Consider the following 56,271-nt stretch of genomic DNA (forward strand, 5'->3'; position numbering starts at 1 on the left):
CAAGGCGATCCGCTGTGCGCGGCTGTCCGCCATCTGCCGGTTGACGAAGTCCGCCGCCACCGCGGTCGACGCGAGCCGCGCGGGCTTGGTGTCGGCGACCGCCAAGTACAGCTCCCCGGCCGAGTTCTTCAACCCGTGGCAGGAGAAGTGCAGCAACAGCAGGTCTTCCGGCTTGCGGTCGGCGAAGAAGTCCTCGACCGCGAACCGGATGTCCTGCGCCGGCGCGTTCCGCAGTACCTGCACCTCGAACCCGCCGACCGCCGGATCCGCGAGTACGTCGGCCAGCGCGGCCGCATCCTGCGACGGCGCGACGAGTCGCTTCAGACCGGGATCGTCGTACTGATCGTTCGCCACCACGAGCGCGACACGCGAACCGTCCATCTCACCCGTCCGCTCCGGCATGCCGTCGTACGAAGGCATCGACCAGTTGCTGCTGCATGTCGTCGCTCGCACGGGTCAGCTCGATCACGTCGCCGTCGATCGTGAGCTTCACCGTCCGCCCGTCACCGACCCTGCCGAGCCAGTCCCGTACGACGGCAACGACCGAACCGAGCACCTGCAGACCGGGCGCGAGCGAAACGCTCAGCACACCTGCCACCGCGGCAAGAGCACCACGGGTGCCGTCCGGCGCTTCACCGTCGCGGGCCGGTTCGACCGCACGTACGTCGAGCACCAGCAACTCCTGCCGCAGCAGCAGTGCCAGCTCCTCGAGCCGTGCGTCGTCCGCCCCGTCCTCGGTGACCCCCACCAGGACCCCACCCACATCGCTGTCCCCCATGGCCCCTCCCACACCCCCAGGCCGACGTCTCCACAATGCCGCCGCACTGCGTCGGCCACAAGGCGTCACCACAACGTAGGCTTCGGGAACTGGATCGTGCGCTGCGACGTCGGAGGGACAACATGGTAGGCAAACGGGGGCGGGTGATCGGACGGATCGCACCCGGGATCGTCGGCGAGGTGATGCTGCCGGTCCGCGGTGCCACCGAGGCCTTCTACGCTTACCCCGCGACCGACGAGGTGCTCGAGGTGGGAACACAGATTGTCGTCGTCGACTACGACCCACCCCGGACCGTCTACGTTGCTCGCGCCATCTAATTACGTTCCCTTGGAGGGGAAATGCTCTGGACGTACGTCGCCGTCGCCGCGATCGCGGTGGTGGTCCTGCTCATCGTGTTCCGGATGGTCTGGCGGGTGGCGGAGCCGAACGAGGCGCTGATCATCTCCGGCCTCGGCGCACACTCCAGCACCGAGCAGGTCAACGAGACCCTCGGCTTCAAGATCGTCGTCGGCCGCGGCACTGCGGTTCTCCCAGGTTTTCAGACTGTCCGCCGGCTGCCGCTGGACATCCGCGCGACGCCGTTGACCGTGACCTGCGTGTCCAGCCAGGGCATCCCGCTGCACATCAAGGGCGTCACGGCGTACAAGGTCGGTGACGACTACGGCTCGATCGCGAACGCGGCCCGGCGGTTCCTGGAGCAGAGCGACGAGCAGGTGATGAGCACGATCCACGAGCTGTTCGCCGGTCATCTCCGCGCGATCGTCGGTTCGACCACGGTCGAGGAGATGCTGCACGACCGGGAGACGCTGACCACGAACATCCGCGGCTCACTGGCCGGGGACATGGAGAAGCTCGGCCTGGTGGTCGACTCGCTGCAGATCCAGGAGATCGACGACGAGTCCGGCTACATCAGGAACCTGGGCCGTCCGCAGGCCGCCGCGGTCGAGGCCGCGGCCCGGATCGCGCAGGCCGAGCGGGACCGGGAGGCGACCGAGCGCGAGCAGGTTGCCGCCGCCGCGAAGGCGGCCGCGATCCGGGAGAGCGAGATCGCGAAGGCCGGATACCAGGCCGAGGTCGACCAGGCGACGTCCAAGTCGTTCCAGGCCGGACCGCTGGCGGCCGCGCTGGCCAAGCAGGAGGTCGTCGTCGCCGAGACGGAGACCGCGAAGCTGAACGCCTCGCTGGCCGAGAAGCAGCTGGAGTCGTCGGTGCTGAAGCCGGCCGACGCCGAGGCGTACCGGCAGCGCACGCTGGCGCAGGCGGCCCGCGACGCGCAGATCGCCGGTGCCGAGGCGAACGCCCGGGAGGTCCAGCTGCGTGGTGAGGCGCAGGCGAAGGCGACCGAGCTGACCGGTAAGGCCGAGGCGTCCGCCGTCCAGGCGAAGGCGATGGCCGAGGCGGCCGGTATCAAGGCGCGCGCCGAGGCGCTGGCCACGAACACCGACGCGGTCGTCGCGCAGCAGCTGGCAGAGGCGTACCCGGAGATCGTCCGGGCCGCGTCGTCGTCCTTCGACAAGGTCGGCAACATGGTCGTGCTGAACGGCGCGCAGGGCATCGAGGACACCCTGGTCAAGACGATCACGATGGGCGGCTCGGGCTTCGCCCTGGCCAAGCAGCTGATCGAGTCGCTGGCCACCAAGAAGCCCGAGAACGAGAAGCCGCTCCTGGAGCCGGTGCCGGACAACCCGGCCTGATAGCAAACCTGTGGATCCCCTTGCATGCAAGGGGATCCACAGCCATTTCTAGGCGGTCTGCAGAGTCAGACCGTACGCCTGCAGGATCTCGTTGACCGGCTGGAACCACGTCTCGCCGCCGCTGGTGCAGTTACCCCAGCCTCCGGACGTGACGCCCTGCGCCTGGTCCCCGGTGATGAACGACCCACCAGAATCGCCACCCTCGGCACAGACGTTGGTCTTGGTCGCGCCGTAGAACAGTGCGCCGTTGCCGTAGTTCACAGTCTCGTTCTTGGCCAGGATCGTGCCGCAGTGCCAGTGCGACGTCGAACCGCTGCGGCACACCGACGAACCGATCGGCGCCTCCCATGACCCGCGGACCAGCTGGTCGCTCACCTGTCCCCAGCCGAGGACGACGCCGACGTTCCACCAGCCGTAACCGGTCGACACCCACGCATAGTCGTTGCCGGGGAACGACCAGCCCTGGAACCAGCCCTGGTCCGAACCGTCCCAGCCGCGGACGATCCCGCTGCGCCCGCAATGGCCGGCGGTGACGTAGCCGCCGACCACCGAGAAGCCGATCGAGCAGCGGATGTTGTCGACGTAGTACGGGTCGCCGCCGACCGTGCCCGCGGCGTACGTGCGTGGCGCTTGTGCCGTGACCTCCTTGACCGTGACGGCACCGGCCGTGGCGACCTTGGCCACGAACGCGTCGACGGCCGGGGATCGCTTGCCTGCTTGGACGTTGATGACCACGCTGCCGGTCTTCGGGTCGGCAGACCAGCCGCTGACCGCATTCGGCACGGTCTTGCCGGCCAGCTTGTCGACAGCGGCCTTCCGGTGGTCCAGCGTCTTGGCAGTCACCGGTGCGGCGGTCACTGCGGCGCCTGTTGCTCGTACGGCGGCCGCCCGGTCCGGACCTACCACGCCGACGACGAGCTTCTGCGTGGCCGCGTCGTACCAGGCTCCGCCGAATGCGGCGCCGGCTGCCTTCTGGGCCGCGGGCAACAGCTTGGCGGCCGACGTCTCGGCCTTGAGCCGTTGCTGCAGCTGCTGATCGGTCAGCCCGAAGTCACGCTGCATGGCAGCCGATTGGCCGGCCACAGCCAGTGGTTCGGGCGCGGCTATCGCTTGGGCAGGCACGGTCAGTACACCCGCCGTGATCACGGCGGCCAGTAAGACCTTCATCTGAACTCTCCTCACCTAGGGGCGGTTCGGTGGATGAGAGCGCTCTCGCGATCGAGAGTGGCGTACTCCGGACCGTCCGTCAAGGGCGAGTGCCGACGTTGTCAGGTCAGCCGGCGAGCGCCTGCAGGGTCCGCTGCTCGCGCTGGACGACCACGGTGCGCGCCTTGGCGAGAGCGGACCGGATGGCGGCCGGCTCGGATGATGACCCGGTCCAGTTCGACCACAACACGACCAGTAGCCGGTTCCCGACGGGTACGGCGTAGGAGTCGCCGCCTTGCTGGTAGACGATCTGCTCCTCGGACACGAACTCCGACGGACCTGCGCTCCAGACCAACTGCCGTCGGGCCATCCGCAACTTCTCGCTGGTCAACCCGGCGGCGGTCGTTCCGCACAAGGCTGCGATGGTCGGCGAGGTCAGGTTCAGAGGCCGAGGTAGGCGAGGACGGCGAGGACGCGGCGGTGGCCTGAGTCGGTCGGGGGGAGGTCGAGCTTGAGGAAGACGTTGCCGACGTGTTTGTGCACCGCGCCGTCGGAGATGACCAGCTTCTCCCCGATCGCCGTGTTGCCGAGTCCTTCGGCCATCAGTGCGAGTACTTCGCGTTCTCGCGGCGTGAGGCGATCGAGCGGGCTGCTCCGCTTGACCATGAGCTGGCTGACGACCTCTGGGTCGAGCACGGTCCCGCCGGCCGCAACCCGGCGTACTGCTTCCAGGAACTCGTCGACGCGGGAGACGCGATCCTTCAGGAGGTAGCCGACGCCCTCGCTGCCGGCGGCGAGGAGCTCAGCGGCGTACACCTCCTCGACGTACTGCGAGAACACCAGCACCGGAAGCCCCGGCCGGACGCGGCGGGCCTCGATCGCGGCCCGCAGGCCCTCGTCGGTGAAGGTCGGCGGCAGCCGTACGTCGACCACGGCGATGTCCACCGGGTGTTCCGCGATCGCCTTGGCGAACTCGTCCGCGTCGGTGGCGACCGCGGCGACCTCGAAGCCGGAGTTGTTCAGCAGCAGGCTCAGGCCCTCGGCGAGGATCGGGTTGTCCTCGAGGATGATCACCCGCACGGAAGGATCACCTCGACGGTGGTCGGCCCACCGATCGGGCTCTGCAGCTCCATGTGACCGTCGATGGCTTGCACGCGGTGGAGCATGCCATGCAGCCCGCTCCCCCGGCCCAGCAGGTCGGACTGCTCACTGATCCGCGCTCCGCCGATCCCGTCGTCCATGACGGACAGGTAGAGCTCATGCCCACGCCGCTCGAGCTGTACGTCGACATGCCCGGCCGCACTGTGCTTGGTGATGTTGGTGAGGGACTCCGCGACCACGAAGTACGCAGCAGCCTCTACTGCGGCTGGGACCTCGCCCAGCTCACCGATGCGCAGCTGGACCGGCAGGGGGCATCGGGCGGCCAGTGCGGAGACCGCTCCGACCAGACCGCGGTCGGCAAGGATCGGCGGGTACATGGTCCGCAGTACGCCGCGTAGCTCGGTCATGGCCTGCTCGGCGCCGTCCCGGGCGTCGTCGAGCAGTTTGGCGGCCTTCTCCGGGTCCTCTGCCATGGTCTGCTTGGCGATGCCGATCCGCATTGCCAGCGACACCAGCTGGGCCTGCGTGCCGTCGTGCAGGTCCCGTTCGATACGCCGCAGCTCGGCACCGTGGGAGTCGACAGCGCCTGCGCGGCTCTTGGTGAGCTCCTCGACCCGCTGCGACAGCCTGGCGGTCTCGAGCTGGTCCTGACTCGGTGCGAGCAGCTTGAGGGTGGCTTTGGCGTGGCCGCGGGCCAGAGCCGGTGCAACCCGGCCCAAGAACCACAGACTCGTCCCGACCTGCAGCGGACCCAGTGTGAGCGCCTCGAACCAGCTGTTGACGTCGAAGCCCATCAGGCTGAAGTTGCCCGGGGCAAGCCACCACAGCAGCATGCCCAACACCGCCGAGGGCACCCCCATGATCGCGATGACTGCGACGAGCAGCTCCGGGATCATCACCACTGGCATCAGCAGACACCGCAGGCTGCGCTTGAACGACTTGTCCCGGAACAGCGTCGCGACATCGCCAGGCAGCCGCGGCAGCGCGGCCGGCAACGGCTCGGCCTGCGGTACCCCGAGGTACTTCGCCGCACGGTACCGCTCGCTGTTCGCGAGCTTCACCAGACCTGCCGTGGCACCCGGGATGATCCAGCCGAGGATCAGGCTGATCGGGGTCGCCGCCAGCAACGTGACTGCCTTCAGGTACCGGATGATCAGGTACCCGGCCGCCGGACCACCCCGGGAGAGAATCTTCGTGAGCATGTACCTATCCTGCGGCAGCCACACCGCAGGAGTCGGTACAGCAGGCTCTACCTTTCATCCACTAGCAGTCTGGAACGCCCGGGAGCTTGGCGTTCGGATCGTCGATGTAGATGTTGGTCATGTAGCCGCCCTGGTCGCGGAGCTTGGCCCACCAGTTGTTGGTGTAGCCGTTCGCCGTCACCGTGTCGCCCTGGACCTGGCACTCGACGAAGACCTGCGTCGGGCCGGGCAGCGTGGTCACGACCGAGGCGGACAGCTTCGGGGCCGAGCGGACGTTGACGCCGTTGCCCCAGGTGGTGAAGTTGTACTCCGGCGGGTTCGGGTCGCCGCCGTTCACCAGCTGCATGTAGTAGTCCCAGTTCCAGTTCGGTCCCGGGTCGGTGTGGTCGTTGCCGGGCATCTCGCTGTGGCCCTTGATGTGGTTGCGGTCCTTCGGGATGCCACGGCGGTCGGCGATGTTGGCGGTCAGCGCGGCCGAGGACCGGTACATCGCGTCGGTGAACCAGGACGGCTGGTCGATGAAGCCCTCGTGCTCGATGCCGATCGCGTACGGGTTCGCGCTGCGGGCGTGCCAGGCGGTGTCCTTCTCGGCCACCATCTGGGTGATCTGGCCGTCGCTGGAGCGGACGACGTAGTGCGCGCTGACCTGCGCCGCCGGGTCCTTGAACCAGCTGATCGTGCCGGCGTACGAGCCTTGGGTCACGTGGATCACGATCGTGGTGATCGCCTGCGTGCGGCCGACTGCGTAGTTGCAGGTGCAGGCCGGGTTCCAGATCGCGCCCGGGTAGTCGGTGGCCTGGACCGACGACGACTTGGCTTTGGTGCCTAGCGGCGAGACCTTCGCGTAGGCGCCGAGGTCCGGCGTGACCTGCTTCGGGTCGGTCGAGACGCCCGCCGTACTGACGCCGCGGGCGATGACCCGGTAGACCTCGTCGGTGTAGAGGCGCGCGGTCGGGCCGTCGGCGGAGTGCGAGTACTTCGCGATCACGGAGTACCACTTGCCGAGATCGGAGCGATCCTTCAGACCTGCCTGATCGGCGTACGAGTCGAGGACCGCGGCGGCGCCGAGGACGTTCGACGCGTCGTCCTTGGTCAGCCGGTCGACCGGCAGCCCGGTCAGTTTGCTTGCCTCGGACATCGTCTTGTTGACGTTGTTGCTGGCCAGGTGCATGACGCCGTAGCCGTTCGCCTGGCTCGGGGTGCCGTTGTGGCCGTCGAGGTGCGTCTCGGCGAATCCGACGCTGACAAGCACCTCACGCGGTACGTCGTACTTCGCGGCGGCGTCCTGGAACGCGGACGCGAGGTTCGGCTGACCCGTGGGTTGCGGTGGTTGAGCTGCATTGCTCGGGAGGGCTGTCAGGGCGAGTGCTCCGACAGCAAGCAGAATCGTGGCGGTCTTCCGCATGGGCGGCGGTCCTTCCCTCTATCTGGTCCGCCGAGGGGCGTCGGCGGTCCCGGGAGCCACGCTAAGGGAAGATCTTCCGTCCGATCCAGTGTTTGAGTGAATTTTTTCCCGTCACCGTCGGAACAGCACCCGACCACGGAGTGCGATCAATCGCGGGTGGGTGAGTACGGCGGGATTCGCGCGCGGGTCCTCGTCGTACACGACCAGGTCGGCCGGGTCGCCGGGTCGCAGCTGGCTCGGAGCACCGAGCCAGGCACGCGCCGCCCACGATCCCGCGGCCAGGGCCTGCTCCCCCGACATGCCGATCTCGGTCAGCGCCTGGATCTCCTGGGCGACGAGACCGTGCCCGAGGACACCGCCCGCGTCGGTCCCCGCATAGACCGGTACGCCGGCCTCGAACGCGTCCCGCAGCCGGGGCAGGCGACGCTCGTACAGGTCGCGCATGTGCGCCGAGTAGACCGGGAACTTCGCGGCGGCCTGTTCGGCGTACTCCGGGAAGTTCTCGAGCTGGATCAGCGTCGGGACGACCGCGACTCCGTGGTCGGCCATGTGGGCGAGCATGTCCGGCTCGAGGCCGGTGCCGTGCTCGATGCAGTCGATGCCGGCGGCAAGCAGATCGGGCAAGGCGTGCTCGCCGAAGACGTGCGCTGTGACGCGGGCATTGAGTTCGTGAGCTCGAGCGATCGCTGCCGTGAGCGCGTCGGCCGGCCAGCAGGAAGTCAGGTCGCCGGCTTCGCGGTCGATCCAGTCGCCGACCAGCTTGACCCAGCCGTCACCGCGGCGGGCCTCCTGCTCGACGTACGCGACCAGCTCTTCCGGCTCGATCTCCCAGCCGTAGTTGCGGATATAGCGCTTGGACCGGGCGATGTGGCGGCCGGCGCGGATGATCTTCGGCAGGTCCTCGCGGTCGTCGATCCAGCGGGTGTCGGCGGCCGAGCCGGCGTCGCGGACGAGCAGCGCGCCGGCGTCGCGATCCACGATCGCCTGCTGCTCCTGGACGTCGGTGTCGACGGCGCCGTGCTGATCCAGGCCGATGTGGCAGTGCGCGTCGACCAGGCCGGGCACGATCCAGCCGCCGGTGTGCACGGTCGTCACATCAGCAGCGGTGGGCCGGTCGACCACCAGCCCACCGCTGAGATGGAGCTCCTGCTGCTCACCGGCCGGCAACACCGTGCCGACGAGCTTGAGTACGGTCATGGCTCCGACCGTATCGGTGAGCTCTTAGCCGTGCGAGCCGCCGCCCGGCGTACAGGTCGGGGTGGTGGGCTCGTTGCCGGCACACGGCGTCCCGCTCGGGGTGTCCGTCGGGGTCTGTGTGGGTGTGTCGGTCGGAGTCTGCGTCGGAGTCTCCGTGGGCGTCTTGGTCGGAGTCTTCGTCGGCGTCTTGGTGGGGGTCTTGGTCGGTGTCGACGTCGGCCGATGCGTCGGCGTCCCGGTCGGGGTGTCGATCGGCTTCGGCACGGTCGGCCACTCGGTCGACGGCGGCGTGGACGGCGGAACCGGCGGCGGAACGGTGGCCGTCGGCGTCGCGGTCGCGGTCGTCGTCTTGGTGTCGTCCGGTACGTCGGGCACCTGCCGCGGGTCGACCTTGCGGTCGGCGTTGCCGGTCCACTTCGCGGCCGCGATGTTGCCGGACGCGTTCGGGATCAGGACTGCGTTCTTGCTGTAGACCCGCATCCACTTCAGCACGGTCGCGACGAAGTCCTTGGAGTGCTGGTAGCGCAGCAGGGCCTCGACCAGGTCCCGCGGCTGCTTGAGGTCGTCGCCCTGGGAGCAGAGCACCACGGCGACGGTGGTGACCGCGTCGTACACGTTGTTGGGGTTGCGGAAGCCGTCGCCGTTGCCGTCGGCCCCGAACTCGTCCCACACCTGCGGAATGATCTGCATCGGTCCGACCGCGCGGTCGTACGTCGCGTCGCCGTCGAACTTGCCCTTGTCGGAGTCGCTGATCCGGCCGTTGCCGTGCCGTCCGTTGAGCACCGGGCCGAGGATCCGGCCGCGGGTGGTGCCGGCCACGTCGACGCGGCCGCCGCTGGCGTGGTCGGACTCGACCTTGCCGACGCCGGCGAGCAGCGGCCAGGTGAGCCCGCAGTTCGGCCGGACGACCGCGAGGTTGGCGGTGGCGCGGCGGTAGGCAGGGAACACTCCGCGCGGAATGCCGTTCACCGCTCCGGGCCGGCCGGGGCGGACGACCGATCGGCCGTCGGTGGCTCCCTGCACGGGGACGTCGGCGCGGGCAGGCTGGTCGGATCCGAGCCGGCCGTCCACTCCCGGACGCTGCGGCACGATCATCGTCAGTTCGTCGAACTCACCGCTGTTCAGCCCGGCTCCAGGCGATGGGGCGACCGGGTTCGTACCAGCGAGCTGGCCGGTGGCACCGGCCCCGCCCGAAGCAACTGTCACGATGGCCCCGACCAGGAGCGGGGCCGTGCACAGTGAAGCGATGATTATTTTGACCCGACGGTTACCACTACGGGTTAGGCGCATAGCCCCTTCAACGAAGGAAGCGCCACAAAGTTACATCAAGACGACGCAAAGTTACGGGGCACAGAAACCCCTCGGAAAACCGGCACCGAGGTAACGAGCGCGGCTACCTGACGACGCGTCGGGAGTGAGCGTACAGCCGGCTTCAGTTGCCCGGCTTGGGGGCGTCGCTCGGGGTCGCGGCCGTCTTCGTCGGGTCGGACTCCGCGCCGGTCGTGCTGCAGGTCGGCGGCGTCGTGGGCGGGTCGCTCGGCGTCGTCGTCGGCTCGCCTGACGGAGTGGTCGTCGGCGACTCGGACGGAGTCGTCGGCGGTGTCGTCGGCGTGCAGGTCGGGTCGTTCGGCGTGCTCGGCGGAGTCGTCGGCGGTGTCGTCGGGGGCGTGCTCGGCGGCGGCGTGTACGGCGGCTTGGTGGGCGTCGTCGTCACCGTCCCCGGGCCGTTGGTCGGCCTCGGGATGGTCGGCTTCGACGAGCTCGGGCGGCTGCTGGTCGGCTGTGACGTGGTCGGGGCGACCGTCGGGCTCGTGGTCGTCGGCGCGGTGGTCGGAACCGTCGTCGGGGCCGTCGTCGGTGTGGTGGGCGGCGGCGTGGTCGCCGTACGCCCGTCGTTGTCGTCGTCGCCGTTGTTACCGCCATCGCCCGGGATGTCGATCGTGCCCGGCTTGTCCGGCACGCTCACGGTGTCCTTGCTGTACGACTGCATCCACCGGAGCACGGTCGAGACGTAGTCCATCGAGTGGTTGTAGCGGAGCACCGCCTGGACCAGCCCCTGCGGGTCGGCCAGGTTCGCGCCGCCGGAGCACAGGTAGTCACCGGTCGCCCGGGCCGCGTCGAAGACGTTGTGCGGGTCCTTGATCCCGTCGCCGTTACCGTCCGCGCCGAACGCCCGCCACGTGCCGGGGATGAACTGCATCGGGCCGACGGCGCGGTCCCAGGTCGCGTTCCCGTCGTACACGCCCTGGTCGGTGTCGGCGATCGCCGCCATGCCGGGGCTGCCGTCGAGGACCGGGCCGAGGATCTTGCCGCGGGTGTTGCCGTTCGCGTCGACCTTGCCGCCGCTGGCGTGGCCGGACTCGACCTTGCCGATACCGGCGAGCAACGGCCAGGTCAGGTGGCAGCCGGGCATCGAGAGCGCGAGGTCCCTGGCCGCCTTCTGGTACGCCGCCAGCACCGTGCCCGGGATGCCCGAGGTGTCGCCGAGCGCACCGGGGATCGGCTGCACGGTGCCGTCCGTCGACCCGGTGACCGGGACCCCGATCGTGGACTTCTCCTGCGTCGGCAGGCTGCCGTCGACACCGGGCTGGGTCGGCACGTTGTTGGCCAGGTCGTCGAAGACCGCGTCCTGGCGCGGAGCGGCCAGCGCGTGCGCGTCGACGATGAACGTGTTCGAGGTGACGCCGCCGACGACGAACACGGCGACCATGGCAGTAGGCGGCGCCAAGCAGGTACAAGCGGCGGACAACTTGCCCCGCCACGTGTCCAGGTTCTTGAACTGCTGCCTCATCCGAACCGTCCTCGACGCATTCCGCAGGTGGTGTGTCTCTCGGGCGTAGGCACGATCTTAGCCGCCACGGGGTCGTGATCAACCGGTCACCGTGCGCCGCTGCGCACGGTTAAGGGTTTTCCGCCGGGCATGTGCAGCCTGTGGCCGCAGAATGTTCACCTACCGGACACTGCGCTCGGGAGAGTGCCCTTTCGGGAAGGCTGTCAGTTGCCGCCGAGCATCTTCTTCAGGTCGTCCGGCAGCTCGAAGTCGCCGCCGTCCTGCTGACCGCCGCCGAACGCGGCCGGCAGCTGGCCCGGCTGCGGCGCCTGCGGCTGGGGGCTGCCCTGGTTCGCCCGCTTGGCGGGGTTGCCGGAGCCGCGCTTCTTGCCCTTCTTCGCCTGCTGCTTGGCCTTCCGCGCCCCGCCGGCGCCCGCACCCGGCATCCCCGGCATTCCGGGCATCCCCGGGATGCCCTTGCCGGACGCCATCGCGGACATCATCTTGCGGGCCTCGAAGAACCGCTCGACCAGACCGCTGACGGTCGCGACCTCGGTGCCGGAGCCCTTCGCGATCCGGGCCCGGCGGGAGCCGTTGATGATGTTCGGATCGGTCCGCTCGGCCGGCGTCATCGAGTGGATGACCGCCTCGATCCGGTCGATCTCGCGCTCGTCGAAGTTCTCCAGCTGGTCCTTGAACTGGTTCGCACCGGGCAGCATGCCGAAGATCTTGGTCAGCGGGCCCATCTTGCGCACCGACTGCATCTGGGCGAGGAAGTCGTCCAGCGTGAAGTCCTTGCCGCCGCGCTTCTGCAGCTTGGCCGCGGTCTTGGCGGCCTCCTCGGCGTCGAAGGAGCGCTCGGCCTGCTCGATCAGGCTCATCACGTCGCCCATGCCGAGGATGCGCGACGCCATCCGGTCGGGGTGGAAGACGTCGAAGTCCTCGAGCTTCTCGCCGTTGCTGGCGAACATGACCTGGCGGCCGGTGACCTGCGCGATCGACAGCGCGGCACCACCACGGGCGTCACCGTCGAGCTTCGACAGGACGACGCCGTCGAAGCCGACGCCGTCGAGGAAGGCCTGCGCGGTGGTGACCGCGTCCTGGCCGATCATCGCGTCGACGACGAACAGGATCTCGTCCGGGCTGACGGCGTCGCGGATGTCCGCGGCCTGCTTCATCAGCTCCTCGTCGACACCCAGCCGGCCGGCGGTGTCGACGATCACGACGCTGTACTGCTTGGACCGCGCCTCGTCCATCGCCTTGCGCGCGACGTCCACCGGGTCGCCGACGCCGTTGCCGGGCTCAGGCGCGTACACCGGCACGCCGGCGCGCTCGCCGACGACCTGCAGCTGGGTCACCGCGTTCGGCCGCTGGAGGTCGGCGGCGACCAGCATCGGGGTCTGGTGCTGGGTCTCCCGCAGCCACTTGGCGAGCTTGCCGGCCAGGGTGGTCTTACCTGCACCCTGCAGACCGGCCAGCATGATCACCGTCGGCGGCCGCTTCGCCATCCGCAGCTCGCGGGTCTCGCCGCCGAGGATCTTGACCAGTTCCTCGTTGACGATCTTGATCACCTGCTGCGCCGGGTTCAGCCCGCCGCGCACGTCGGCCCCGCTGGCGCGTTCCCGCACCGCCGCGATGAACTCCCGCACCACCGGCAGCGCGACATCCGCCTCCAGCAACGCGATCCGGATCTCCCGGGTGGTCGCGTCGATATCGGCGTCGGTCAGCTTGCCCTTGCCCCGCAGATTCTTGAACGCGGTGGAGAGCCGATCGGAAAGCGTGTCGAACACGAGAAACAGTCCGTTTCGTCGAAGCGATGAACTCCCCGAGTCTACCGGCCCGGCAACCTGTGGATAACTCCGGCGGCAAGGGACTCTTTCTCGCTACCGTGAACGCCATGCCCCTCGACATCCCAGCCTTCAACAACGCCTTCGGCCGAGCCCGCGATCGGGTCCGCAGCACACAACCTGTCAACGTCCCGGCCGAGCAGGAGAAGCTGCGAGCGCTCGTCCCGGCCGACGCCTCGGACGACCATCGCGCATGGACCGACCGGCTCATCGCCCGTCTGGCCGAGCCGCCGGCGCCGCCTCGCGAGTGGAGCGAGTTGTACTACGAGGCGGACCGCGTCCACGCGGCCGCGTATCCGCCGAAGGGAAACACCGACGAGAAGATCGCGATGCTGGCCGAAGCACGACGACGAATCTGGGAGATCGCCGACCGCGCGTCGGAGGACGAGGCGGACGACATCCGGGCGATGACCGAGGATCTCGAGTCCATGGAGCGCTGGATCCGCGACCCATCGTTCCCGCTGACCGACACTCCCTTCCCGGCCTCGGATGCCTGAGTCCGCCCAGCGCGTTCCTGAGGACTCGCCGACGTACCGCGAGTTCACCCGGTTGTACGACTTGGCGCGGCAGCTCCGGCCGACAGTGGCCGACCGGTGGAACCGCGAGCTGTACGCGACGAGCGGACGTGGCGGCTTCGACCAAGACACCGGGGCGATCGGTGTCCATGAGTTGCTGCTGCGCGAAGGGCTGACGAGGGATCCGACCGCCAACCCTCGGCGCCAGGCGCGCGCACTGGACGCGGTTCTGACCCGTACCACGCAGGCGGGGATGAAGTTGGAGGCGCCAGGCGAGGCCAATGCGGTCCGGACGACGCAGTCGCGGGGTCTGTATGACGGTGTGGCGGCGGTCCGCGCTGCCGACGACTTCGAGGCGTTTGCTGAGCTGGCTGGCTACGAGGACCTGTCCTTCGGTGGTCAGGAGCACAGCGGTGCGTATGCGGCGGCGAATGGTTTGGTTCAGCAGGCGGCTGGGGTGAGTGTTGATCGACGGGAGTTGATTGATCGGCTCAGTCGAGGGCCGGCGGTGATGCAGTTTGATCAGTTGGCTGAGGCTGTTGTGCGGAATCGGTTGGAGGAGATTGCGCCGGCTGAGGGGGTGGATCGGCAGGCGGTGCGGCAGGAGTTGGTTGAGACGATGTTGCATCCGCAGTGGGAGTCGTTGGCGGGGCGGTCGCCTGAGGCTGGGCAGCATGTGGCTGAGGAGATCGGGCGGGGGCTCAACGCGAAGGTTGAAGAGATCAGGCGGCGGGGGCCGCATCCGGCGCGGATCGCTGAGACGGGCGACGTACCGCAACAGCAGGTAGGTCGTGAAGCGCCGGTCGATGGGGCACAGGCGGGGCCGAGTCAAATGAAGGACGTGGCGGCGGCGCGGTTTTTGAGTGGGGTGGCGCCAGCTGCGGGGGCGGCGGGGCGGGGGTCGGGGCTTGGGGATGGGTCGCGGGCGGCGGCTGCTCGGGCGGCGGGGGTGGGGCGGGGTGCGTCGGTGCCGGGGGTGCCGGGGGTGCGTCGTCCTGGTGAGGCCGGGCGTGGGTAGGTGATTGACAGTGGTTGGTGGAGCGTTGAGGATCTAACCTGTCGGGTGGCGTTCACGGGTTAGGAGTTTGGTGTGCGGGTTGTGGTGGATGGGCCTTCTAACTTGGGGTTGCGGCCGCCGGTCGAGGGGACTGTGCCGGGGTGTTACAAACTTGCCGGGGCGTTGCGCGACCACGGGTTCGTGGGGCGGATCGGGGCGGAGGACGGTGGGTGCGTGACGCCGCCGCGGTACGACCGTGGGGCCTGGAAGCCGGGCGACGGGGTGTTCAACGCGCCGGCGATCGCGGCGTACACGGTGAAGTTGGCGGACCGGGTCGCGGGGTTCGTCGAGCAGGGGAAGTTCGTCGTCCTGCTCGGCGGTGAGTGCAGCAATCTGCTCGGGCCGGCGTTGGGGTTGAAGCGGCTGGGGCGGTACGGCGTGGTGTACCTGGACGGGCACTCGGACTTCCGGACGGTCGACAACGCGCCGTACGTCGGGGCCGCAGGTGGTGAGGCGCTGGCGTTGGTCACCGGACGCGGGCAGACCGATCTGACCGATCTCGAAGGGCTGACGCCGTACACGCGGGACGCCGACGCGGTGCTGCTCGGGATCCGCGAGGACGACGAGTACGCAGCGGACGCGGTGAAGGCCGGGATCCCGGTGTGGCCGGCGTTGACGATCGCGCAGGACGTGAACGCCGCAGCGGCCGGGACACTTGAGCATCTCGAGCGGGACGAGCTGGACGGGTTCTGGGTGCATCTGGACGTGGACATCCTCGACGCGGAGATCATGCCCGCGGTCGACAGCCCGGATCCGGGCGGGATCGACCATGCTCAACTGCAAGCACTCCTGCGCCCGCTACTGGCCTCTCCGAAGTGTGTGGGGATCGACGTCGGCATCTTCGACCCGGACCTCGACCCGGACGGCGTCTACGCGGCCGAGCTGACCGACACCCTGGTCGCATCTCTTACTCCGTAGCTGTCCACCGGAGCTCCTGGCCGTGCGGCGCTGCCGTGCCGAGCGTTCGGCGGGATCCGCCTGGCCAGGTCTGGAGGTCGATTCGGTACTCCCAGCCATCCGTGCCCCGCTCGTGGCTGATCACGTGGTGCGGCTCGAGGCTGAGGTGGGCCAGCGGTGTGGACTCGGTCGCTTGAGCACCTAGCTCCTCGATCCGCTCCTCCACCGCGGCCCGGTCGACGCGTCGCAGGTACTGCCACATGATCGAGTGCCACACCACCGTCACATGGCCCTCGGACAGCTCCAACGCGCGCAGGAACGAGACGGCGTCCTCCGGGCGTACGTCGGCCGCCACCTCCCGCGCGACCTTCAACGCACCCCGCAACCGCTCCAAGCGCTCCGTCATATCCGGCCAGACGTACGACGTCAGCGTCAACGCTCCGTCCGGCGTCAGCGGATTGATCGGGGCGATGTCGCACCCCACGCGTTCCACGATCCGCAGGTCCGCAGCAGGCACCTGTCCCGACCAGGCTGACGAGAACACCACCGGGCTGTCCTCCGGCCCGTACGACGACCCGTCCGCGAGGTACCGGTACCGATCCGCCCGGAGGTTCAGCCCGGCCGACGCACCGATCTCGAACAGCCGCACCGGCAACGGCACGGCCTCGACCAGCTGCAGCAGACCGCCGTACAAGGAGGCCGACCGACCCACCTCGTTCGTCTGTGGCGGCTGGGTCAAAAGCGAGCGCACCTCCCCTACCCGCGCCTGCAGCACCTGCTCGAACGCCTCCCAGCCGAGCACCGGGTCCCACGCGCCGCCCACACTCGGGTAGTACGCCGCGAGCTCAGGCACCGTGCCGGACAGCACCAGACCGTGTACGGCGCCCAGCAACCGCAGGCCGATCGCCTCACCGAACGATCGGTCCTCGTACCCCTCCAGTACTTCGACGGACACGCCACCGACCTCGTAGTCGTCCACGATCAGCCGGAGCAGCTCGGCGTACATCGGGGACCCGAGGTCCTCGCAAGCGACGGCTTGGCGCTGTAAAGCCTCTACGACATGCACAGCGCTGACACTAGAACGTCAACCGATCGAGGACAGACTTTGCCGTCGTTCGCGCGTCCTCCGGTTCGAGTGGCGCGCCGTGGCGGTCGGTGAGGTAGAAGACGTCGACACACTCCGCACCGAGCGTGCTGACGTGCGCAGAGCGGATGTCAGCACCAGTCGCAGCGATAGCCGCAGTGACGTCGTACAGCAGTCCTGGACGGTCATGTGCTCGCACTTGCAGGACAGTCGCGGTCTCGGACGCGTCCGGTAGCAGGTCCACTCTGCTGGCAACACGTGCAGCAGACGAGTCCCGTGCAGCCAACCGGCGTACGACGTCGCTCGAGTCCCGCAGCGCAACAGCCAGCCGGTCCCGCAGCCGGACCGGATCGGGAGCCGAACCTGCGACGGTCCACTGCGAGATACCAAGGCCTTCAACAGACGTGATGACCGCGGACCGCACGGCCAGCCGCTCTACAGCGAGTACGGCGGCCACCGTCGACAGCGTGCCCACCTGATCGGGTACGGCGACGTTGATCCGCAGGTCGCCGTGGTGGTCGGACACAGTGAGCCCCAGCCGTCCCACACCGACCACCTGATGCAGCACCGGCACCGGAACGGGCGGCGCCTCGGTCCACATACCCTCGCCGCCACCGGACAGCTCACCGCGCACCCGACGGCACAGCTCACCCACCAGCCGCATCCGCCACGGTGATGACGCAGCCGGACCGGCCGCCCGCGCATCGGCGTACGTCAACGCCTCCAGCAGGTCCAAGGTCTCGGTACTGCGAACGATGCCGGCCACCATGTCCACGGTCATCGGGTCGTCCAGGTCCCGTCTGGTGGCGACCTGCGCGAGCATCAGGTGCTGCCGGACGAGCAGCGCGATGGTGTCCGAGTCCGTATCGCTGAAGCCCATGCGGCGGGCCAAACGAGCCGCAATAGTCGCACCGGTGACGCTGTGGTCGCCGTCGAGCGCCTTGCCCAAGTCATGAATCAGTGCAGCGATCAGCAACAGGTCAGGCCGCCGTACGTCGCGGACCATCGCCGACGCCTCGACGCACGTCTCCAGCAGATGCCTGTCGACGGTGAACCGGTGGACCGCTGACTGTGGCGGCCGGAACCGCACCGAGTCCCACTCGGGCAGGCTGCGCGAGATGTACCCGGCCTGGTCCAAGGCCTCCCAAACTTCAAGCAGTCCGCTCCCCGCACCGAGCAGAGCACACAGCAACCGCCGCGCCTCCCCCGGCCACGGCTCCGGCAGGTCAGCAGCAGACGCGGCCAACCGAGCACAGACAGCAGGCGACAGAACGAGCTCACGATCCGCAGCGACCGCAGCAGCACGCAGACCGAGCACCGGGTCGCGCTCCGGTCGCGCATCCGGCATCAGCACGACCTCGCCCTCGTGCTGGCCCACTCCCTCGTCCAGCGCGAGCAGCAGCGGCCCACCGGTCCGCTGACGGCGCCGGGAACGCGGCGGCTTGGTCATCAAGCTCTCGACCCGTCGCCACGACACGTCGCACACATGCGCCAGCGTCCGGCCTGTCGCATACACATGCCGCAGCAATTCGTCCCGCCCGGACAGACCGAGCCCAGCAGCCACCTCACCCGCCAGATCAGCCACCAACCGGTCAGTCGCCCGACCAGCCACCTCATGCAGTACGTCGCGGACCTCGAGCAGATCGCGCCGCGCCCGCTCCACCACCGGGTGCGGTACGTCGACCAGCCAGGACGCCACCAACGCACGCAGTACGACGGCATCCCGCAAACCGCCGTACGCCTCCTTGAGGTCGGGCTCCGCGAGATGCGCGAGCTCTCCGACCGTGGACGCGCGATCGCGGCACGCCTGCGCCAGACCGGGCAGCCGGGTCCGCGCAGTACGACGCCAGTCCGCCATCAGCACGGACCGGAGCTGCAGGGTCAGATGTGAATCGCCCGCGACGTGTCGCGCGTCCAGCAGACCGAGCGCGACCCGGTCGTCCGCCGCGGCAGCCTCGCGTGCTTCGGCCAGTGTTCGGACGCTGTGGTCCAGCTTGGTCCGCGAGTCCCACAGCGGATACCAGATCTGTGCGGCCAGCTCGTCCACCCGTGGGTACCCCTCGACGTGCACGAGCATCACGTCGAGATCGCTGTACGGCGACAGCTCCTCCCGGCCGTAGCCGCCGACCGCGACCAGCGCGACGCCCTCGGTAGGTACACCGAGGGCGTCACAGGCCTTGGAGAGGAGCAGGTACAGCAGCGCGTCGGCCTCCTCGGCACGGACGCGCCGCTGCTCTGCTCTGTCCACCATCTAGAGGGCGTCTCCGTCCAGCTCACCGGTTCGGACCCGGACGATCGTGTCGACCGGGGTGACCCACACCTTGCCATCACCGATCTTGCCGGTCTGCGCCGCCTTGACGATCACGTCGACCACGTCGGCGCTGTCACCGTCCTCGACGACCACCTCGAGCCGGACCTTCGGGACCAGGTCCACCTCGTACTCGGCGCCGCGGTAGACCTCGGTGTGGCCCTTCTGCCGGCCGTAGCCGCTCGCCTCGGTGACCGTCATACCGGTGACGCCGAACGTCTCCAGCGCGGCCCGGACGTCGTCCAGCTTGTGCGGCTTGACCACCGCGGTGACCAGCTTCATGCCTTGACACCTTCCTTCTCCGACGGCTCCGTGGCCTCAGTGGACCCATTCTCGGTCGTCTCGGCGGGAGCCGACACCGGGCGCGACGACAGCGCGCCGCGCAGACCCGACGAACCGAGGTAGTCGTACGCCGTCTCCGCGTGCTCGACCTGGTCGACACCGGTGACCTCGTCGTCCTCCTTGAGCCGGAAGCCGATCGTCTTGTCGATCACCTTGCCCAGGATGAAGGCGACGGAGAAGGAGTAGATCGCGACCACCACGTTGGCCACTGCCTGCCGGCCGAGCTGGGTGGCGCCGCCACCGTAGAACAGACCGTTCACGGCCGACGGTGCGGCCGCCGAACCGAACAGACCGATCGCCAGCGAGCCGAACAGACCGCCGACGAAGTGCACACCGACCACGTCAAGGGAGTCGTCGAAGCCGAACTTGTACTTCAACGACACCGCGAAGGCACAGATGCCGCCGGCCAGCAGACCGACCGCGAGCGCACCGAGCGGGGTGACCGCACCACACGACGGCGTGATCGCGACCAGACCGGCCACCGCACCGGACGCCATACCCAGCGTGGTGGCCTTGCCGTGCGTGATCCGCTCGACGATCAGCCAGCCGATCACCGCGGCGGCGGTGGCGGCCTGGGTGTTCACGAAGGTGACCGCGGCGGTGGTGCCGGCGCTCAACGCGGAGCCGGCGTTGAACCCGAACCAGCCGAACCACAGCAGACCGGCGCCGAGCAGCACCAGCGGCAGGCTGTGCGGCCGCATCGGGTCCTTCTTCCAGCCGACCCGCTTGCCCAGCACGATCGCCAGCGCGAGCGCGGCGGCACCGGCGTTCAGGTGGACCGCCGTACCGCCGGCGAAGTCGATCGCCTTGAGCTTGTCACCGATCCATCCGCCGTTGCCGTCGTCCAGGAACCAGACCGAGTGCGCGACCGGGAAGTACACCAGCAGCGTCCAGCCGACCACGAACGCGATCCAGCCGCGGAAGGTCGCCCGGTCGGCGATCGCCCCGGAGATCAGCGCGGGGGTGATGATCGCGAACATCAGCTGGAAGGCGACGAATGCGAGCGTGGGCGTCGTCCCGCTCACCGCCTCCGGCGCGAGCAGGCCCTTCAGGCCCACCTCGGAGAAGTTCCCGATCACGTGCCCGGTGTCACCGGCAAATGTCAGCGAGTAGCCGACCACCACCCAGAGGATGGTGACGACGGCGATGGTGATGAAGCTCATCATCATCATGTTCAGCACGCTCTTCACGCGCACCATGCCGCCGTAGAAGAAAGCCAGGCCCGGGGTCATCAGCATCACCAGGGCGGCACTGGCCAGAACCCAGGCGGTATCGCCGGCGTTGATCTCCATCAACGTCATCCCTTCCATCGAACTGGGGGTGGCCGGCGTCCTCAGTCGGGAGGTCTCCACAACGCCGGGGAGCCCGCCGCTCAGCCACAACGCACACGGTGTCGGCGCGCCGTTTCAGCCGATCGGTCCGTTTGTTTCAGGCATGTGACAAAGCGGGCTCCCAGGTGACATCGCGGTGACATGAGTCACCGGAGGCCAACTTGTGGCACTCTGGCCTGGACCACACGGGCCAGCAGCCGCGCCACTGCACCCGTCTGAGCTGGGGACGTAGAAATGGAGCCGATCTACGGGGTGAGGCCGCGCCGCGGCAGACCACGGGACCCGGAGGCCGAGCCGAGGATCCGCCGGTACGCCGTACAGCTGCTGCTGGAGCGGGGATTCGACGGAATGACGGTTGACGACGTTGCCGAGGCCGCGGGGGTCGGCAAGGCGACGATCTATCGCAGGTGGGCCAGCAAGGAGCTGCTCGCCAACGACGCCATGGCCGACCTGTTCAACATGGAGATACCGGATGCGGATACCGGCTCGATCGCCGGCGACCTGCTGGAGGTCTACCGGACCGCACTGATCTTCGCCAACAGTGAAAGGGGACTCGCACTGATCCGCCTCGCAGTCGCCGAGGCGAACCGCGACCCGCGGTCCGCGCAGATCTACCGGGATGTCCTGGACCGGCGGATCGAGCTGACCGAGGCCGCGCTGGACCGGGCCAGAGCCCGGGGAGAACGGGTCCGCAGCACCGCGGATCCGGTCGTGATGGTGGAGTGGATGGCAGGTGTCTTCGTCGTCCGGGCACTGACCGGACGTCCGATGCCGCCGCCGGAGGACGCCGAGCGCCTGGCCGACGTCACCCTGCGGGCCATCCTCGACGGGTGGAGCGGCTCATGGCCGCAGACCCGGTCCGAGAGCCAGCTCGCCCACCGCGAGTTCGGTGACCCTGCGGACCTGTCCTGAGTCCAGGTCCCAGGCCAAGACCCAGCCTCGGACCTGTACCAGCACGTTCTGCTGGTCGTACCAGCCCAGTACCGCGCAGCAGCCGGGCTCCCGCACGTAGGAGGTATCCCCGGCGCCGGGCGGTGTCTGCGCCGAGCCGGCGAAGGGTTCACCCAGGATCAGCAGCCGGCTGGGCCGCATGCTCAGGGTTGAAACGGCCGCCACGCCCTGTGGTTGCGACCTCATCGTCGGGACCTCCGGCAGCTTCTCCGCGACGAACAGCCGGGCGACACCGCTGCCGGACGAGAACGTCTGACCGACCCACGTCCGGACCGGCAGCGTCAGCGGGCCTTCCTCGGTCCACTGACCGGTGACGAGGTAGCGCATCAGGTAGCCGGTCTCGATCCTGAACGGCGAGGTGACCGCATCCGGGTCGTCCGAGCCCTCGATCCGGACCAGTGGCGGCTCACCGTCGCCGCCCTCGCCGACCAGCACCCGGTACGCGACACCTGGTCCGCTGACCAGGATGCGCTCGGCGTCCTCGACCCAGGACACACTCCGGAAGTCGCCGGCGGGCAGCGGGTACTGCGAGATCTCGGCCGTCGAGGCGTCGACGGTGACGAGTTTCCCGGGCTGCGGGAAGGCGACGACCCTGCCGTCGGGTGACACCGCTCCCGAGCTCAGCGGTGAACCACCGTCGACGGGAACCAGCTGGACCGCGGCCTGCGACCAGGAAGAGTCGCGGCCGAGCAGGAGCGGCTCGTAGACGTCGCCGTTCTTCACCAGCACCACGGCGGCGACGCGGTCGAGCTTGTGCTTGGCCAGCGGATGCACCTTGCTCGGCAGCTCCAACCGGTCGCCGAGCGGAGTCTCGAGCCGATCGAGCAGCCGCTCGCTACCGGGCGGCGGCGCCACCCAGAAGTCGATCCCGGCGATCTTGCCGGCCGGTGCGAGGTAGTCGCGCGGAGTCGGGGGTCTGTTCGGCGGGGTGATGTCCGCATTGCCGCGCGACCCCACCTCGATCGAGATCGAGACGATCAGCAGTACGACGAACACCACGATCACACTGACCACGGCGATCCGGCGCCGACGCCGTTGTACCTTCAGTCCGGCTGCCCACGCCGCATCGGCCAGATCCGGCTCGGGCAGCCGGTCTGCTGCCTGGACCAGCAGCGGTGGAACGTCTTCACGCCTCATGGGCATCACGCCAGTCCCCCGCGCCCAGCGCTGCACGGAACCGCCCGAAGGCGGTCAGACCGTGCGCGTGGACGGCGGTGTGCGACATCCCGAGCAGATCGCCCACCTCGAACTCGGTGAGCTCCTCCACGTGTAGCAGAACGAACACGGTGCGCTGTGCGGGTGTCAGCTCACCCAGTGCGGCCTTCACCTGGTCGTCCTCGTCCGGGAACGCCGGCGTGCGATTCCACGGCTTCAGCGCCGGCAGGTACAGCACCCGCTGCACGAATGCGTCCGGGTCGTCCACCCTGGTCCACTGCATCGACAGCTGCGTGAACGCGCGCAGCAGCACCTTCTCGGCTCGCTCGAGATCGCCGTACACCAGGTACGCCGTACGGAGCCATCTGCCTTGTCGTGCATCCACGAACGAGGCGAAATCCGGGTCGACCGTGTCGCGCATCCACCCTCCCGCCTATATTCAACTCCTCAACTACTCCCTGCGGCCAGAGCGAGTTTCCGATCGCGCCCGAGCCGTCTCCTCCAGGATCAGGTCGTAGTTGATCCCGGCACCCGCCATCAGGCCGGCCCCAGCGGACGGCATCACCTGTGCCATCGGATTGGTGACGTTGCCTGCCGCGAAGACGCCGGGGACCTCTGTCGCGCCCATGCCATCGACCTGGATCGCAGTACCGACCTCAATGCCGTTGTTCTCGACCAGGGTCGGCTCCAGCCCTAGATCGGCCAGGAACCCCGCCCGGGCGCGCACCGTGGTCTGGATCGCCAGCGCCTGCCGGGGAATGACCTTGCCGCCCTCCAGCCGTACTCCGGTTATCCGATCGTCGGACACCTCGACCTGCTCGACCTTGCCTTGTACGACGGAGATGCCGCGGGCAGCCAGCTCCTCCCACTGCTCATCGGTCGGCTCCGGCGCGGTGTGCAGGAACAGCGTCACGTCATCACTCAACTGCCGGAACAGCTGCACCTGGTGCATCGCCATCGGACTGGTCGCCAGTACGCCGATCGCCTGGTCCCGCACCTCCCAGCCGTGGCAGTACGGGCAGTGGATGACGTCCTTCCCCCAGCGCTCCGCCAGTCCGGCCACGTCGGGCAGTACGTCGGTCAGCCCGGTCGTCACCAGCAGTCGCCGGCTCCGGTACGTCGTACCGTCGGCCAGCTCGACCGTGAAACCGTCGTCGTCCTTCCTCGCCGTCGTCACCGTGCCTTCGGCGATCTCACCGCCGTACCCGATGACTTCCTGGCGGCCGAGCGCGTAGATCTCACCCGGCGGCGTGCCGTCGCGGGTCAGGAAGTTGTGCACGCCCTCCGCGGGCGCGTTGCGCGGCGTACCGTCGTCGATCACTAGCACCGAGCGGCGGGACCGGACCAGGGCCAGCGCTCCACTCAGGCCGGCGGCGCCGCCACCGATCACGATCACGTCGTACTTCGTCATGTCCCGCACTCCTCTTCTCGAACGTGATCCGAGGATGCGTCGTGGTTTTCATTTTCAACAAGTATTGTTGCCGGTATGGCAAACGACGAGGACGTCCTCGAGTCGGTCGGACCGCGGCTGCGGTCGTTGCGGATCGAGCGCGGGACCACGCTGGCCCAACTGTCCGAGACGACCGGTATCTCGGTCAGCACGCTGTCCCGGCTGGAGTCCGGTCAGCGCCGGCCGACGCTGGAGCTGCTGCTGCCGCTCGCCCGGGCGCACCAGGTGCAGCTGGACGAGCTGGTGGACGCACCGCCGACCGGCGACCCGCGGATCTATGCGAAGCCGATCAAGCGCCACGGCACGGTGCACATCCCGCTGAGCCGCCGGCCGGGTGGGATGCAGGCGTTCAAGCAGATCCTGCCGGAGGGGTATCCGGGCACCGACATGGTGCAGAAGACGCACGAGGGCTACGACTGGCTGTACGTGCTGTCCGGGCGGGTCCGGCTGAAGCTCGGCGACAAGGACTTCATCCTGAAGGAGGGTGAGGTGGCCGAGTTCGACTGCCGGGTGCCGCACTGGTTCGCCAATCCCGGTCCTGGACCGACAGAGGTGCTATGTCTTTACGGCCCGCAAGGGGAGCGGATGCACGTCAGAGCGCGCACCACATGACACAGGTCGATTGACAGGAGATACGCAGTGAGCGTCGCGTTGTTCACGTTGGGCGGAACGATCTCGATGGCAGGCAGCCAGCGGCTGACCGGTGACGACCTCACCGCGGCGATGCCCGGGCTGTCGGAGCTGGGCCACCCGGTGGAGATCCAGGACATCGAGAAGATCCCCAGCGCCAACCTGACCGCCGCCAAGATCCTCGAGGTCGTCGACGCCGCTTCGAAGGCCGTCGCCGCCGGTGCTGCGGGCGTTGTGGTCACGCAAGGCACCGACACGCTCGAGGAGAGCGCGTTTCTCGCGGACCTGGTCTGGCCGCACCCGCAACCGCTCGTCTTCACCGGTGCGATGCGCAACCCGACACTGGCCGGTCCCGACGGTCCCGCCAACCTCCTGGCCGCACTTCGCGTCGCCTGCTCCCCCGCGGCGCGCGATCTGGGCGCACTGGTCGTCTTCAAGGACGAGATCCACGCGGCGCGCTGGGTGCGCAAGACGCACAGCACGAGTACGGCGACCTTCGTGTCACCCAACACCGGGCCGATTGGCCATGTCGTCGAGGACCGGGTCAGCGTCCTCACCCGACCGCTGCGGCTGGACGGCGTACAGGGCAGCGCCGAGCCGGCTGAGCTCGACAATCTCAAGGTGGCGCTCTACACGGTCACCATGGACGACGACGGCCTGCTGCTGCAGGGACTGGCCGACACGCACCAGGGCCTGGTCGTCGCTGGGTACGGCGTGGGGCACGTGCCGGCCGCACTCGCTCCGGTGCTCGGCGACCTGGCCGCCCGGATGCCCGTCGTCCTGACCTCACGTACCGGCGCCGGCTCGGTGGTCCGCAACACGTACCACTCCCCCGGCTCGGAGACCGACCTGTTGCAGCGCGGGCTGATCGACGGCGGATTCCTCGACCCGTACAAGGCTCGCGTGCTCCTTCGGTTGCTCTTGGCAACAGACGACGACCTTGCCGCGGGGTTCGCGCAGTACGCCTAGCTGAGCGAGGAGGCCTTGGTCATCAGGTAGTCGCGTTCGGGGAGGCTCGTCGTACCGCGGGCCGCTGCGCGGAAGTGTTCGGCGGCGGTCTCGCGGTCGCCGCGCATCTCGTAGAGGTGTCCGCGGGTGGCGTCCAGGCGGTAGTGGCCGGCCAGCTCGTCGTCCAGTGGTTCGAGGAGTTTCAGACCGGCGTCGGGGCCGTCCACCATGGCGGCCGCGATCGCCCGGTTGAGCTTCACCATCGGATTGCCGGACAAGTCCTCCAGCAGCCCGTACAGCGCGAGGATCTGCGGCCAGTCGGTGTCCTCGGCGCGGTCAACCTCGTCGTGCAGCGCTGCGATGGCGGCCTGGATCTGGTACTCGCCCAGTGGCGGCGTGTTGAATGCCTCGACCGCTAGTGCGACGCCCTCGGTGATGTGGTCGTGGTGCCACAGCGATCGGTCCTGCTCAGCCAGCGGGATGAGCTCTCCGCCCTGACCGGTCCGCGCTGCGCGGCGGGCGTCGGTCAGCAGCATCAGGGCGAGCAGTCCAGCCACCTGACCGTCATCGGACAGCTGTGCGCGTACTGCGCGCGTCAGCCGGATCGCCTCTGTCGACAGGTCGCTGCGGTGCAGCTCCGGTCCACTGGTACTCGTGTAGCCCTCGTTGAACATCAGGTAGAGGACGTGCAACAGGTTGCGCAGCCGGTCCGGGTCGGCGTCCGGTTCGAAGCTGGCGCCCTTCAACTTCTGCTTCGCCCGGCTGATCCGCTGCGCCATCGTTGCCTCAGGCACCAAATACGCCGTAGCGATCTCGGCCGTGGTCAGACCGCCGACCGCTCGCAGGGTCAGCGCTATCGCCGAGGCCGGGGTGAGCGCGGGATGGCAGCACAGGAACAGCAGCCGGAGCGTGTCGTCGTGCTCCTCGGTCTCCCCACCCGGCACCTCGCGCAGTGCAGCGCGTTCCTCACGTCGGCGGCGCGCCTGCTGCTGCCGTACTTCGTCGATCAGCCGCCGTGAGGCCGTCTGGATCAACCAGGCCTTCGGCTTGTCCGGGCGGCCGTCCCGAGGCCAGGTCGTCGCGGCGGCCAGCAGCGCCTCCTGGACGGCGTCCTCCGCCGCGGCGAAGTCGCCGGACCAGCGCACGACCGCGCCGAGGACCTGCGGCGTCAGCTCGCGCAGCAGGTCCTCCAGGCCGTCAGCCGGGTCAGAAGTCGTGCAGATCGGCATCGCCGTCCATCACTCGGCGTACCTCGATCGGCTGCTCGAGAGGGACACCACCGGGACCGGGAGCGGCAGACTGCTCGGCGGCGATCTCCAGCGCCCGCTCCTCCGACTCGACGTCGACCATCGTGTAGCCGGCCAGGACCTCCTTGGCCTCGGCGTACGGGCCGTCGGTCAGCACCGGCGCACTCACACCGGTCGCCCGGACCACCTTGGCGTGCTTGGGCCAGGTCAGTGCGTTGACCTCGACCAGCTCGCCGCTCTGCCGCAGCCGCTCGATCGAGTCGCCCAGGTGCTTCATGTGGGCGTTCCTGTCGGCCTCGTCCCATTCCAGCATCGGGATGTCGGTCTTACCGCCGTCGTTGGTCATCAGCAGCATGAACTTGGTCATGTCATCTCCTTCTCGTTCGGGCCTTCACCCGGAGACGAAGCCGGCTACTGCAGCTCTACATCGTTCATTCCAGCAGGGCGTCGACGAACTGCTCCGCGTCGAATGGCGCCAGGTCGTCGGGTCCCTCACCGAGACCGACCAGCTTCACGGGTACGCCGAGCTCCCGCTGCACCGCGATCACGATGCCGCCCTTCGCCGTACCGTCCAGCTTGGTCAGGACCAGCCCGGTGACGTCGATGACCTCTGCGAACACGCGGGCCTGGGTGAGGCCGTTCTGACCGGTGGTGGCGTCGATGACCAGCAGTACTTCGTCCACCTGGGCCGTCTTCTCGATGACGCGCTTGACCTTGCCGAGCTCGTCCATCAGACCGGTCTTGGTGTGCAGGCGGCCGGCCGTGTCGACCAGCACGACGTCCGCCTCCTCCGCGATGCCTTCCTTGACCGAGTCGAACGCGATGCTCGCCGGGTCGCCGCCCTCCGGACCGCGCACGGTGCGAGCGCCGACGCGCTCACCCCAGGTCTGCAGCTGGTCCGCGGCGGCCGCGCGGAAGGTGTCGGCGGCGCCGAGGACGACGTGCTTGTCCTCGGCGATCAGTACGCGGGCCAGCCGGCCGACGGTGGTGGTCTTGCCGGTGCCGTTCACCCCGACCATCAGCATGACGGCGGGCTGCCCGTCCTTACGGCTCGCCTTGAGCGACCGGTCCATCGACGGGTCGACCAGGGTGACCAGCTCCTCGCGGAGGATCTCGCGGGCCTGTGCGGCGCCGACGCCCTCCACGCGCATCCGGGTGCGCAGCTTCTCAACCAGCTCCTGCGTCGGCGCGACGCCGACGTCAGCGGTGATCAGCGTGGTCTCGATGTCCTCCCACGCCTCCTCGTCAAGCTTGTCGCGGGACAGCAGTGCGAGCAGGCCCTTGCCGAGCGAGCCCTGCGAACGCGCCAGCCGGGCGCGCAGCCGGACCAGCCGGCCCTGTGCGGACTCCGGCTTCTCGAGCGTCGCGGCGGGAGCAGTCTCTGCCTCCGGAAGCTCGGCGTCCTCCAGCGTCCGGGTCGGGGTGTCCCGGGGTTCCTCGGCGTCCTCACCGACCTTCGGCTCCGGTGCCTCCACGGCGGGCTTGGTGGCCGCGGGCAGCTCGGAACGGCGCCGCCGGGCGACGACCAGACCGGTCGTGCCGACGACGAGAACGACCGCGATCACCACAACGATCGTGATCAGGGCCTGGTCTGTAACGAGTGGCAGCAGGAGCGAGACAAGCTGTGGGGTCAACACGATTCCCCATCTTGACAGACACCCGGCCCGCCGCCCGCATTTGTCACGTCAGGCAAACCAGTTGTCGCGGTACGTGAGGAGGCGCCAGCTCGGGCCGATGGGTGAGCAGTACGACGGTCCGCTCGCCGGCCGCCGCGAACAGGTCGGCGAGCAACGCCCGGCCGGTCTCCTCGTCCAGGTGCTCGGTCGGCTCGTCCAGCACGAGTACGTCGCGGTCGGCGAGCAGGAGCCGCGCGAACGCGAGCCGCTGGCGCTCACCACCGGACAGCCGGGCACCGTGCTCGCCGACCATCGTGTCGAGGCCGTCCGGCAGCTTCTCGACGAAGAGTCCGAGCCGAGCACGGTAGAGCGCCTTCCACAGTTGCAGGTCGCTCACGCCGGGCTTTGCGAGCAGCAGGTTCTCCCGGATGCTCGTGTCGAAGACGTGGCTCTCCTGGGTCAGCAGGCCGACGACGGACCGCACCTGGTCGCCTTCGAGCCTGGCCAGGTCCACACCGTCCAGCAGCACCTCTCCCCCGCGCGGCTCGAGGAACCGCAGCAGTACTGCGGCCAAGGTGCTCTTGCCCGAACCGCTCGGGCCGGTGATCACCACGCGGCTCCCGGCGGGCATATCCAGGCTGAGCCCGTCCAGTACGTCGGTGTCGTCGTACCCGACGCGGAGCAGCTTCACCTGCAGGTCGCGTCCGGTCGGGAGAGGTAGTGGGTCGGTCGGCTCGGTGACCGCGTCCGGGGTGTCCACGAGCTCCTGGACGCGGCCCAGTGCGGCTCGGACCCGGATGGCTAGTTGGGCGGCGGCCGGGATGCCGCCGAGTACGTCGGCCAGGGCGAGTGGGGTGAGGACGAGTACTGCGAACACTGCGCCGGTGATGTTCGCCGTACTGCCGAGGATGAGTGCGGCGATGCTGGCGCCGCCGATGCAGAGGACGAGGAGGGCGCTGCCGAGGCCGGCGCTCCAGGCAGAGCGGCGTTCGGCGGCGGCCAGGCGGGCGTCGTGGCGGGAGAAGTCGTCCAGGACCGCGTCGACCGCGTTGTAGGCCAGTACGTCGGCTGCGGTGAGCAGGGTCTCGGTGGTGGTGGCCGCCACGTCTCCGCGGGCGCCGGCGATGTTGCGCTCGGCTCGCTCGGCGGTGTGGGCGGTCAGCCACGGTACGACAGTGCAGGCGACGAGGACTGCCAGCGCGACTGCTGCACCGGCTGCTGGGAGGAGTAGTGCGAGGAGAGCCACAGTCGCGGCGGCTGTGACGCCGGCTACTGCGACTGGCAGGAGTACACGCAGCCAGAGATCGAGGACCGCATCCACGTCCAGCACGAGCCGGGCGAGCAGGTCGCCCTTCCGCTGGGACGTCGGTCCGATCTTCTCGAGTCGACCGGTGACGCGGGCCCGCGTCTCGCCCAGGACCCGGTACGCCGCGTCGTGGCCGACCAGGCGCTCGACGTACCGGAAGACACCGCGGCCGACACCGAACGCCCGCACCGCCACAATCGGCACCAGCAACAGCAGGATCGGAGGCTGGGCGGAGGCAGCAGTAATCAACCAGGCCGAGGTTGCCAGTAGAGCCACCGCCGACCCCGCAGCTGCAACGCCCAATGCCAACGCGAGCACCAGCCGCCACCGCACACCCGGCTCCGGCCGCACCAACTGCCACGGCGTGCTCATGCGTTCACCAGCTCTCGGGTTCCTACGGAGACTGTTCGGTCGGCAGCTGCAATCAGCGCGGGGCGGTGGGCGACCATCAGGACCGTGCGGCCGGTAGAGCGGAGACCGGTGATGACGGCTGCTTCGGCGTCCGGATCCAGACCAGCGGTCGGCTCGTCCAGCAGGAGTACGGGGGCATTGGTGATGAGTGCTCGAGCCAGGGCGACTCGGCGTTGCTGGCCGCCGGACAGGAGTTGGCCTTGCTCTCCGACCGGCTTGTCCAACGCGAGCTCACCGGCACCTGCAGTGAGGAGGGCCAGGCGGACCTCGTCGTCGGATGCGGTCGGGCAGCCGAGCCGCACGTTGTCGGCGACTGTGCCGAGGCGCAGCCCGGGCCGCTGAGGCACCCAGGCGAACTGGCGCCGCCACTCGGCCGGGTCGAACTCGTCGGCCGCACTGCCACCAGCCACGACCACACCGCGCTCCGGCTCGACAAACCCAAGCAGCACGGCCAGAGCGGTCGACTTCCCAGCGCCACTAGGACCGGTCAGCGCCACTACCTCCCCCGGCCGCAGCTCCAGGTCGAACCCATCCAGCGCAGGCTCGTCACGCCCCGGGTACCGCACCGTCACGTCGTACAGCTGCACCGGACTCACACGCAGGTCAGGCACATCGGTCCGGTCGCCCCGCACCGGCAGCGGCGTCTCCAGGACGCGGAACACCTCCTCGCTCGCGGCAACCCCGTCCGCACTCGCGTGGAACTGCAGTCCGACCTGCCGCAACGGCAAGTACGCCTCCGGCGCCAGGATCAGGACCATCAACGCCGTCTCCAGCCCCAGCTTCCCGTCGACAAGCCGGAGCCCGACGCCTACCGCAACCAGCGCCACGGAGATGCTGGCCAGCAACTCCAGCGCGAACGACGACAAGAACGCCAACCGCAGACTCCCCATCGACGCGGCACGGTGCTGATCGGTCACCCGACGTACGGCGGACTCCTGGGCCTTCGCGCGTCCGAAAAGCTTCAGCGTGGTCAGTCCGCCAATCACATCAGCGAAGTGATGCGCCAGCACCGCCAGCGCATGCTGACGCCGCCGGCTGCGTGCCTGTGTCGCCCAGCCGATCAGCGCCATGAAGATCGGGATCAACGGCAGTGTGACCAGCACCGTCCCCGCGGCGATCAGATCGCCCGTCGCCATCCAGCCGATCACACCGGCCGGCACCGTCGACGCCAGTACGAGCTGCGGCAGGTAGCGGGCGAAGTACGGGTCCAGGTCGTCAAGTCCCTTGGTGAGCAGCGTTGTGAGCGCACTGCTGCGTTCACCACTCAGCCACACCGGTCCGAGCTTCAGCGAGTGCTCCAGCACCTGCCGCCGCAGCGTCGACTTCACCGCTGCCGCAGCGCGCTGCGCGACCACCTCCTGCGCCCACACCAGTAATGCCCGCCCCGCAACAACCAGTGCCAACGCCAGCGCCACACCTGCTACGCCAGTGCCCCGCAGTACGACGCCGGTGATGCCATGCGCCAGCAGCACAGCCTGTACGACGATCAGCACGCCACTCGCGACACCGATCAGTACCGACGCGGCGAGGAAGACCCGGGCGCCCCTGGCCCTCCGCAGCAACCGCGGGTCGAGCGGCTTCACGACGCCGCCACCATCACACGCTTCCGGAACACCCAGTACGTCCAGCCCTGATACAGCAGGACCAGCGGGAAGAAGATCCCCGTGATGATCGTCAGCGCCTTCAACGTGTACGCCGAGGACGCCGCCTCGACCACGGTCAGCGTCGACCCGGGCTCCAGCGTCGACGGCATCACATCCGGGAACAGCGCGACGAACAACGACACGACAGCCAGCCCGATGGCCACCGTCGTACCGATGAAGGCCCAACCCTCGCGACGCAACAGGTTCGCAACCAGACCTCCGGCGAATGCGACGACGGCCACGATCGTGATGATGATCGAGGCAGTGTCGCCGCGCAGCGCCTGCGCCCAGGCCAGGAAGGCGATCGTGAGCACCGCGGCGACGACCCCGGTGCGTGTGGCGAGCCGGTTGGCGCGGGCGCGCAGGTCGTCGGTGGTGCGCAGCGCGAGGAAGATCGCGCCGTGCGTGATGAACACCGCGACGAAGGTGAGTCCGCCGAGCAGTGCGAACGGGTTGAGCAACGTCCCGAAGCTCCCGACATACTCATGATCGGCGTCCAGCGGTACGCCGCGCACGATGTTGCCGAAGGCAATGCCCCACAGCAGCGCGGGCAGCAGCGAGCCGATCATGATCATCAGATCCATCCGGCCACGCCAGACCGGATCGTCGCGCTTGCCGCGGTACTCCAGTGCGACGCCGCGCACGATCAGCCCGACCAGGATCAGGAACAGCGGCAGGTAGAAGCCGCTGAACAGCGTCGCGTACCACTCGGGGAACGCTGCGAACGTGGCGGCGCCGGCCATGATCAGCCAGACCTCGTTGCCGTCCCAGACCGGTCCGATGGTGGTGATCGCCGCTTTTCGTTCGGGCTCGTTGCGGCCGAGTAGGCGGAACAGCATCCCGACTCCGAAGTCGAAGCCCTCGAGCACGAAGTACCCGGTCCACAGCATCGCGATCGCGATGAACCACACAGTCGTCAGTTCCATCTCGAGCCCCTCAGTACGCGAACGAGAGTGGTTTGTCGGGCTGATCCGGTGAGGTCTCCGGTGGATCGTCGGTCCCGGCCAGTCCGCCGCGGATCGTTCGCAGCATCAGCTTGGTCTCGACGATCGCGAGTGCGCCGTACAGCAGGGTGAATCCGGCCAGTGACGTGATCACCTCGCCGCTCGTCGTACTGGGTGACACACCCGATGCCGTGGGCAACAACCCGAAGACCAGCCAGGGCTGCCGTCCGGTCTCGGTGAAGACCCAGCCGAAGGTGTTCGCGATCAGCGGCAGCAGCGGCAACGGCGCTGCCAGCCAGATCAACCAGCGAGTAGGCGCCCGGCCGCGGCGCGTTGTCCACAGTAACCACAGCGCGACCGCCGCGGACGCCATCCCGACGCCGATCATCAGCCGGAAGGTCCAGTAGGTCAGCGGGATGTTCGGCTTGTACGACCCCGGGCCGTACAACTGCTCGTACGCGTCCTGCAGCGAGTTGATGCCCTTGACCTCACCGTTGAAGTGCCCGGTGGCCAGGAACGACAGCAGGTACGGCAGCTTGATCGAGAAGATCTCCTTCGACCCGTCCAGCGTGCCGACGGTGAAGACCGAGAACGACGCCGGCTTCTCGGTCTGGTACAGCGCCTCCGCCGCGGCCATCTTCATCGGCTGTACTTCGGTCATCACCTTGCCCTGCAGGTCACCGCTGATCGCGACGCCCACGCTGGCCACCAGCACGACCGACGCGCCGATCTTCAGCGCCGACCGGAACACGTCCTTGTCCACCAACGGCCGCCGGATCAGGTGCCACAACGCGACACCCGCGACGAACGCGCCGCCGACCATGAACGCGGCGAAGATCGTGTGCGGGTACGTGACCAGCACGACCTTGTTGGTCAGCACCGCCCCGAGATCCGTCAACTCGGCGCGACCACGGATGGCGTTGTAGCGGAAGCCGACCGGGTTCTGCATCCACGAGTTGGCCGCGAGGATGAAGTACGCCGAGAGTTGCGTGCCGAGCACGACCATCCAGATGCAGCCGAGGTGCACGAGCTTGGGCAGGCGCTCCCAGCCGAAGATCCACAGGCCGATGAACGTCGACTCGAGGAAGAACGCGAGCAATCCTTCGAGCGCGAGCGGGGCGCCGAACACGTCCCCGACGAAGCGCGAGTAGTCGCTCCAGTTCATGCCGAACTGGAACTCCTGCACCAGCCCGGTGACCACGCCCATCGCGATGTTGATCAGGAACAGCTTCCCGTAGAACTTGGTCAGCCGCAGGTACTTCTCCTTGCCGGTGCGGTACCACGCGGTCTGCAGGCCGGCCGTGATCGCGACCAGCGAGATCGTCACCGGGACGAAGAAGAAGTGGTACACGGTGGTGATCGCGAACTGCCACCGGGCCAGATCCAGCGTGTCCATCGGAAGGCCTCCCCAGCCATCTACGACGTTTCGTAGTAGATGTTAGCGCGGATCTACTACGACGTGTAGTTATACTGGTCACGTGGCGAGTGAGGACAGAGGACCACGGCCCTTGGGAGACCTTGAGCGCCTGGTGATGGAGCAGCTGTGGGCTGCGTCGACGGCGTTGACCGTGCGCGAGGTGCACGAGCGGCTGGCCGGCACCCGGGAGCTCGCCTACACCACCGTGATGACCGTCCTGGACCGGCTGGCCAAGAAGAAGCTGACCGAGCGCGAGCGCGACGGCAAGGCCTGGCGCTACCGCGCGGCCGCGCCGCGTGAGGAGCTGGCCGCCGACCTGATGCGGGACGCGCTCGACCGCGCCGGCGACCGACGCGAGGCACTGGTCCGCTTCGTCGGCCAGGTGTCCGACGAGGAAGCAGCGCTCCTGCGCGAGGCCCTGTCCCGGCTGGACGGTCAGGAGCGGACGGGGTGATCACCCCGGTCCTGCTGGCCGTCCTCGCGCTCGTCCTCACCGGCCCTGCACCGGCCGTGCTGGCTCGCTCCAACTGGCCCTACCGGGTCCCCCGCGCCGCCGTCATCCTCTGGCAGGCGATCGCCCTGGCCGCTGTACTGGCTGCGCTGGGGGCCGGCATAGCGCTCTCGTACTCGATCGCGGGCGAGCCCGGCAAGCCGAAGTTCGACCCGTCGTCGCCGCGGGACCTCGTAGCCGCATTGATCCTCGCGATGACTGCGTCGGTCGTCATCAGGCTGCTCTGGGCTGTCGGGAAAGTCGCAGTCGGTACAAGGGCACGTCGCAAGCGGCACCGCGATCTGGTCGACGTACTCGCCACTCCGGACGGACTGATCCCCGGACTGCGAGTGCTGGCCGAGGAGACGCCGCTGGCGTACTGCCTGCCGGCACTGCGAGGCGCACGGGTCGTCGTGTCGGTCGGTGCGCTGGACCGGCTGGACGACAGCGAGCTGAAGGCAGTGCTGGCCCACGAGCAGGCGCATCTCCGGGCACGTCACGACCTGGTGCTGGAGGAGTTCACAGCGCTGCACCACGCGTTCCCGCGCTGGGTGCGTAGCGACGTGGCGCTGGAGCAGGCCCGCACGCTGGTGGAGCTCCTGGCTGACGACGATGCGCGCCGCCGCAGCGGCCCAGGCCCGCTGGCCCGCGCTCTGGTCGCACTGGCCGGCTCACCGGCACCTGAAGCGGCTCTGGCGGCAGCCAAGTCCGCCACTGTCCTCCGGGTCGAGCGCCTGGCCGACCCGGCTCCTGACGAGCGCGTGCTCGCCACAGTGACGTACGCCGGCGCGGTCACTCTGCTGGTCCTGCCCACGATCACCATCGCCGCCCCGATCGTAAAGGCGATCGTGGACGCGGTCAGCTAGCCGGCCGGTAGCGCACCAGTACGCCGCCGTTGGCCCACGGGCGTGCCTCGATCAGTTCCAGCTGGACCGGTGGCTCGCCGCTGGGGAACGCACTCTTGCCTGCACCCAGCAGGATCGGACAGATGCGCAACTGGACCTCGTCGACCAGTCCGGCGCGCAGCAACGACTGGAACAGCGTGATGCTGCCCCACAGGATGATGTCCTTGCCGGTGTCCTCGGCCTTCAGCGCACGCACCGCATCGAGATCGCGGATCACCAGACCCGGTTCATAGGACCCCCACGGCGCACTGTCCAGCCTGGTCGACACGACGACCAGACGCAGCGCGTTCAGCATCGGCGCGATCGGCTCGTCCGCGGAGGCGTCGGTCGGCCAGTAGCCCGCGAACAACCGGTACGTCTCGGCGCCGAGCAGCATCGTGTCGACGCTCTCGAGCAGTCGGAGATTGTCGTCGTCGGCAGAGTCGGTGTCGTCCGCGATGGAGTCGAAGAACTCCAGTCCCCCATCAAGCTCGGCGGCGTACCCGTCGAGCGTCACGTACTCCTGGAAGATGAGTCGCCTCATATCCGGCGACACTACCCGAAGCGCTTACCTTCTCCCCGCGCCACAGCAAGCAGCACCAGGCCCGACAGCACCAGCAGAACAACCATCGTCACAACGAAAGTCAGCACTTCACTCCCCGAATCCCCATGCCCCAACACACTTCCCGACGCTCTCAGCGCGTGAGAAGTTCCCCGAACGCCTTCGCGATCTCGTCGACCTGCCAGGTCAGCGAGTGCGGCGTCATCACCATCTCGATCCACGACCAGCCCGGAACATCGGCCGGCTGCCACGGAGAGCACAGCGCCTCACGTGTCCGCTCCATCCTATCGATCGACGCGTGCTCGATCGAATCGGCCGCCCGCGGCGCGTAGAGGCGGAACGAGTTCGTGTGCGGCGGCTCCGGGAAGACGCGGAAACCCTCGCTCTGCAAGGCCATTGCGACCTCGACCGCGCGCTGGTGCAGGTCGTCCATCAGCGGGAGAACCGTCCGCAGCCCGTCGCGCGCGGACACGGCGTACGGGAAGAGCGAGAAGAGGTTGCCGCCGAGCCGGCGCTGCCACCGGCGTACTTCGGCGATGACGTCCTCGGGGCCGGCCAGTGCGGCACCGCTGATGCCGCCGAGCACCTTGTAGAACGACACGTAGACGGTTGAAGCCAGCGCAGCGATCTCAGCCAGGCTGTGTTCGAGGTACGGCGTGCTCTCCCACAGGCGGGCGCCGTCCAGATGCAGCGGTACGCCGCGCTTGGCGCAGTACTCGGAGAAGACGACCAGCTCGTCCCACGTCGGCAGGACGTACCCGGCATCGCGCAGCGGGAGCTCCAGCGTGACCGCGGCCAGTTTGCCGGGGATCGCGGCCAGCTCGTCCGGGCGGGGCTGGCGTGGCTCTGACGTGAGCCGCTCGATCCGTAGGTGATGCACCTCTTCCAGCGCGTTCAGCTCGTGCACCAGGAGGTGAGACAGCCCGTGTACTGCGACCCGGCTGGTCCCCGCGCGATCGGCGTACACGCGGAGCACACTCTGCTGAGCCATGATGCCGGTCGGCAGGAACACTGCTGCCGGCTTGCCCAGCAGTTCGGCTACTTCCTGCTCCAGCGCCGCGACCTCGCCGCCGTTGCCGTACATGTCGACGAGGTCGTCCGTGGCGACTTCTGCGAGCCGCTGCAGCCGGTCCGGCGCCGGCACTCGCCGGTTGCCGAGCCAGCGCTCGCAGTTGTCCGCCGCGTTCTTCCGGCGCTCCCGCAGGTCCTCGGAGGTTGTAGTAGCCACGGTCCCATCCTCTCGTGTCCCGCAACTACTTTCAGATCGTTGCTGTGACCACGTGCTTTCCCTGAAGGGTCCTGATCTCCACGGAGTGCACCTTGTTGAGCGGAACCAGCACACCGCCGCCGAACGTGCTGCCGTTCTTGGCTGCCTTCTCCGACACCACCCAGCTACCGGCCGTCCAGGTCTTGCCGGCGTCGTCGGTGACAAGCAGCTGGCACTGGTCTCCGGCCGTCAGGCCCGTGACCTGCACCTGCACCCAGCTCCACCCGGTCCTCGGCTCGACGGTCGTCGCCATCCTGGCGCCGGACCCCGCATCAATCGCCGTGACTTCCTTGTAGCCGGCTGCAGGCTCGGTGGCCTGCGGCGGTGCGGTCGAGCGACCGAGTGCAACGCCGCCACCGAGGGCACCACCGACCACGACGAGCGCGGCGGCCACCATCAACCAGCGGCGGGGGGCGCGGTGCTTGGCAGGCACCCGTACGGGGGCAGGCTCTGGCGACGACTCGCGGACCTCCCGCAGCGTGCGCTGCAGCAGCAGGTCGCCACCTTCCGGCGGCCCTTCCAGGAACGCCTCCGGTGGGACCTCACCGAGGAAGTCCTTCATCTCCTCGAGCTCAGCGAGCTCGGCACGGCACTCTGCACAGGCGGCAAGGTGCGCGTCGACCTCGGCCACCTCATCGGGTTCCAACGCACCCAAGGCGTAGGCGCCGAGTTGCGTACGGTCATGCTCGTTCATCGGGACACCTCCGCTTCTGTTCCGGCCATCACCGCGCGTAGAGCTCGGAGGGCGTAGTACGAACGCGATTTCACGGTACCGGGTGGGACACCCAGCTCTTTTGCAGCTTCTGCCACGGACCGCCCGCGGTAGTACAGCTGCACGAGTACGTCACGGTGCTCGGGCGACACCTTGTCCAGGGCGTCCATCACGACCATGGTGTTCACCACGGACTCGGAGTGGTCGCTCTGGACCGGCGGCCTGTCCACCACGTCCGCCACTTCGGCCGGACGCACCGCCCGGGCCCGGGCGCGGTCGGTGACGATGTTGCGCGCCACCGTCAGTAGCCAGCCCCGCACCGACCCTCTGCCGGTCGTCAGGTCGCCAGCGTGCTTCCACGCCCGTACCAGTGTCTCCTGTACGACGTCCTCGGCCGCGGCCCGGTCTCCGGTGAGACGGGTCGCGTAGGCGAGCAGACTGCGCCCGTGTTCGGCGTACAGCGTGCGGATCAGCGTCTCGGCATCCTGCGGCTCTGGGGTGTCACCCACGAGCCGCACGATACCGGGATTCGCCGGTGCCAACACCAGCAGAGGTTCAGTAGCCGTTGCCATTCCCGGAGCCGCTCGCTTGGGTAGTGATCTTCTTGCCGTCTGCGCCGACAACCCACCAGACACCGCCGACGGCCTGGCCCTTGGCCTCACCGGCCGCGCTGTCACTGGCGAACAGGTAGAGCGGCAGCCCCCCGATGGCCAACTGCTTGCTGCCGTCCGAGCGGGTGATCGTGCTGATCAGCGAGGCGTCGATCCCGGTGAGCTGCGGCGTACCGTCGCCCGCGGCCACCACCGGCCACTTGGCCAGGCAGTCGCCCTCGCAGTTGGACTTGCCCGAAACGTCCTTGTCGAACACGTAAACAGTCCGTCCGTTGCCGTCGACAACGACCTTGCCGAGACCGGTGACATCGGCCGTCGCGAGCTTCGCCCCAGTTGCAGCCGGCTCGCTGGCCGGCGCCGAGCTGCTGGAGCCCGAACCGGAAGGTGAGCTCGAATCGTCACCACCGCACGCGGTCAGGCCCGATAGGCCGAGCACCGCTGCGCCGATCACGCCGACCACACTGCTCAGTCGCTTCATCGGACCCTCCTAGGTTGACCGTTCGTCACCCGCAACACGTACGGATTCACGGATCGGTTCAACCCGGAGGGCTATCGTCACCACCATGAGCCAGGAGATTCCAGCCGCGGTCCAGCGCGCGCTCACCGCGATCGACGAGCAGGACAACGACGCGTTCGTGGCGGCGTTCGCCCCGGAGGGCTACGTCAACGACTGGGGCCGGGAGTTCCGCGGCCCGGACCAGATCCGCTCCTGGAGCCAGAACGAATTGATCGGTAAGCAGGCCACGTTCACCGACACCCAGGTCACCGTCGCCGGCAACCCGCTGACGATCCTGACCCAGGTGGGCGGGAAGGGCTTCAACGGCCCCTCCCACTTCACCTTCGCCATCGAGGACGACCAGCTCGCCTCGATGACGATCACGGCCTAGACAGCCTCAGACGGCCGGTTCAGATGGGCTGGCTCAGGCGGGTTCGGGTTCGCGGATCCGCTGGGAGATGACCGCGGAGACGCCGTCGCCGCGCATGGTCACGCCGTACAGCGCGTCGGCGACCTCCATGGTGCGCTTCTGGTGGGTGATGACCAGGAGCTGGCTGTTCTCGCGGAGCTCTTCGTAGATCTCCAGCAGGCGGCCCAGGTTCGTGTCGTCGAGGGCGGCCTCGACCTCGTCGAGGATGTAGAACGGCGACGGGCGGGCCTTGAACAGCGCGACCAGGAACGCGACCGCGACCAGTGAGCGCTCACCGCCGGACAGCAGCGACAGCCGCTTGACCTTCTTGCCGGGCGGCCGGGCCTCGACGTCGATACCGGTGCCGAGCATGTCGTCGGGGTCGGTCAGGACGAGTCGGCCCTCACCGCCCGGGAACAGCCGGCTGAACACATGCTCGAACGCGACCTCGACATCGCGGTACGCCTCGGTGAAGACCTGCTCGACCCGCTCGTCGACCTCCTTGACGATGTCCATCAGGTCGCGGCGAGACTTCCTGAGGTCGTCGAGCTGCTCGGACAGGAAGCGGTGCCGCTCCTCCATCGCCTCGAACTCCTCGAGCGCGAGCGGGTTGATCTTGCCGAGCTGGTTCAGCGCCCGTTCGGCCTGCTTCAGCCGCTTCTCGACCTTGGTCCGGTTGAACGGCTCGCCCTCGAGCTCCAGCGTGTCGTCGTCACCGTCCTTGGGCAGCGGCGGGACCAGTTGGTCCGGTCCGTACTCCGTGACCAGCGCGTCGACCTCGATACCGAGCTCACCCAGCGCCTTCTCGTACAGCTGCTCGAGCCGCATCTTCTGCTCGGCCCGTGCCAGCGCGTCCCGGTGGACCGTGTTGGTGAGCTGCTCCAGCTCGGAGCTCAGGTTCCGCGTCGCGGACCGCGCCTGCGAGAGCGCCTGCTCCCGGTCGGCCCGCTGCGCCTGGATCGCCGACCGCTCGGCCGCCGCCTGCTGCAGCGAGGACTCCAGCCGGGCCAGCACGTGCCCAGCAGCCAGGTGCACGGCCTGCGCCGCGTCAGCCTGCCGTGCCCGCCGTGCGGCCCGGGCGATCGCCCTGGCCCGCGCCTCGCGCTCCTGCCGGGCAGCGCGCTCCAGCGAGTCAGCCCGGCCGGACAGCGCCCGGGCCCGCTCCTCGGTGGTACGCAGCGCCAGCCGCGCCTCCATCTCGGTCGCACGCCCCGCCTTGGCCGCCTCGGCCAGCCGGTCACGCTCCGACGTGTCCGGCTCGTCACCGTCGTCGTCGAACGCCTCGGCGTCCATCAGCCGCTCTTCGAGCTCGGCCAGGCCGGACAGGTTCTTGTCGCGCTCCTCTTCAGCCGCAGCGATCGCCTCGCCCATCCGCTGCGCCTCACCGCGGGACGCCTTGGCCAGCGACCCGAAGTGCGCCAGCTGCTCCGCCACCGCAGCCATCGCCGCGTCGGACTCGTGCAGCCGGGCCAGAGTGATCTCGACGGACTCCTTCTGCCGGGCCCGCTCGTCCTCCAGCCCCTGCAGCTCGAACCGCAGCCGCTCGCTCCGCGCCGTCGCCTCGAGCAGCTTCTCCGCCGCCTCGTCGACCGCGGACTGCACCTCGATCAGGCTCGGCGCCGCGTCCGACCCGCCGTACGCGAAGTGCGCGCCCAGTACGTCGCCGGCCCGCGTCGTACACGTCACGTCGGGCAGGTTGCGCACCAGGGACTTCGCCGCCGGTACGTCGTCCACCACGGCGACCTTGCGCAGCAGCCGCCGCAGAGCGGGCCGCAGGGTCTCAGGGCAGTCGACGACATCCACGGCGTACGACGCGCCGTACGGCAGCACCGGCCACAGGGAGTAGTCGTCGGCGGGGGCGTCGCCGAGCAGCATCCCGGCGCGGCCGAGGTCATGCTGCTTCAGATGACCGACAGCCTGCAGCGCGGCGTCAGCGTGCGTAACTGCGACCGCGTCCGCGGCCTCGCCCAGGGCGGCCGCGATGGCCGTCTCGTACCCGGCGCGCACGCTCAGTAGCGCGGCGACCGAGCCCATCAGGCCGTTGACCTGCTCGGAGGCGGCCAGCAGGGCGCCGGCGCCGTCCTTGCGGTTCAGACCCAGCTCGAGCGCTTCCTTGCGTGCGGCGAGACCAGTGCGCTCGCGCTCGGCGTCACGCTCCTCGGCCCGGAGCTTCGTCAGCCGCTCGTCCATCTCGTCGAGCACCGCCTGAGCGGCCTCGAACTGGTCGTCGAGCCCCTTCTCGCCTGCGTCCAGCCCGGCGACCTGGGTCTCCAGCGCGGTGAAGTCGTGCTGCGCCTTGGCGGCGCGGACCTCGGCCTCGTGCATGTTGCTCGCGAGCCGGCCGATCTCGGACTCGGCGGCGGCCGCGCGGCTCTGCAGCGCGTTCACCTGGCCGGTCAGCCGGGCCAGGCCCTCGCGGCGGTCTGCGGCGGCCCGGATCAGCGCGGAGATCCGGCGCTCCTCCTCGGCCTCCTGCGACTCCAGCTGCTGGCGGCGCTCGACCGACTCGGCGAGCAGCTCGGAGTGCGCCTCGACCTCGGCCTCGATCTGGGCCTCGGTCTCCCGGACCCGAGCGGCCTCGAGCTCGAGCTCCTCCGGGTCGCGTCCGGAGCGCGGTCCGTCGTCAGCCTCGTCGTTCAGCGAGCGGATCCGGTCGGCGGCGATCCGCGCCGTACCTTTGATCTTCTCGCCGAAGCCGGACAGCTGGTACCAGGTGTCCTGGGCGGCCTGGAGCGCCGGAGCGTCCTCGCGGAGCGCGTCCTCGAGCTCGGCCTCCAGCTCGCGGGCCTCCCGCAGCTTCGCCTCGGTCTCGGACCGGCGCTCTGTCAGCGCGGCCTCGTCCCGCAGCTCGGCCTCCAGCGCGGACTGGGCCTGGACGATGTCGTCGGCGAGCAGCCGCGCGCGGCCGTCCCGGACCTCCGCCTGGATCGTCACCGCGCGGCGCGCCACCTCCGCCTGGCGCCCGAGCGGCTTCAACTGGCGGCGGATCTCGGCGATCAGATCCCCGAGCCGGTGCAGGTTGCCCTCGGTGGCCTCCAGCTTCCGGATCGCCTTTTCCTTGCGCTTGCGGTGCTTCAGGACGCCGGCGGCCTCCTCGACGAACCCGCGGCGGCCCTCCGGCGTGGCGCGCAGGATCGAGTCGAGCTGGCCCTGGCCGACAATGACGTGCATCTCGCGGCCGATACCGGAGTCGCTGAGCAGCTCCTGGACGTCGAGCAGGCGGCAGTTCTGGCCGTTGATCTGGTAGTCGGACCCGCCGTTGCGGAACATCGTCCGGCTGATCGTCACCTCGGCGTACTCGATCGGCAGCGCGCCGTCGGTGTTGTCGATGGTGAGCACCACCTCGGCGCGGCCCAGCGGGGCGCGGCCGGAGGTGCCGGCGAAGATGACGTCCTCCATCTTGCCGCCGCGCAGCGACTTCGCGCCCTGCTCACCCATCACCCAGGCCAGTGCGTCGACGACGTTGGACTTGCCGGAGCCGTTGGGTCCGACGATGCAGGTGATGCCTGGTTCGAAGTTCATCGTCGTCGCGGACGCGAACGACTTGAATCCCCGGAGCGTCATGCTCTTCAGGTACAAGGCGAAGCTCTCCAACCCGTGAAAGGACAGACGATACCTAAGGAACCGTCGTAACTGCTCGTGCCGCTACCCGGGGGAAGTAGTTCCGCAGCGCAGTCTACAAACAGATGCGCGGGAACTTGTGGAGGCCGACCGGCAAGACCGCAGCCGACTATAAGGGCAACAGTTGCTGAACAAAGAACCGGCGGAGGCCCGGACGGGGGCCACCGCCGTGGTTGTGCGGACGGTCGAGATGCAATTCTCTGTTGTCGCGGCTAGGGTCCTCAGACCGAAGCGGGGGCGCGCAAAGCCTCGTCGACGGTCAGCAGGCGACCCTCGTGAATCTGTGCGACGAGGTGGTCGTTCTCTGCCTGCAGACGCATCACGTGCGCCTCCAGGTCGGCGACACGCCGATTGAGCAGACGAACCTGCTCGAGCATGCGCGGGTCAGTGCCTCCAAGATGCCCTAGAAGAGCCTTGGCCATTGTGCTGTCCTCCGGAAGGGTTCTGGCCGGGTGCGCTCCAGGTCCTGGTCATGAAGGAGCGCTGAAAATGTGTGCCGTCTTTCAGGGTGACACCGGCGGGGGCGACGGGTCAACCTGGGCCACGTTTATTAACGATACCTCGCTCACCAGCGAACGTGGCGGGGAACGGGCTGACATTTCGGGCACCGGTACGACGAACGGTTCATGAACGGCTCGCGACGGATCGGCCGGCCGTCCCGCGGGCACGGCGATCCCTCCTGCCCGTAGACGTTCAGGCCGCGCTCGAAGTACCCGGATTCCCCGTTGACGTTGACGTAAAGCGCGTCAAAGCTGGTGCCACCAACGTTCAGCGCCTCGGCCATCACGTCATGGGCCTGCTGCAGAATCCCCTTTATTTGCAGGGGTTTCAATGTTTCCGTCGCACGGGCGTAGTGTAATTTGGCCCGCCACAACGCTTCGTCGGCGTAGATGTTGCCGATCCCGCTGACCACGGTCTGATCCAGCAGCGCCCGCTTCAGTCCGGTCTTGCGGCGCCTGATCCGCGCCGTCACCGCGTCCGGATCGAACAGAGGATCGAACGGATCCCGGCCGATGTGGGCGATCTCGGCGGGCAGCTCGGCACCGCCCTCGGAGTACGACAGACCACCGAACATCCGCTGGTCCACAAAACGGACCTCTCCGAGGTCGTCCGCAAAGCGGAATCGGACCCGGAGATGCGCCTCGTCGGGCGCGCCGACGGGCTGGACCCGGAACTGGCCGCTCATCCCGAGGTGGGTCAGTACGGCGTCCCCGGACTCCAGCGGGAGCCACAGGTACTTCCCGCGGCGGGCCGGCTCGGCGAACACCTGGCCCTTGAGCCGGGCCACGAAATCGTCCGGCCCGGCGGCATGACGCCGTACCGGGCGGGGATGCAGGACCTCGACCGCGTCGATGGTCCGGCCGGTGGTGAACTCCGCCAGACCCCGGCGGACGACCTCTACCTCAGGAAGCTCGGGCACCTACGGCTGCTGCGAGGGATCCGTGCTGTCGGGATGCGCGGCGCGCAGGGCCTTCCAGGCGGTCTCGGCGGCCTGCTGCTCGGCTTCCTTCTTGCTCCGGCCGATGCCGTGACCGTACGTGTCGGAGCCGATCCGGACCCGGGCCTCGAACGTCTTCGCGTGGTCCGGTCCGGACTCCGCGATCACGTACTCCGGGACGCCGACGCTGAGCTGGGCGACCAGCTCCTGCAGCGACGTCTTCCAGTCCAGGCCGGCGCCGAGCCGGGCCGACGACTCCATCAGGTCGTCGAACAGCCGGTGCACCACCAGGCCCGCGGTCTCGAACCCGCGGTCCAGGTAGACGGCGCCGATCAGCGCCTCGACGCAGTCGGCCAGGATCGACGACTTGTCCCGGCCGCCGGTGGCTTCCTCCCCGCGGCCGAGCCGCAGGTACTTGCCGAGCTTGAGCTCGCGGGCGACACCCGCGAGCGCACGCATGTTGACCACCGCGGCCCGTAACTTGGCCAGCCGGCCCTCGGACAGGTCCGGGTGGTTCCGGAACAGCGACTCCGTGACGATGACGCCGAGCACGGAGTCCCCGAGGAACTCCAGCCGCTCGTTCGTCGGCAACCCGCCGTTCTCGTACGCGAACGATCGGTGGGTGAAGGCGTGCTCCAGCAATTCGTCAGCCAGCGATACGCCGAGCCGCTCGTTCAGCTCGGCGTAGAGCCCCGTTTCGTTGGCAGAGTTCACTGGGTTGGGTGCCGTTTAGCTCTCGACGACCTGGCGACGCTCGCCCTTGGCGCCGTACTGGCCGCAGTTGGGGCAAACGGTGTGCTGCAGGTGCTTCGCGCGGCAGGCGGGGTTCACGCAGGTCACCAGCGACGGGGCAGTGGTCTTCCACTGGGCCCGGCGGCTACGGGTGTTGCTGCGCGACATCTTCCGCTTCGGAACGGCCACGGTTATGACTCCTCGGTTCGGCCGGGGGCTGGTGGACCCGGCCGGCTAGCTGACGTTGGTGTTCAGTTGTGCTGCGGTGGTTCGTCGGTCTGGAGCAGACCGCCGAGGGCGGCCCAACGCGGGTCGACACCGTCCTCGTGCTTGTGGCCGGGATCGTCCGCCAGGCGTGCCCCGCAGTCGGGGCACAGACCCGGACAGTCGTCCGTACACAGCGGCTGGAACGGTAGTGCGAGCACCACCTGGTCCCTCAGCGCCGGCTCGAGGTCGATCAGATCGCCCTCCATCCGGCTGGCCTCGTCCGGCTCGGCTTCGCTCTCCGGGTAGACGTACAGCTCCTGGACGTCAGCGAGGAACTCGTCCTCGATATCGACCAGGCACCGCGCGCACTCCCCGACCAGACGGCCGCGGGCCGTACCGGTGACGAGCACCCCTTCGACCACCGCTTCCAGCCGTAGATCGAACTGGATCGAGTCGCCTTCGGGGACGCCGATCACGTCGATTCCGAGATCTGCCGGCGCCGGCGCCGTGAAAGTGACTTCGCGTTGGGACCCGGCGCGGCGTGACAGCTCGTGCGTATCGATCACGAGTGGGGACCGCGGGTCCAAGACGCTCAGAGCAAACCTTTCAAGCACAGGCAGGCAGGAACTCGGTCTCGTCGAGACCGGTGATCTACACTACCAACTCCGCGGCGCTGGGCCCAATTCGGGGCCAGCCTAGAACTTGTCCAGTAACCGGGAGTGAACGGCAGGGGTCACGAACGTGCTCACATCGCCGCCGAGCCGGGCGATCTCCTTGACCCAGCTGGAGGAGATGAAAGCGTTCTCCGGGGCGGTCGGGAAGAAGAGCGTGTCGACCCCGGTCATCCGCCGGTTCAGCTGGGCCATCTGCAGCTCGTAGTCGTAGTCGGCGGCCGAGCGCAGGCCCTTCACGATCACGCCGGCGCCCTCGGCCCGGCAGTAATCGACCAGCAGCCCGTCGAAGGTGCCGACCCGGACGTTCGGGAACGGCGCGATCAGCTCGGTCAGCATCTCGATCCGCTCCTGCGGCTCGAACAGCCGGTTCTTCGACTGGTTCACCCCGGTCGCGACGATCAGCTCGTCGAAGGCGGCGGCCGCCCGGGTGACGATGTCGAGATGCCCGACGGTGGGCGGGTCGAAGGTCCCTGGAAACAGTGCTTTCATTTTCGGCGAGCCCTAGCCATGCCGGTGACCGTACCAAAGCCGGGCCTCGCCGTACTTGCGGTCCCGCAGCGCGGCGAACCCCTCCGGCCACTCCCACGGCTCCCGCTTGCCCCGCTCGACGACCACCACGGCGTCGTCCGCGAGCCACCCGCGCTCGGCCAGGTCCGTCAGGATGTCCTGCAGCTCGGTGGTCTCCAGCTTGTACGGCGGGTCCGCGAAGACCAGGTCGAACGCGGCCGGAACCTCACCCGCAGTGATCTTTTCCACCGGGCGTGTCACGAGCTTCACGCCGGGCATGCCCACGACCTTGATGTTGGCCGCGATCACGTCGGCGGCCCGCCGGTCCGACTCGACCAGCATCACATTCGCGGCACCACGGGACAGTGCTTCGAGCCCGATCGCGCCGGATCCGGCGTACAGATCCAGCACGGCCAGCCCGTCGAAGCTGCCGAACTCCGACTCCAGCGACGAGAACAGCGCCTCCCGCACCCGGTCCGCGGTCGGCCGCGTCCCGCTCCCCGCCGGTACGGCGATCCGCCGGCCGCCGGCCGCTCCCCCGACGATCCGACTCACGTCTTCTCCAGGTATTCGGTGGTCTCGGACTCCAGAGCCGCCCGGACGACGGCTTTGAGCGACGGGTATTCGGCGAGGTCCACGTCGACCGACACGATCGAGTTCGCGACATGGCGGGCGGCGAGGATGACGTCCTCGTCCCGGAGCACGCTGAGCAGCTTCAGGCTGGTCCGCCGCCCCGACTGCGCCACGCCCAGTACGTCGCCCTCGCGCCTCGTCTCCAGGTCGATCCGGGACAGCTCGAAGCCGTCCGTCGTGGACGCGACCGCATCGAGTCGCCCGTACGAGCGCGAACCCGGCCACAGGTCCGTGACCAGCAGGCACAAGCCGGGCACCTTGCCCCGCCCGACCCGGCCGCGGAGCTGGTGCAGCTGCGAGATGCCGAACCGGTCGGCGTCCATGATCACCATCGTCGAGGCGTTCGGTACGTCGACACCGACCTCGATCACCGTCGTCGCGATCAGTACGTCGATCTCGCCGGCCGCGAACCGCGACATCACAGCGTCCTTCTCGTCGGCCGGCAGCCGCCCGTGCAGGATCTCGACGCGTAGGTCGTGCAGGATCTCGCCCAGCGCCTCGGCCACCTGCATGACCGAGATCGGCGGGCGGGCCTGCTGCTTCTTGCCGCCGGCCTGTTCTTCCTCGCCGGCCGCGAACTCGCCTTCCTCGTCACCGGCGTTCTTGACGTCGTCCCCGATCCGCGGGCACACGACGTACACCTGGTGCCCCTTGCCGACCTCCTCGCGGACCCGGTTCCAGGCGCGCTGCAGCCACTCGGGCTTCTCCTTGGCGGGGACGACCGAGGACTGGATCGGCGAACGCCCGGCCGGGAGCTGGGTCAGTGTCGAGACCGCGAGGTCTCCGAACACCGTCATCGCCACGGTCCGCGGGATCGGCGTCGCCGTCATCACCAGCACGTGCGGGGTGTTGTCGCCGGACTTCGCACTCAACGCGGCCCGCTGCTCGACGCCGAACCGGTGCTGCTCGTCGACCACGACAAGCCCGAGATCCGCGAACTGCACCTTGTCCTCGAGCAGCGCATGCGTCCCCACGACGATCCCCGCGGCCCCGCTGGCCGCATCGAGCATCGCCGTACGGCGGCCTGCTGCGTTCAGCGAGCCGGTCAGCAGACCGATCTTGGTGGCATGCTCCGCCCCGCCGAGCATCCCCTGCTCCGCCAGGTCGCCGAGCATCTTCGTCAGCGTCTTGTGGTGCTGCACGGCCAGCACTTCGGTCGGAGCCAGCAGCGCCGCCTGACCGCCGTTGTCGACCACGGAGAGCATCGCCCGCAGCGCGACCACGGTCTTGCCGGAGCCGACCTCACCTTGCAGCAGCCGGTGCATCGGGTGCGGACGGGCCAGGTCGGCGAAGATCTCCTCCCCCACCTCGGCCTGTCCCTCGGTCAGCTCGAACGGCAACCGCTGGTCGAACTCGTCGAGCAGACCGCCCTCGACGCGCGGCCGCGGTACGGCGTTCAGCGCGTCCGTCACCGCGCGCCGCTGGGCGAGGATCGTTTGCATCACCAACGCTTCCTCGAACCGGAACCGTTGCTGGGCGTCGTGAATGTCCTTCTCGGTGTCCGGAAGATGCACCAGCTGCAGGGCTTCGCGCAGGCCGAGCAGCTTCTCGTTGCGCAGGATCAGGTCCGGGATCGGGTCGTCGAGCCGCTCGTCCAGGCTGTCCAGCACGATCTTCACCGACCGCTCGATCGTTGCGGTGGGCAACTTCGCGGTCGCCGGGTAGAGCGGGCGGAACGGCCGGGCCCGGCGCTCGATCTCGGCCTCGGTCAGATCCTCCTCGTCGAGGATCTCGGTGCCGGGATTCTTCAGCTGCATGGTGGTGCGGAACATCGTCACCTCGCCCCAGAACAGGGCGGAGGTGCCGGGGGTGAGCTTCGTCAGGAGCCAGGGCTGGTTGAAGAACGCCGCTTCCAGGTCGTTGCGGCCGTCGGTGACGACGACCTTGGTGATCGTCCGCCGCTTGCGGAACTTGTGCACCTCGTCCGGCCTGATCTCGACCTTGCTGTCCAGCGAGCGGGCGGTGACCTTCTTGACCCGCCCGTTGACGGTGGCCTGGTCGCCGACCTCGAGCTCGTCGAACGGGGTCAGCTCGCCCTTCTTCAGGTACCGCCGCGGGTAATGGCGCAGCAGCTCGCCGACGGTCTCGATCTCGAGCACGTCGGCGAAGGTCTTGGCCGTCTTCGCCCCGAGGAAGTCGCGGAGCTTGCGGTCGATGTCGGTCCTCATTCCACCCCGATCAGCAACGGGTACCTGTCCTGCCCTCCGTCGTACACCATGACGTCGACATCTTTGCGTTGCCGGCGCACGTGCCGCTCCACCGCCTCGGCGAGCGCCGGGTCCGCGTCCCGGCCGGTGACGATCGTGAGCAGCTCGCCTCCGCCGCCGAGCAGCCGGTCGACGACGGCGACCGCGGCCGTCTCCAAGTCTTCCGTGATCAGCGCGAAGTCCCCGTCGACCACGCCCAGCGCGTCGCCGATCCGGCACCGGCCGGCCATCGTCCAGGCGTCCTTGATCGCGATGGTCACCGCGCCGTGCCGGGTCTGCCCGGCGGCTGCCGACAGGTGTACGACGTCGTCGTCGAAGCTGCGCTCCGGGTCGTGGACAGCGATCGCGGCCAGGCCCTGGACCTGCGCGCGGGTCGGGATCACCGCGACCCGGATGCCGTCCTGGCGGGCGGCGGTGGCGGCGGCCTCGGCGACGGCGATCGAGTCCTGGTCGTTGGGCAGGATCACGATCTCGGGCGCCTGGGACTGCTCGATCGCCTGCAGCAGTTCGCCGGTCGAGCAGCGCCGGCCGGGGCCGCCGCGGATGACCCGGGCGCCGGCCTCGGCGTACAGGTCGGCCAGTCCGTCGCCTGCGACGACGGCGATCACGGCGCGGCCCGGGGCGGGCTCGTGGTGGTGGATCTGGTCGGCGAAGTGGGTGACGCGGATGCGGTGCGGGCGCCCGATGTCGATGCCGTGCTCGATCGCGGCGCCGACGTCGTCGGTGTGGACGTGTACGTTCCAGAGCCCGTCGCCGCCGACCACGACGACCGAGTCGCCGAGCGCGGCCAGGCTCTGCCGGAAGTCGCCGACCTTGTCGTCGGGCGCGTCGAGCAGATACATCACCTCGTACGCCGGTCCGTCCTGGCTCTCGGCGCTCTCGCCCTGCGGTTCGACCCTGGCGGGCACATCCACGCGCACGTGGCGCCCGGTCAGCACCGACTCCATCGCGCCGAGGATCACCACCAGGCCGGCTCCCCCGGCGTCGACGACGCCTGCGCGCCGGAGTACGTCGAGCTGTTCTGTGGTCTTGGTGAGGGCCTGCCGGGCGGAGGCGACCGCGGCGAGGCAGACGTCGGCGAGGGTCTTGCCGTCGTTGGCCGCGGTCATCGCTCCGGTCGCGGCGGCGCGGGCGACGGTGAGCATCGTGCCTTCGACGGGTTGGGCGACCGCGCCGTACGCGGCGTCGGCGGCGTACCTCAGCGCGTCGGCGAAGGCAGCGGGTTCACTCATCCGAACGTCCGCCAGTACCCCGTCGGCGAGATCCGCTCGGCCGGCGCCGTCGGCGCGGTGGGCGCCGTCGGCTCGGCCAGCCGCGTCGGCGCGGTTGCGGGGGAGGTTTTCGTTGAGGCGGTTGCCGCAGGCGCGGATGAGCTGGGAGGTGATGACGCCGGAGTTGCCGCGGGCGCCGAGGAGGGCGCCGCGGCCGAAGGCCTGGATCGCCTCGGTGAAGGTCAGCTCGCCCTTGGGCAGGGCGTCGCAGGCGGCTTCCCAGGTCAGGTAGAGGTTGGTGCCGGTGTCGCCGTCCGGCACCGGGTACACGTTCAGTTCGTCGATCTCGGTCCGGGCCCGCGCCAGCTCCGCCAGCGCCGTCCGCGCCCAGGCCCGCAACACCTCGACCGTCAATTCCTCCACGCCCGGAAGGTTAGTACGGGTCCGCTTACCATGTGCTGTGCCTCGCTCCGTGCTGTTCTCGTTCGCGTCCGACAGTTACCGGTACGCGGTCCGGGAGATCCGGGAGGAGTTTCCGGGTGAGCACCGGTTCGAGCGGCTCGGGGCCGAGGTGGCCCGGCTGGCCGACACAGCTGTTCCGGTCGAGGAGTTCGCGGCGGCGTGTGACGAAGGCCGCATCATGTTCGTCCGGCATCTGACCCGCGAGATCGCCGGCTACCCGTTGGACGACCTGCCGACCGAGCCCGAGCTCGCGACGACGCTGCTCGAGGAGATCGCAGCGCTTGAGGGGAGCACGGCCAAGTCGGTCGCGGTGCAGACCTGGGTCGACGGCACCGGGAGCTCCCACCACCACCTGATCGTCGAAGCGCTGGCCGGCCGCGGGGTGACGAGTACCCGGTCCGGCCAGGACGTCGTCGTGTCCGGCATCGCAGTCGGCAAGCAACTGCTGATCGGCGTGAACCGGCTGGCCGACAGCTTGTCGGACTGGCCGGGTGGGCGGATGCGGCTGGCTCGTGGGGACGAGCGCGTGTCGCGGTCGGAGTTCAAGCTCGAGGAGGCGATCGCGACCTTCGGGCTGGATCTGCCGGCCGGCGGGAAGGCGGTCGACCTAGGGGCCTCGCCGGGCGGCTGGACGCGGATTCTGCGGCAGCACGGGCAAGAGGTGTGGTCTGTGGACCCCGGTTCGCTGGACCCGCGACTGCGGGGCGATCGGCGGATCCACCACGAGGCGACGACCGCGGGCCGCTTCTTCGCGGCGAACCGGGTCCGCTTCGACGTGGTGGTCAACGACATGCGCATGGACCAGCTCATGAGCGCCCGGATGATGCTCGATGCGGCGGCTCAGCTACGCCGCGGCGGGCTGGCGATCGTCACGTTGAAGGGTGGCGGCAAGAACCCGCTCGACGGCGCGCGGCGCGGGATCGACGTACTCCGCGAGCAGTACGACGTACTGCATGCTCGTCAGCTCCACCACAACCGCAACGAGATCACCGTCGTTGCGCGCAAACACGAATAGGCGCCCGGGAGGTTGTCCCGGGCGCCTTTCGAAAGGCCCTACACGGAGTAAAAGCTGGGGATCAGCCGACGACGCGCTGGACCTTGCCGGCCTTGATGCAGGACGTGCAGACCTTCAGCTTGGTCGGGGTGCCCTTGATGAGCGCCCGGACCGGCTGGATGTTGGGGTTGAACCGCCGGGGCGTGCGAGCCTTGACCCGGCGGATCATCGCGCCCTTACCCAAGCGGGCAACGCTGTTGCCGAACGTCGGCTGCTTGCCGCAGACATCGCACTTCTTAGACATGATTCTCCGTGTTCAGGGTCGACACCGACAGACCATGTTACATGGGTGTCAGCGAGCCACCAATTCGGCTTCAGGACGTGAGGTAGGCCACTTCGTCCTCGGTCAACGACACCGAAAGTCCCGGTGTCGAGGTGCGGGTTTCGCTGATGTGACGCGGCCCGATCAGCGGAAATACAGGATACGGCTGGTGCAGCAGCCACGCCAAAGCGATGGCCGTCGGCTCGACTCCCTTGGCCTTCGCGAGCTCCCGCGCGCGGTCCAGCCGGCGGAAGTTCTCGTCGGAGTAGAAGCAGCGCACGAGCTCGGCGTCGGAGGTGTCTTCCGGCTTGGCCCGGCCGGTGAAGAAGCCGCGGGCCTGGCTCGACCACGGGAACAGCGCGACCTGCCGTTCGCGCAGCCACGCCTGCGATTCGTCGTCGGACACATGCCGGCAGCCGGCCCACGGTACGTCGTACGCGCGGGCGAGGCTGAGGTGGTTGCTGAGCAGCGTGAACGGCTGCTTGCTGTTGGCCTCGGCGTACGCGTTCGCCTCGTCGAAACGTTCCAGCGACCAGTTGGAGCCACCGAACGCCTTGATCCGGCCGGCTTTGAAGTGCTCGTCGAGGACATCGACGAATTCCGAAACCGGGATCTCTTCGTTGTCGCGGTGCATCAGGTACAGGTCGACGTGGTCGGTCTGCAGCCGTTCGAGGCTTTCGTGCAGCTGGCGGGTGATCGACTCAGGGTCGCAGTGCGGCGTGTGCGCACCCTTGCCGATCACAACGACCTCGTCCCGGTTGCCGCGGGACTTCATCCACTGCCCGAGCAGCTTCTCGCCGCGTCCGCCGCCGTAGATGTACGCCGTGTCGAACGTCGTACCGCCGCGCTCGACGAAGTCGTCGAAGATCACCGCGCCGTGCGGCAGCGTCTGCTGGTTGTCGACGCCCATGACGAGCCGGGACACCTGCTTGTCGAGGCCGGGCACCTTGCCGTAGGTCATCGGGGCGTCGTCGCGCCGGGTCAGCGGGCGCCCGGTCGCGGTCGGGATGATGGCGTCGTCCCGCTCGCTCGCGTACTGCTGCCCGATCGCGGCCCGCCACTGGTCCTGGACGGTGAGGTTGCCGAGCGTGTCGGCCCAGCTCATCTCCGGGGCTTCCTTCGCCCCGGCCTGGATCGCCGCCTGCACCGCTTCGGCCTCGGCCGCGTAGATGAGGGCCGGCTCCGCGGAGATGTCCCGCGGCTCCTCCCCCACCTTGTGCAGCGTGACGTGGTTCGGCTTGCCGTCGCCGCCGAACCACGGGTCCTCGACGACGAGGTACCCCTCGCTGCCGAAGATCCGGACCTGGTTCTGGTCGGACAGCCGTACGCCGGTGCTGACCTGCGCGGTGACGCCGCCGTCGAAGAACAGCGTCGCGACACTCCACTCGTCGACGCCGGTCTCGCCGACATGACCGACCGCGCTCACCGCGGCCGGGTCGGCGAACGGCTGCCCGGCCGCGACACCCGCGATGAGCCGCGAGTACGAGACCGGGTAGCCGCCGACGTCGAGGATGCCGCCGCCGGCCAGTTCGTCGGCAAAGATCCGCGACTCCGGCCGGAACCCGGCCGCGAACGCGAAGGTCGCCTGGATCTGGTGGACCGTGCCGATCTCGCCGTCGCGGACGAGCTGGGCGACCAGCTTGGTCTGCGGCAGGCACCGGTACATGAACGCCTCCATCAGGAAGACGTCGTTGCGTACCGCGGCCTCGATCATCGCCTCGGACCAGGCCCGGTTGATCGCGAGCGGCTTCTCGCACAGCACGTGCTTGCCGGCCTCGGCGGTCTTGATCGCCCACTCGACGTGCATCGGGTGCGGGGTGGCGATGTAGACGGCGTCGACGGCGTCGTCGGCGAGCAGGTCGTCGTACGAACCGTGCCGGTGGGCGATGTCCCACTTGTCGGCGAAGGCGTTGGCCGAGTCGAGCGACCGGCTGCCGACGGCGACGACCTCGTTGGTCTTCGACGTCGGCACCTGGCTGGCGAACCGGGAAGCGATGTTGCCGGTGCCGATGATGCCCCAGCGGAGCGTTTGGTCAGTCAAAAGAGATCCCGTGGTTTGTTTGTGGTTTCAGGTCAGAACTTCAGTCAGAATTTCATCGCGCCTGCCGCGAGATCGGCGATGAAGGAGCGCGCGCCGATCAGGAAGACGCCGATCAGGGGGATGACGCTCATCAGGGCGCCGGCCATCACCATTGAGTAGTCGGTGCCGTAGATGCCGTTCAGTTGGTCGAGGGCGACCTGCAGGGTGAGGCGGTTCGGATCCGTCATCACGATCAGCGGCCAGAGGTAATCGTTCCAGACGTTGATGAACGTGAAAATGCCGAGGAAGGCCAGACCCGGCCGCAGTACCGGCAGGCCGACGGTGAGGTACTGCCGGAAGAATCCCGCGCCGTCGACCTTGGCGGCGGAGATGAGCTCGTCGGGGATCGCGCCCTTGGCGTACTGGCGCATCCAGAAGATCCCGAACGCGTTCGCGGCGCCGGGGATGATGAGCGCTTTCAGCGACCCGATCCAGCCGAACTCGGCCAGCGTCACGAACTGCGGCACCAGCGACAGCTGGGTCGGGATCATGAACGTCGCGAGCAGGATCGCGAACAGGACGTTCCGGCCGGGGAAGTCGTACTTCGCGAACGCGAACGCGGCGAGCGAGTCGAAGAACAGCACCAGCACGGTCACGCCTAGCGACGCGATCAGCGTGAGCAGCATCGAGCCGAAGAAGTCGATGTTGTCGAGCACCTTGCCCATGTTCTCGAACAGGTGCGATCCGATGAAGAGCTTCGGCGGATAGGTGAAGATGTCCGGCGTGGTGTTGGAGGCCATCACCACCATCCAGTAGAAGGGGAACAGCGAGACCAGGACGCCGAGCATCAGCACGACGTGGCCGACGGCGGTGCGTAGGCGCTCAACGGACATCTGCGGCCTCCCTCTTGGCATTCTGGGCTGCGATCTTGCGTTCCACCCGCCGAGCGGCGCGTCGGGTCAGGCGTTCGTCGTCGTTCCCGCCGATCAGCCGCCAGTTGATGATGCTGAACAGCACGATCAGGATGAACAGCGCCCAGCCGATCGCGGCGCCGTACCCGAACTGGTTCTTGATGAACGCCGACTGGTACAGGTACGAGACGATCGTCAGTCCGGCGTCGCCGGGGCCGCCGATACTGCTGGTATCACCGAACAGCACACGGGACTCGGTGAAGATCTGCAGTCCGCCGATGGTCGAGGTGACCGCGGTGAACAGGATGACCGGCCGCATCATCGGCACGGTGATCCGCCAGAACGTCTGCCGTGGACTCGCGCCGTCCACCTTCGCCGCTTCGTACACGTCGGCCGAGATCGCCTGGAGTCCGGCGAGGTAGATGATCGCGTTGTAGCCGACCCATCGCCAGGTGACGATGGTGGCGATCGCGATCTTGATGCCCCACGGCGACGTCAGCCAGGCGACC

General features: G+C 68.7%; 56 protein-coding genes (2 of these 56 only partly in view). 12 read left to right on the top strand and 44 right to left on the bottom strand.

Annotation, left to right across the window (positions count from 1 at the left end):
- Positions 1–420, bottom strand: the beginning of a protein-coding gene (locus ACQPYH_RS30380; RefSeq protein ID WP_432878190.1) for a caspase family protein. 1,770 nt of this gene lie to the left of the window's left edge; 420 of the gene's 2,190 nt are visible here — the first part of the coding sequence; the start codon lies at positions 418–420; the stop codon falls past the left edge of the window.
- Positions 383–778 carry a hypothetical protein gene (locus tag ACQPYH_RS30385; RefSeq protein ID WP_432878192.1) on the bottom strand — a complete coding sequence of 132 codons (396 nt, stop codon included), beginning with the start codon at positions 776–778 and terminating at the stop codon, positions 383–385. Before ACQPYH_RS30385 ends, ACQPYH_RS30380 begins: the two co-directional genes overlap by 38 nt.
- A 122-nt stretch (positions 779–900) precedes the next feature.
- Here ACQPYH_RS30385 and ACQPYH_RS30390 point away from each other — a divergent pair, with 122 nt between their 5' ends.
- On the top strand, positions 901–1,095 hold the full coding sequence (locus ACQPYH_RS30390; RefSeq protein WP_329001412.1) for a hypothetical protein: 195 nt from the start codon (positions 901–903) through the stop codon (positions 1,093–1,095).
- Positions 1,096–1,116: 21 nt separating this feature from the next.
- Positions 1,117–2,472 (top strand): SPFH domain-containing protein, encoded by a 1,356-nt coding sequence (locus ACQPYH_RS30395; RefSeq protein WP_432878195.1) that lies wholly within the window; start codon positions 1,117–1,119, stop codon positions 2,470–2,472.
- Between the two features lie 48 nt (positions 2,473–2,520).
- Here the strand turns inward: ACQPYH_RS30395 and ACQPYH_RS30400 are convergent, their stop codons facing one another.
- The 9 genes from ACQPYH_RS30400 to ffh all read right to left on the bottom strand — a co-directional run bounded on the left by ACQPYH_RS30400 (position 2,521) and on the right by ffh (position 13,083).
- On the bottom strand, positions 2,521–3,639 hold the full coding sequence (locus ACQPYH_RS30400) for a S1 family peptidase (RefSeq protein WP_432878198.1): 1,119 nt from the start codon (positions 3,637–3,639) through the stop codon (positions 2,521–2,523).
- Positions 3,640–3,745: 106 nt separating this feature from the next.
- Positions 3,746–4,033: a hypothetical protein gene (locus ACQPYH_RS30405; protein WP_432878201.1), complete on the bottom strand. Its 288-nt coding sequence runs from the start codon at positions 4,031–4,033 to the stop codon at positions 3,746–3,748.
- A gap of 26 nt (positions 4,034–4,059) precedes the next feature.
- Positions 4,060–4,698 (bottom strand): response regulator transcription factor, encoded by a 639-nt coding sequence (locus ACQPYH_RS30410; RefSeq protein ID WP_350860440.1) that lies wholly within the window; start codon positions 4,696–4,698, stop codon positions 4,060–4,062.
- Positions 4,689–5,921: a histidine kinase gene (locus ACQPYH_RS30415; protein WP_432878204.1), complete on the bottom strand. Its 1,233-nt coding sequence runs from the start codon at positions 5,919–5,921 to the stop codon at positions 4,689–4,691. The genes ACQPYH_RS30410 and ACQPYH_RS30415 overlap by 10 nt, the downstream gene beginning before the upstream one ends.
- Positions 5,922–5,982: 61 nt before the next feature.
- Entirely contained in the window at positions 5,983–7,326 is a 1,344-nt protein-coding gene (locus ACQPYH_RS30420) for an N-acetylmuramoyl-L-alanine amidase (protein WP_432878206.1), read from the bottom strand.
- 111 nt (positions 7,327–7,437) lie between these two features.
- Entirely contained in the window at positions 7,438–8,523 is a 1,086-nt protein-coding gene (locus tag ACQPYH_RS30425) for an amidohydrolase family protein (RefSeq protein ID WP_432878208.1), read from the bottom strand.
- A 24-nt stretch (positions 8,524–8,547) separates the two neighbouring features.
- Positions 8,548–9,729, bottom strand: coding sequence for a lytic transglycosylase domain-containing protein (locus ACQPYH_RS30430; RefSeq protein WP_432878210.1), 1,182 nt, complete (start codon positions 9,727–9,729; stop codon positions 8,548–8,550).
- A gap of 226 nt (positions 9,730–9,955) precedes the next feature.
- Positions 9,956–11,314: a lytic transglycosylase domain-containing protein gene (locus ACQPYH_RS30435; RefSeq protein ID WP_432878213.1), complete on the bottom strand. Its 1,359-nt coding sequence runs from the start codon at positions 11,312–11,314 to the stop codon at positions 9,956–9,958.
- A 203-nt stretch (positions 11,315–11,517) separates the two neighbouring features.
- Entirely contained in the window at positions 11,518–13,083 is a 1,566-nt protein-coding gene (gene ffh / locus ACQPYH_RS30440) for a signal recognition particle protein (RefSeq protein WP_432878216.1), read from the bottom strand.
- A 107-nt stretch (positions 13,084–13,190) separates the two neighbouring features.
- Here ffh and ACQPYH_RS30445 point away from each other — a divergent pair, with 107 nt between their 5' ends.
- From ACQPYH_RS30445 to ACQPYH_RS30455, 3 genes are all read left to right on the top strand, one after another.
- Entirely contained in the window at positions 13,191–13,637 is a 447-nt protein-coding gene (locus tag ACQPYH_RS30445) for a hypothetical protein (protein WP_432878219.1), read from the top strand.
- On the top strand, positions 13,630–14,673 hold the full coding sequence (locus ACQPYH_RS30450; RefSeq protein ID WP_432878221.1) for a hypothetical protein: 1,044 nt from the start codon (positions 13,630–13,632) through the stop codon (positions 14,671–14,673). The genes ACQPYH_RS30445 and ACQPYH_RS30450 overlap by 8 nt, the downstream gene beginning before the upstream one ends.
- Positions 14,674–14,745: 72 nt before the next feature.
- On the top strand, positions 14,746–15,630 hold the full coding sequence (locus ACQPYH_RS30455) for an arginase family protein (protein ID WP_432878223.1): 885 nt from the start codon (positions 14,746–14,748) through the stop codon (positions 15,628–15,630).
- Here ACQPYH_RS30455 and ACQPYH_RS30460 read toward each other — a convergent pair.
- Genes ACQPYH_RS30460 through ACQPYH_RS30475 form a run of 4 tightly spaced genes read right to left on the bottom strand, consistent with a single transcriptional unit; the run spans position 15,620 to position 20,644 of the window.
- Positions 15,620–16,675 (bottom strand): DUF2332 domain-containing protein, encoded by a 1,056-nt coding sequence (locus ACQPYH_RS30460; protein WP_432878225.1) that lies wholly within the window; start codon positions 16,673–16,675, stop codon positions 15,620–15,622. The two genes, ACQPYH_RS30455 and ACQPYH_RS30460, sit on opposite strands and share 11 nt — an antisense overlap.
- A gap of 10 nt (positions 16,676–16,685) precedes the next feature.
- Positions 16,686–18,944 (bottom strand): [protein-PII] uridylyltransferase, encoded by a 2,259-nt coding sequence (locus ACQPYH_RS30465; RefSeq protein ID WP_432878228.1) that lies wholly within the window; start codon positions 18,942–18,944, stop codon positions 16,686–16,688.
- Entirely contained in the window at positions 18,945–19,283 is a 339-nt protein-coding gene (locus ACQPYH_RS30470; protein WP_130449218.1) for a P-II family nitrogen regulator, read from the bottom strand.
- A complete protein-coding gene (locus ACQPYH_RS30475; RefSeq protein ID WP_432878230.1) occupies positions 19,280–20,644 on the bottom strand; it encodes an ammonium transporter in 1,365 nt (454 codons plus the stop codon). The genes ACQPYH_RS30470 and ACQPYH_RS30475 overlap by 4 nt, the downstream gene beginning before the upstream one ends.
- Positions 20,645–20,908: 264 nt before the next feature.
- Between ACQPYH_RS30475 and ACQPYH_RS30480 the strand changes: the two genes are divergently transcribed.
- Positions 20,909–21,586: a TetR/AcrR family transcriptional regulator gene (locus ACQPYH_RS30480; RefSeq protein WP_432878232.1), complete on the top strand. Its 678-nt coding sequence runs from the start codon at positions 20,909–20,911 to the stop codon at positions 21,584–21,586.
- Here the strand turns inward: ACQPYH_RS30480 and ACQPYH_RS30485 are convergent.
- Genes ACQPYH_RS30485 through ACQPYH_RS30495 form a run of 3 tightly spaced genes read right to left on the bottom strand, consistent with a single transcriptional unit; the run spans position 21,515 to position 24,191 of the window.
- A complete protein-coding gene (locus ACQPYH_RS30485; protein WP_432878234.1) occupies positions 21,515–22,762 on the bottom strand; it encodes a hypothetical protein in 1,248 nt (415 codons plus the stop codon). The genes ACQPYH_RS30480 and ACQPYH_RS30485 overlap by 72 nt on opposite strands.
- Positions 22,752–23,201: a sigma factor-like helix-turn-helix DNA-binding protein gene (locus tag ACQPYH_RS30490; protein ID WP_432878236.1), complete on the bottom strand. Its 450-nt coding sequence runs from the start codon at positions 23,199–23,201 to the stop codon at positions 22,752–22,754. Before ACQPYH_RS30490 ends, ACQPYH_RS30485 begins: the two co-directional genes overlap by 11 nt.
- Before the next feature lie 30 nt (positions 23,202–23,231).
- Positions 23,232–24,191, bottom strand: coding sequence for an NAD(P)/FAD-dependent oxidoreductase (locus tag ACQPYH_RS30495; protein WP_432878239.1), 960 nt, complete (start codon positions 24,189–24,191; stop codon positions 23,232–23,234).
- Positions 24,192–24,266: 75 nt separating this feature from the next.
- On the opposite strand from ACQPYH_RS30495, the gene ACQPYH_RS30500 reads away from it, so the two are divergent.
- Positions 24,267–24,842, top strand: a complete 576-nt coding sequence (locus ACQPYH_RS30500; RefSeq protein ID WP_432878241.1) for a helix-turn-helix domain-containing protein — start codon at positions 24,267–24,269, stop codon at positions 24,840–24,842.
- A 27-nt stretch (positions 24,843–24,869) separates the two neighbouring features.
- Positions 24,870–25,829 carry an asparaginase gene (locus ACQPYH_RS30505; protein WP_432878244.1) on the top strand — a complete coding sequence of 320 codons (960 nt, stop codon included), beginning with the start codon at positions 24,870–24,872 and terminating at the stop codon, positions 25,827–25,829.
- Here ACQPYH_RS30505 and ACQPYH_RS30510 read toward each other — a convergent pair.
- The 7 genes from ACQPYH_RS30510 to ACQPYH_RS30540 all read right to left on the bottom strand — a co-directional run bounded on the left by ACQPYH_RS30510 (position 25,826) and on the right by ACQPYH_RS30540 (position 34,371).
- Positions 25,826–27,037, bottom strand: coding sequence for an RNA polymerase sigma factor (locus tag ACQPYH_RS30510; RefSeq protein ID WP_432878247.1), 1,212 nt, complete (start codon positions 27,035–27,037; stop codon positions 25,826–25,828). The two genes, ACQPYH_RS30505 and ACQPYH_RS30510, sit on opposite strands and share 4 nt — an antisense overlap.
- Positions 27,015–27,422: a YciI family protein gene (locus tag ACQPYH_RS30515; protein WP_432878249.1), complete on the bottom strand. Its 408-nt coding sequence runs from the start codon at positions 27,420–27,422 to the stop codon at positions 27,015–27,017. The genes ACQPYH_RS30510 and ACQPYH_RS30515 overlap by 23 nt, the downstream gene beginning before the upstream one ends.
- 64 nt (positions 27,423–27,486) lie before the next feature.
- Positions 27,487–28,695 (bottom strand): signal recognition particle-docking protein FtsY, encoded by a 1,209-nt coding sequence (gene ftsY, locus ACQPYH_RS30520; RefSeq protein WP_432894530.1) that lies wholly within the window; start codon positions 28,693–28,695, stop codon positions 27,487–27,489.
- 40 nt (positions 28,696–28,735) lie between these two features.
- Positions 28,736–30,349: a thiol reductant ABC exporter subunit CydC gene (gene cydC / locus ACQPYH_RS30525; protein WP_432878252.1), complete on the bottom strand. Its 1,614-nt coding sequence runs from the start codon at positions 30,347–30,349 to the stop codon at positions 28,736–28,738.
- Positions 30,346–31,971 carry a thiol reductant ABC exporter subunit CydD gene (cydD, locus tag ACQPYH_RS30530; protein WP_432878255.1) on the bottom strand — a complete coding sequence of 542 codons (1,626 nt, stop codon included), beginning with the start codon at positions 31,969–31,971 and terminating at the stop codon, positions 30,346–30,348. The genes cydC and cydD overlap by 4 nt, the downstream gene beginning before the upstream one ends.
- Positions 31,968–32,957, bottom strand: a complete 990-nt coding sequence (cydB, locus tag ACQPYH_RS30535; RefSeq protein WP_432878258.1) for a cytochrome d ubiquinol oxidase subunit II — start codon at positions 32,955–32,957, stop codon at positions 31,968–31,970. The genes cydD and cydB overlap by 4 nt, the downstream gene beginning before the upstream one ends.
- Before the next feature lie 10 nt (positions 32,958–32,967).
- Complete coding sequence (locus tag ACQPYH_RS30540; protein WP_432878261.1) at positions 32,968–34,371, bottom strand: cytochrome ubiquinol oxidase subunit I; 1,404 nt, start codon at positions 34,369–34,371, stop codon at positions 32,968–32,970.
- A 112-nt stretch (positions 34,372–34,483) separates the two neighbouring features.
- Here ACQPYH_RS30540 and ACQPYH_RS30545 point away from each other — a divergent pair, with 112 nt between their 5' ends.
- Both ACQPYH_RS30545 and ACQPYH_RS30550 read left to right on the top strand, forming a co-directional pair.
- On the top strand, positions 34,484–34,846 hold the full coding sequence (locus ACQPYH_RS30545) for a BlaI/MecI/CopY family transcriptional regulator (RefSeq protein ID WP_338419177.1): 363 nt from the start codon (positions 34,484–34,486) through the stop codon (positions 34,844–34,846).
- Positions 34,843–35,748, top strand: a complete 906-nt coding sequence (locus tag ACQPYH_RS30550) for a M56 family metallopeptidase (RefSeq protein WP_432878264.1) — start codon at positions 34,843–34,845, stop codon at positions 35,746–35,748. The genes ACQPYH_RS30545 and ACQPYH_RS30550 overlap by 4 nt, the downstream gene beginning before the upstream one ends.
- Here ACQPYH_RS30550 and ACQPYH_RS30555 read toward each other — a convergent pair.
- From ACQPYH_RS30555 to ACQPYH_RS30575, 5 genes are all read right to left on the bottom strand, one after another.
- Positions 35,741–36,310 (bottom strand): dihydrofolate reductase family protein, encoded by a 570-nt coding sequence (locus tag ACQPYH_RS30555; protein WP_432878267.1) that lies wholly within the window; start codon positions 36,308–36,310, stop codon positions 35,741–35,743. The two genes, ACQPYH_RS30550 and ACQPYH_RS30555, sit on opposite strands and share 8 nt — an antisense overlap.
- A 151-nt stretch (positions 36,311–36,461) precedes the next feature.
- Positions 36,462–37,556 carry a threonine aldolase family protein gene (locus ACQPYH_RS30560; RefSeq protein ID WP_432878269.1) on the bottom strand — a complete coding sequence of 365 codons (1,095 nt, stop codon included), beginning with the start codon at positions 37,554–37,556 and terminating at the stop codon, positions 36,462–36,464.
- 31 nt (positions 37,557–37,587) lie between these two features.
- Positions 37,588–38,289 (bottom strand): anti-sigma factor family protein, encoded by a 702-nt coding sequence (locus ACQPYH_RS30565; RefSeq protein WP_432878272.1) that lies wholly within the window; start codon positions 38,287–38,289, stop codon positions 37,588–37,590.
- Positions 38,286–38,816 (bottom strand): sigma-70 family RNA polymerase sigma factor, encoded by a 531-nt coding sequence (locus tag ACQPYH_RS30570; protein WP_432878274.1) that lies wholly within the window; start codon positions 38,814–38,816, stop codon positions 38,286–38,288. The genes ACQPYH_RS30565 and ACQPYH_RS30570 overlap by 4 nt, the downstream gene beginning before the upstream one ends.
- Before the next feature lie 46 nt (positions 38,817–38,862).
- Entirely contained in the window at positions 38,863–39,396 is a 534-nt protein-coding gene (locus tag ACQPYH_RS30575) for a COG4315 family predicted lipoprotein (RefSeq protein WP_432878277.1), read from the bottom strand.
- 85 nt (positions 39,397–39,481) lie between these two features.
- Between ACQPYH_RS30575 and ACQPYH_RS30580 the strand changes: the two genes are divergently transcribed.
- Positions 39,482–39,805, top strand: a complete 324-nt coding sequence (locus ACQPYH_RS30580; RefSeq protein ID WP_432878279.1) for a nuclear transport factor 2 family protein — start codon at positions 39,482–39,484, stop codon at positions 39,803–39,805.
- Between the two features lie 33 nt (positions 39,806–39,838).
- On the opposite strand, the gene smc is transcribed toward ACQPYH_RS30580, so the two are convergent.
- The 10 genes from smc to ACQPYH_RS30630 form a co-directional block, all read right to left on the bottom strand.
- Positions 39,839–43,387 carry a chromosome segregation protein SMC gene (gene smc / locus ACQPYH_RS30585; RefSeq protein ID WP_432878282.1) on the bottom strand — a complete coding sequence of 1,183 codons (3,549 nt, stop codon included), beginning with the start codon at positions 43,385–43,387 and terminating at the stop codon, positions 39,839–39,841.
- A gap of 278 nt (positions 43,388–43,665) precedes the next feature.
- Entirely contained in the window at positions 43,666–43,821 is a 156-nt protein-coding gene (locus ACQPYH_RS30590) for a hypothetical protein (RefSeq protein WP_233715190.1), read from the bottom strand.
- A 188-nt stretch (positions 43,822–44,009) separates the two neighbouring features.
- Positions 44,010–44,864 carry a bifunctional DNA-formamidopyrimidine glycosylase/DNA-(apurinic or apyrimidinic site) lyase gene (gene mutM, locus ACQPYH_RS30595; RefSeq protein ID WP_432878285.1) on the bottom strand — a complete coding sequence of 285 codons (855 nt, stop codon included), beginning with the start codon at positions 44,862–44,864 and terminating at the stop codon, positions 44,010–44,012.
- Positions 44,865–45,596 (bottom strand): ribonuclease III, encoded by a 732-nt coding sequence (gene rnc / locus ACQPYH_RS30600; protein ID WP_130449169.1) that lies wholly within the window; start codon positions 45,594–45,596, stop codon positions 44,865–44,867.
- Positions 45,597–45,611: 15 nt separating this feature from the next.
- Positions 45,612–45,803 carry a 50S ribosomal protein L32 gene (gene rpmF / locus ACQPYH_RS30605; RefSeq protein ID WP_130387616.1) on the bottom strand — a complete coding sequence of 64 codons (192 nt, stop codon included), beginning with the start codon at positions 45,801–45,803 and terminating at the stop codon, positions 45,612–45,614.
- 62 nt (positions 45,804–45,865) lie between these two features.
- The gene (locus ACQPYH_RS30610; RefSeq protein WP_432878289.1) at positions 45,866–46,387 is read right to left on the bottom strand and encodes a YceD family protein; all 522 of its coding nucleotides are present in this window, start codon (positions 46,385–46,387) and stop codon (positions 45,866–45,868) included.
- A 129-nt stretch (positions 46,388–46,516) separates the two neighbouring features.
- On the bottom strand, positions 46,517–46,984 hold the full coding sequence (coaD, locus tag ACQPYH_RS30615) for a pantetheine-phosphate adenylyltransferase (protein WP_432878292.1): 468 nt from the start codon (positions 46,982–46,984) through the stop codon (positions 46,517–46,519).
- A gap of 12 nt (positions 46,985–46,996) precedes the next feature.
- Positions 46,997–47,557 carry a 16S rRNA (guanine(966)-N(2))-methyltransferase RsmD gene (gene rsmD / locus ACQPYH_RS30620; RefSeq protein WP_432878294.1) on the bottom strand — a complete coding sequence of 187 codons (561 nt, stop codon included), beginning with the start codon at positions 47,555–47,557 and terminating at the stop codon, positions 46,997–46,999.
- Positions 47,554–49,803, bottom strand: a complete 2,250-nt coding sequence (gene recG / locus ACQPYH_RS30625) for an ATP-dependent DNA helicase RecG (RefSeq protein WP_432878296.1) — start codon at positions 49,801–49,803, stop codon at positions 47,554–47,556. The genes rsmD and recG overlap by 4 nt, the downstream gene beginning before the upstream one ends.
- Positions 49,800–51,476 (bottom strand): DAK2 domain-containing protein, encoded by a 1,677-nt coding sequence (locus ACQPYH_RS30630; protein ID WP_432878299.1) that lies wholly within the window; start codon positions 51,474–51,476, stop codon positions 49,800–49,802. Before ACQPYH_RS30630 ends, recG begins: the two co-directional genes overlap by 4 nt.
- A 37-nt stretch (positions 51,477–51,513) precedes the next feature.
- Here ACQPYH_RS30630 and ACQPYH_RS30635 point away from each other — a divergent pair, with 37 nt between their 5' ends.
- Positions 51,514–52,530 carry an SAM-dependent methyltransferase gene (locus ACQPYH_RS30635; RefSeq protein WP_432878301.1) on the top strand — a complete coding sequence of 339 codons (1,017 nt, stop codon included), beginning with the start codon at positions 51,514–51,516 and terminating at the stop codon, positions 52,528–52,530.
- Between the two features lie 61 nt (positions 52,531–52,591).
- Here the strand turns inward: ACQPYH_RS30635 and rpmB are convergent, their stop codons facing one another.
- From rpmB to ACQPYH_RS30655, 4 genes are all read right to left on the bottom strand, one after another.
- Positions 52,592–52,813: a 50S ribosomal protein L28 gene (gene rpmB, locus ACQPYH_RS30640; RefSeq protein ID WP_130449155.1), complete on the bottom strand. Its 222-nt coding sequence runs from the start codon at positions 52,811–52,813 to the stop codon at positions 52,592–52,594.
- Positions 52,814–52,883: 70 nt separating this feature from the next.
- Positions 52,884–54,872: an aldo/keto reductase gene (locus ACQPYH_RS30645; protein ID WP_432878304.1), complete on the bottom strand. Its 1,989-nt coding sequence runs from the start codon at positions 54,870–54,872 to the stop codon at positions 52,884–52,886.
- Positions 54,873–54,916: 44 nt separating this feature from the next.
- On the bottom strand, positions 54,917–55,744 hold the full coding sequence (locus tag ACQPYH_RS30650; RefSeq protein WP_130449151.1) for a carbohydrate ABC transporter permease: 828 nt from the start codon (positions 55,742–55,744) through the stop codon (positions 54,917–54,919).
- Positions 55,734–56,271: the 3' portion of a carbohydrate ABC transporter permease gene (locus tag ACQPYH_RS30655; protein ID WP_432878307.1), read on the bottom strand. It continues 491 nt past the right edge of the window; the window shows 538 of its 1,029 coding nt (coding positions 492–1,029); its start codon lies off the right edge, out of view; it ends in the stop codon at positions 55,734–55,736. Before ACQPYH_RS30655 ends, ACQPYH_RS30650 begins: the two co-directional genes overlap by 11 nt.

Source organism: Kribbella sp. CA-245084 (genome assembly GCF_050942355.1).
Classification (GTDB): Bacteria; Actinomycetota; Actinomycetes; order Propionibacteriales; family Kribbellaceae; genus Kribbella.

Excerpts from the sequence above, each read along its gene's own strand:
- ACQPYH_RS30445 (WP_432878219.1), top strand. The coding sequence starts at position 13,191 with ATGCCCCTCGACATCCCAGCCTTCAACAACGCCTTCGGCCGAGCCCGC.
- ACQPYH_RS30480 (WP_432878232.1), top strand. The coding sequence starts at position 20,909 with ATGGAGCCGATCTACGGGGTGAGGCCGCGCCGCGGCAGACCACGGGAC.
- ACQPYH_RS30450 (WP_432878221.1), top strand. The coding sequence starts at position 13,630 with ATGCCTGAGTCCGCCCAGCGCGTTCCTGAGGACTCGCCGACGTACCGC.
- ACQPYH_RS30390 (WP_329001412.1), top strand. The coding sequence starts at position 901 with ATGGTAGGCAAACGGGGGCGGGTGATCGGACGGATCGCACCCGGGATC.
- coaD (WP_432878292.1), bottom strand. The coding sequence starts at position 46,984 with ATGAAAGCACTGTTTCCAGGGACCTTCGACCCGCCCACCGTCGGGCAT.
- ACQPYH_RS30470 (WP_130449218.1), bottom strand. The coding sequence starts at position 19,283 with ATGAAGCTGGTCACCGCGGTGGTCAAGCCGCACAAGCTGGACGACGTC.
- ACQPYH_RS30555 (WP_432878267.1), bottom strand. The coding sequence starts at position 36,310 with ATGAGGCGACTCATCTTCCAGGAGTACGTGACGCTCGACGGGTACGCC.
- recG (WP_432878296.1), bottom strand. The coding sequence starts at position 49,803 with ATGAGGACCGACATCGACCGCAAGCTCCGCGACTTCCTCGGGGCGAAG.
- ACQPYH_RS30485 (WP_432878234.1), bottom strand. The coding sequence starts at position 22,762 with ATGAGGCGTGAAGACGTTCCACCGCTGCTGGTCCAGGCAGCAGACCGG.
- cydC (WP_432878252.1), bottom strand. The coding sequence starts at position 30,349 with ATGAGCACGCCGTGGCAGTTGGTGCGGCCGGAGCCGGGTGTGCGGTGG.
- ACQPYH_RS30565 (WP_432878272.1), bottom strand. The coding sequence starts at position 38,289 with ATGAACGAGCATGACCGTACGCAACTCGGCGCCTACGCCTTGGGTGCG.
- ACQPYH_RS30415 (WP_432878204.1), bottom strand. The coding sequence starts at position 5,921 with ATGCTCACGAAGATTCTCTCCCGGGGTGGTCCGGCGGCCGGGTACCTG.
- ACQPYH_RS30465 (WP_432878228.1), bottom strand. The coding sequence starts at position 18,944 with ATGGTGGACAGAGCAGAGCAGCGGCGCGTCCGTGCCGAGGAGGCCGAC.
- ACQPYH_RS30515 (WP_432878249.1), bottom strand. The coding sequence starts at position 27,422 with ATGACCAAGTTCATGCTGCTGATGACCAACGACGGCGGTAAGACCGAC.
- rpmB (WP_130449155.1), bottom strand. The coding sequence starts at position 52,813 with ATGTCTAAGAAGTGCGATGTCTGCGGCAAGCAGCCGACGTTCGGCAAC.
- ACQPYH_RS30400 (WP_432878198.1), bottom strand. The coding sequence starts at position 3,639 with ATGAAGGTCTTACTGGCCGCCGTGATCACGGCGGGTGTACTGACCGTG.
- ACQPYH_RS30510 (WP_432878247.1), bottom strand. The coding sequence starts at position 27,037 with ATGCCGATCTGCACGACTTCTGACCCGGCTGACGGCCTGGAGGACCTG.
- ACQPYH_RS30495 (WP_432878239.1), bottom strand. The coding sequence starts at position 24,191 with ATGACGAAGTACGACGTGATCGTGATCGGTGGCGGCGCCGCCGGCCTG.
- ACQPYH_RS30590 (WP_233715190.1), bottom strand. The coding sequence starts at position 43,821 with ATGCTCGAGCAGGTTCGTCTGCTCAATCGGCGTGTCGCCGACCTGGAG.
- ACQPYH_RS30490 (WP_432878236.1), bottom strand. The coding sequence starts at position 23,201 with ATGCGCGACACGGTCGACCCGGATTTCGCCTCGTTCGTGGATGCACGA.
- ACQPYH_RS30475 (WP_432878230.1), bottom strand. The coding sequence starts at position 20,644 with ATGACGTTGATGGAGATCAACGCCGGCGATACCGCCTGGGTTCTGGCC.
- ACQPYH_RS30580 (WP_432878279.1), top strand. The coding sequence starts at position 39,482 with ATGAGCCAGGAGATTCCAGCCGCGGTCCAGCGCGCGCTCACCGCGATC.
- smc (WP_432878282.1), bottom strand. The coding sequence starts at position 43,387 with ATGACGCTCCGGGGATTCAAGTCGTTCGCGTCCGCGACGACGATGAAC.
- ACQPYH_RS30540 (WP_432878261.1), bottom strand. The coding sequence starts at position 34,371 with ATGGACACGCTGGATCTGGCCCGGTGGCAGTTCGCGATCACCACCGTG.
- ACQPYH_RS30425 (WP_432878208.1), bottom strand. The coding sequence starts at position 8,523 with ATGACCGTACTCAAGCTCGTCGGCACGGTGTTGCCGGCCGGTGAGCAG.
- ACQPYH_RS30435 (WP_432878213.1), bottom strand. The coding sequence starts at position 11,314 with ATGAGGCAGCAGTTCAAGAACCTGGACACGTGGCGGGGCAAGTTGTCC.
- ACQPYH_RS30385 (WP_432878192.1), bottom strand. The coding sequence starts at position 778 with ATGGGGGACAGCGATGTGGGTGGGGTCCTGGTGGGGGTCACCGAGGAC.
- ACQPYH_RS30650 (WP_130449151.1), bottom strand. The coding sequence starts at position 55,744 with ATGTCCGTTGAGCGCCTACGCACCGCCGTCGGCCACGTCGTGCTGATG.
- cydB (WP_432878258.1), bottom strand. The coding sequence starts at position 32,957 with ATGGAACTGACGACTGTGTGGTTCATCGCGATCGCGATGCTGTGGACC.
- ACQPYH_RS30500 (WP_432878241.1), top strand. The coding sequence starts at position 24,267 with ATGGCAAACGACGAGGACGTCCTCGAGTCGGTCGGACCGCGGCTGCGG.
- ACQPYH_RS30420 (WP_432878206.1), bottom strand. The coding sequence starts at position 7,326 with ATGCGGAAGACCGCCACGATTCTGCTTGCTGTCGGAGCACTCGCCCTG.
- ACQPYH_RS30575 (WP_432878277.1), bottom strand. The coding sequence starts at position 39,396 with ATGAAGCGACTGAGCAGTGTGGTCGGCGTGATCGGCGCAGCGGTGCTC.
- ACQPYH_RS30395 (WP_432878195.1), top strand. The coding sequence starts at position 1,117 with ATGCTCTGGACGTACGTCGCCGTCGCCGCGATCGCGGTGGTGGTCCTG.